General features: G+C 60.1%; 54 protein-coding genes (1 of these 54 cut by a window edge). 30 read left to right on the top strand and 24 right to left on the bottom strand.

The annotated features are described in order from the left end of the window. The first annotated feature begins 94 nt into the window (after window positions 1–94). Both HB393_RS11780 and HB393_RS11775 read left to right on the top strand, forming a co-directional pair. Window positions 95–880 carry a DUF1223 domain-containing protein gene (locus tag HB393_RS11780; RefSeq protein ID WP_213805364.1) on the top strand — a complete coding sequence of 262 codons (786 nt, stop codon included), beginning with the start codon at window positions 95–97 and terminating at the stop codon, window positions 878–880. A gap of 176 nt (window positions 881–1,056) precedes the next feature. Next, on the top strand, window positions 1,057–1,476 hold the full coding sequence (locus tag HB393_RS11775; protein WP_213805363.1) for an organic hydroperoxide resistance protein: 420 nt from the start codon (window positions 1,057–1,059) through the stop codon (window positions 1,474–1,476). An 80-nt stretch (window positions 1,477–1,556) separates the two neighbouring features. On the opposite strand, the gene HB393_RS11770 is transcribed toward HB393_RS11775, so the two are convergent. The 4 genes from HB393_RS11770 to HB393_RS11755 form a co-directional block, all read right to left on the bottom strand. Beyond that, on the bottom strand, window positions 1,557–2,810 hold the full coding sequence (locus tag HB393_RS11770) for an ABC transporter permease (RefSeq protein ID WP_213805362.1): 1,254 nt from the start codon (window positions 2,808–2,810) through the stop codon (window positions 1,557–1,559). 50 nt (window positions 2,811–2,860) lie between these two features. Then, window positions 2,861–4,084, bottom strand: coding sequence for an ABC transporter permease (locus HB393_RS11765; protein ID WP_213805361.1), 1,224 nt, complete (start codon window positions 4,082–4,084; stop codon window positions 2,861–2,863). Window positions 4,085–4,469: 385 nt separating this feature from the next. Further along, on the bottom strand, window positions 4,470–5,846 hold the full coding sequence (locus HB393_RS11760) for an FAD-containing oxidoreductase (protein WP_213805360.1): 1,377 nt from the start codon (window positions 5,844–5,846) through the stop codon (window positions 4,470–4,472). Window positions 5,847–5,989: 143 nt separating this feature from the next. Continuing rightward, complete coding sequence (locus HB393_RS11755) at window positions 5,990–6,454, bottom strand: DUF4126 domain-containing protein (protein WP_213805359.1); 465 nt, start codon at window positions 6,452–6,454, stop codon at window positions 5,990–5,992. Between the two features lie 198 nt (window positions 6,455–6,652). Here HB393_RS11755 and HB393_RS11750 point away from each other — a divergent pair, with 198 nt between their 5' ends. The 3 genes from HB393_RS11750 (at window position 6,653) to HB393_RS11740 (ending at window position 9,604) form a co-directional block, all read left to right on the top strand. Then, window positions 6,653–7,132: a nuclear transport factor 2 family protein gene (locus HB393_RS11750; RefSeq protein WP_255551002.1), complete on the top strand. Its 480-nt coding sequence runs from the start codon at window positions 6,653–6,655 to the stop codon at window positions 7,130–7,132. A gap of 216 nt (window positions 7,133–7,348) precedes the next feature. Then, a complete protein-coding gene (locus HB393_RS11745) occupies window positions 7,349–8,311 on the top strand; it encodes a FecR domain-containing protein (RefSeq protein ID WP_213805358.1) in 963 nt (320 codons plus the stop codon). A gap of 201 nt (window positions 8,312–8,512) precedes the next feature. After that, complete coding sequence (locus tag HB393_RS11740) at window positions 8,513–9,604, top strand: Rieske 2Fe-2S domain-containing protein (protein WP_213805437.1); 1,092 nt, start codon at window positions 8,513–8,515, stop codon at window positions 9,602–9,604. Between the two features lie 19 nt (window positions 9,605–9,623). Here HB393_RS11740 and HB393_RS11735 read toward each other — a convergent pair whose 3' ends face one another. Continuing rightward, the gene (locus tag HB393_RS11735) at window positions 9,624–10,226 is read right to left on the bottom strand and encodes a TetR/AcrR family transcriptional regulator (protein ID WP_213805357.1); all 603 of its coding nucleotides are present in this window, start codon (window positions 10,224–10,226) and stop codon (window positions 9,624–9,626) included. Between the two features lie 83 nt (window positions 10,227–10,309). Between HB393_RS11735 and HB393_RS11730 the strand changes: the two genes are divergently transcribed. Further along, window positions 10,310–10,684, top strand: coding sequence for a hypothetical protein (locus HB393_RS11730; protein WP_213805356.1), 375 nt, complete (start codon window positions 10,310–10,312; stop codon window positions 10,682–10,684). Window positions 10,685–10,723: 39 nt separating this feature from the next. Beyond that, the gene (locus tag HB393_RS11725; RefSeq protein ID WP_213805355.1) at window positions 10,724–11,509 is read left to right on the top strand and encodes a DUF4410 domain-containing protein; all 786 of its coding nucleotides are present in this window, start codon (window positions 10,724–10,726) and stop codon (window positions 11,507–11,509) included. Window positions 11,510–11,618: 109 nt separating this feature from the next. Here HB393_RS11725 and HB393_RS11720 read toward each other — a convergent pair whose 3' ends face one another. Then, entirely contained in the window at window positions 11,619–12,608 is a 990-nt protein-coding gene (locus HB393_RS11720) for an aldo/keto reductase (protein ID WP_213805354.1), read from the bottom strand. Between the two features lie 375 nt (window positions 12,609–12,983). On the opposite strand from HB393_RS11720, the gene HB393_RS11715 reads away from it, so the two are divergent. Further along, entirely contained in the window at window positions 12,984–13,991 is a 1,008-nt protein-coding gene (locus tag HB393_RS11715; RefSeq protein WP_213805353.1) for an AraC family transcriptional regulator, read from the top strand. 331 nt (window positions 13,992–14,322) lie between these two features. Here the strand turns inward: HB393_RS11715 and HB393_RS11710 are convergent, their stop codons facing one another. Then, the gene (locus HB393_RS11710) at window positions 14,323–14,541 is read right to left on the bottom strand and encodes a KTSC domain-containing protein (protein WP_213805352.1); all 219 of its coding nucleotides are present in this window, start codon (window positions 14,539–14,541) and stop codon (window positions 14,323–14,325) included. Between the two features lie 28 nt (window positions 14,542–14,569). On the opposite strand from HB393_RS11710, the gene HB393_RS11705 reads away from it, so the two are divergent. Next, window positions 14,570–15,514 carry an isoaspartyl peptidase/L-asparaginase gene (locus HB393_RS11705; RefSeq protein ID WP_213805351.1) on the top strand — a complete coding sequence of 315 codons (945 nt, stop codon included), beginning with the start codon at window positions 14,570–14,572 and terminating at the stop codon, window positions 15,512–15,514. Window positions 15,515–15,522: 8 nt separating this feature from the next. Here the strand turns inward: HB393_RS11705 and HB393_RS11700 are convergent, their stop codons facing one another. Continuing rightward, the gene (locus tag HB393_RS11700) at window positions 15,523–16,077 is read right to left on the bottom strand and encodes a cupin domain-containing protein (protein WP_213805350.1); all 555 of its coding nucleotides are present in this window, start codon (window positions 16,075–16,077) and stop codon (window positions 15,523–15,525) included. 182 nt (window positions 16,078–16,259) lie between these two features. Here HB393_RS11700 and HB393_RS11695 point away from each other — a divergent pair, with 182 nt between their 5' ends. Then, a complete protein-coding gene (locus tag HB393_RS11695; protein WP_345945158.1) occupies window positions 16,260–17,000 on the top strand; it encodes an iron-sulfur cluster loop in 741 nt (246 codons plus the stop codon). Here HB393_RS11695 and HB393_RS11690 read toward each other — a convergent pair. Further along, window positions 16,963–17,754, bottom strand: a complete 792-nt coding sequence (locus tag HB393_RS11690) for a DUF1080 domain-containing protein (RefSeq protein WP_213805349.1) — start codon at window positions 17,752–17,754, stop codon at window positions 16,963–16,965. The genes HB393_RS11695 and HB393_RS11690 overlap by 38 nt on opposite strands. A 98-nt stretch (window positions 17,755–17,852) precedes the next feature. Between HB393_RS11690 and HB393_RS11685 the strand changes: the two genes are divergently transcribed. The 6 genes from HB393_RS11685 (at window position 17,853) to HB393_RS11660 (ending at window position 25,506) form a co-directional block, all read left to right on the top strand. After that, entirely contained in the window at window positions 17,853–18,767 is a 915-nt protein-coding gene (locus HB393_RS11685; RefSeq protein ID WP_213805348.1) for an alpha/beta fold hydrolase, read from the top strand. Window positions 18,768–18,874: 107 nt separating this feature from the next. After that, window positions 18,875–19,975: a mechanosensitive ion channel domain-containing protein gene (locus tag HB393_RS11680; RefSeq protein WP_213805347.1), complete on the top strand. Its 1,101-nt coding sequence runs from the start codon at window positions 18,875–18,877 to the stop codon at window positions 19,973–19,975. A gap of 213 nt (window positions 19,976–20,188) precedes the next feature. After that, window positions 20,189–21,799 carry a radical SAM protein gene (locus HB393_RS11675; protein WP_213805346.1) on the top strand — a complete coding sequence of 537 codons (1,611 nt, stop codon included), beginning with the start codon at window positions 20,189–20,191 and terminating at the stop codon, window positions 21,797–21,799. Window positions 21,800–22,000: 201 nt separating this feature from the next. Then, window positions 22,001–22,711 (top strand): hypothetical protein, encoded by a 711-nt coding sequence (locus HB393_RS25185; protein ID WP_255550999.1) that lies wholly within the window; start codon window positions 22,001–22,003, stop codon window positions 22,709–22,711. A gap of 66 nt (window positions 22,712–22,777) precedes the next feature. Further along, complete coding sequence (locus tag HB393_RS11665) at window positions 22,778–24,895, top strand: diguanylate cyclase (protein ID WP_213805345.1); 2,118 nt, start codon at window positions 22,778–22,780, stop codon at window positions 24,893–24,895. 236 nt (window positions 24,896–25,131) lie between these two features. Then, window positions 25,132–25,506 (top strand): VOC family protein, encoded by a 375-nt coding sequence (locus HB393_RS11660; RefSeq protein WP_213805344.1) that lies wholly within the window; start codon window positions 25,132–25,134, stop codon window positions 25,504–25,506. A gap of 20 nt (window positions 25,507–25,526) precedes the next feature. Here the strand turns inward: HB393_RS11660 and HB393_RS11655 are convergent, their stop codons facing one another. Next, entirely contained in the window at window positions 25,527–26,948 is a 1,422-nt protein-coding gene (locus HB393_RS11655; RefSeq protein WP_213805343.1) for an RDD family protein, read from the bottom strand. A 59-nt stretch (window positions 26,949–27,007) separates the two neighbouring features. On the opposite strand from HB393_RS11655, the gene lptD reads away from it, so the two are divergent. The 4 genes from lptD (at window position 27,008) to HB393_RS11635 (ending at window position 32,957) form a co-directional block, all read left to right on the top strand. Beyond that, window positions 27,008–29,689, top strand: a complete 2,682-nt coding sequence (lptD, locus tag HB393_RS11650; RefSeq protein ID WP_255550998.1) for an LPS assembly protein LptD — start codon at window positions 27,008–27,010, stop codon at window positions 29,687–29,689. Window positions 29,690–29,784: 95 nt separating this feature from the next. After that, a complete protein-coding gene (locus HB393_RS11645; RefSeq protein WP_213805342.1) occupies window positions 29,785–30,768 on the top strand; it encodes a thioredoxin domain-containing protein in 984 nt (327 codons plus the stop codon). Window positions 30,769–30,792: 24 nt separating this feature from the next. Beyond that, window positions 30,793–31,911, top strand: coding sequence for a SurA N-terminal domain-containing protein (locus HB393_RS11640; protein ID WP_345945157.1), 1,119 nt, complete (start codon window positions 30,793–30,795; stop codon window positions 31,909–31,911). 44 nt (window positions 31,912–31,955) lie between these two features. Then, window positions 31,956–32,957 carry a Gfo/Idh/MocA family oxidoreductase gene (locus HB393_RS11635; RefSeq protein WP_213805341.1) on the top strand — a complete coding sequence of 334 codons (1,002 nt, stop codon included), beginning with the start codon at window positions 31,956–31,958 and terminating at the stop codon, window positions 32,955–32,957. Window positions 32,958–33,725: 768 nt separating this feature from the next. Here the strand turns inward: HB393_RS11635 and HB393_RS11630 are convergent. Next, complete coding sequence (locus tag HB393_RS11630) at window positions 33,726–34,877, bottom strand: DUF5715 family protein (RefSeq protein ID WP_213805340.1); 1,152 nt, start codon at window positions 34,875–34,877, stop codon at window positions 33,726–33,728. Window positions 34,878–35,045: 168 nt separating this feature from the next. Here HB393_RS11630 and HB393_RS11625 point away from each other — a divergent pair, with 168 nt between their 5' ends. Continuing rightward, window positions 35,046–35,402, top strand: a complete 357-nt coding sequence (locus HB393_RS11625) for a c-type cytochrome domain-containing protein (protein ID WP_255550997.1) — start codon at window positions 35,046–35,048, stop codon at window positions 35,400–35,402. A 73-nt stretch (window positions 35,403–35,475) separates the two neighbouring features. Here the strand turns inward: HB393_RS11625 and HB393_RS11620 are convergent, their stop codons facing one another. After that, complete coding sequence (locus HB393_RS11620; RefSeq protein ID WP_213805338.1) at window positions 35,476–36,294, bottom strand: CHAD domain-containing protein; 819 nt, start codon at window positions 36,292–36,294, stop codon at window positions 35,476–35,478. 69 nt (window positions 36,295–36,363) lie between these two features. Further along, window positions 36,364–39,348 (bottom strand): outer membrane protein assembly factor BamA, encoded by a 2,985-nt coding sequence (gene bamA, locus HB393_RS11615; RefSeq protein WP_213805337.1) that lies wholly within the window; start codon window positions 39,346–39,348, stop codon window positions 36,364–36,366. Window positions 39,349–39,979: 631 nt separating this feature from the next. Between bamA and HB393_RS11610 the strand changes: the two genes are divergently transcribed. Further along, entirely contained in the window at window positions 39,980–41,005 is a 1,026-nt protein-coding gene (locus HB393_RS11610; protein WP_213805336.1) for a manganese catalase family protein, read from the top strand. Window positions 41,006–41,056: 51 nt separating this feature from the next. Here the strand turns inward: HB393_RS11610 and HB393_RS11605 are convergent, their stop codons facing one another. From HB393_RS11605 to HB393_RS11585, 5 genes are all read right to left on the bottom strand, one after another. Next, window positions 41,057–41,557 carry a DUF892 family protein gene (locus tag HB393_RS11605; RefSeq protein WP_213805335.1) on the bottom strand — a complete coding sequence of 167 codons (501 nt, stop codon included), beginning with the start codon at window positions 41,555–41,557 and terminating at the stop codon, window positions 41,057–41,059. A 98-nt stretch (window positions 41,558–41,655) separates the two neighbouring features. Then, window positions 41,656–41,841, bottom strand: coding sequence for a CPXCG motif-containing cysteine-rich protein (locus tag HB393_RS11600; RefSeq protein WP_213805334.1), 186 nt, complete (start codon window positions 41,839–41,841; stop codon window positions 41,656–41,658). Window positions 41,842–41,864: 23 nt separating this feature from the next. Then, window positions 41,865–42,833 carry a threonine dehydratase gene (locus HB393_RS11595; RefSeq protein ID WP_213805333.1) on the bottom strand — a complete coding sequence of 323 codons (969 nt, stop codon included), beginning with the start codon at window positions 42,831–42,833 and terminating at the stop codon, window positions 41,865–41,867. A 10-nt stretch (window positions 42,834–42,843) separates the two neighbouring features. Next, window positions 42,844–44,778, bottom strand: coding sequence for a S9 family peptidase (locus HB393_RS11590; RefSeq protein WP_213805332.1), 1,935 nt, complete (start codon window positions 44,776–44,778; stop codon window positions 42,844–42,846). Window positions 44,779–44,896: 118 nt separating this feature from the next. After that, a complete protein-coding gene (locus HB393_RS11585) occupies window positions 44,897–47,068 on the bottom strand; it encodes a molybdopterin-dependent oxidoreductase (protein WP_213805331.1) in 2,172 nt (723 codons plus the stop codon). A 132-nt stretch (window positions 47,069–47,200) separates the two neighbouring features. On the opposite strand from HB393_RS11585, the gene HB393_RS11580 reads away from it, so the two are divergent. Both HB393_RS11580 and HB393_RS11575 read left to right on the top strand, forming a co-directional pair. After that, window positions 47,201–47,686, top strand: a complete 486-nt coding sequence (locus HB393_RS11580; RefSeq protein ID WP_213805330.1) for a nuclear transport factor 2 family protein — start codon at window positions 47,201–47,203, stop codon at window positions 47,684–47,686. Between the two features lie 178 nt (window positions 47,687–47,864). Further along, window positions 47,865–48,782, top strand: a complete 918-nt coding sequence (locus HB393_RS11575; RefSeq protein WP_213805329.1) for an MBL fold metallo-hydrolase — start codon at window positions 47,865–47,867, stop codon at window positions 48,780–48,782. Between the two features lie 29 nt (window positions 48,783–48,811). On the opposite strand, the gene frr is transcribed toward HB393_RS11575, so the two are convergent. The 3 genes from frr to HB393_RS11560 form a co-directional block, all read right to left on the bottom strand. Then, complete coding sequence (frr, locus tag HB393_RS11570) at window positions 48,812–49,396, bottom strand: ribosome recycling factor (RefSeq protein WP_213805328.1); 585 nt, start codon at window positions 49,394–49,396, stop codon at window positions 48,812–48,814. A 254-nt stretch (window positions 49,397–49,650) separates the two neighbouring features. Then, window positions 49,651–49,917, bottom strand: a complete 267-nt coding sequence (locus HB393_RS11565) for a hypothetical protein (RefSeq protein WP_213805327.1) — start codon at window positions 49,915–49,917, stop codon at window positions 49,651–49,653. A gap of 4 nt (window positions 49,918–49,921) precedes the next feature. Then, a complete protein-coding gene (locus HB393_RS11560) occupies window positions 49,922–51,115 on the bottom strand; it encodes a pyridoxal phosphate-dependent aminotransferase (RefSeq protein WP_213805326.1) in 1,194 nt (397 codons plus the stop codon). A gap of 23 nt (window positions 51,116–51,138) precedes the next feature. Between HB393_RS11560 and HB393_RS11555 the strand changes: the two genes are divergently transcribed. Then, window positions 51,139–51,465 carry a hypothetical protein gene (locus HB393_RS11555; RefSeq protein WP_213805325.1) on the top strand — a complete coding sequence of 109 codons (327 nt, stop codon included), beginning with the start codon at window positions 51,139–51,141 and terminating at the stop codon, window positions 51,463–51,465. 61 nt (window positions 51,466–51,526) lie between these two features. Here HB393_RS11555 and HB393_RS11550 read toward each other — a convergent pair whose 3' ends face one another. Next, entirely contained in the window at window positions 51,527–51,739 is a 213-nt protein-coding gene (locus HB393_RS11550; protein ID WP_213805324.1) for a hypothetical protein, read from the bottom strand. A 148-nt stretch (window positions 51,740–51,887) separates the two neighbouring features. On the opposite strand from HB393_RS11550, the gene HB393_RS11545 reads away from it, so the two are divergent. Beyond that, window positions 51,888–52,292, top strand: a complete 405-nt coding sequence (locus HB393_RS11545; RefSeq protein WP_213805323.1) for a hypothetical protein — start codon at window positions 51,888–51,890, stop codon at window positions 52,290–52,292. Window positions 52,293–52,468: 176 nt separating this feature from the next. On the opposite strand, the gene HB393_RS11540 is transcribed toward HB393_RS11545, so the two are convergent. Together HB393_RS11540 and HB393_RS11535 are read right to left on the bottom strand one after the other, a co-directional pair. Then, the gene (locus HB393_RS11540; RefSeq protein WP_255550993.1) at window positions 52,469–52,684 is read right to left on the bottom strand and encodes a DUF3606 domain-containing protein; all 216 of its coding nucleotides are present in this window, start codon (window positions 52,682–52,684) and stop codon (window positions 52,469–52,471) included. Window positions 52,685–52,777: 93 nt separating this feature from the next. After that, window positions 52,778–54,661: a GMC oxidoreductase gene (locus HB393_RS11535; RefSeq protein ID WP_213805322.1), complete on the bottom strand. Its 1,884-nt coding sequence runs from the start codon at window positions 54,659–54,661 to the stop codon at window positions 52,778–52,780. Window positions 54,662–54,943: 282 nt separating this feature from the next. On the opposite strand from HB393_RS11535, the gene HB393_RS11530 reads away from it, so the two are divergent. The 4 genes from HB393_RS11530 to HB393_RS11515 form a co-directional block, all read left to right on the top strand. Further along, entirely contained in the window at window positions 54,944–55,372 is a 429-nt protein-coding gene (locus tag HB393_RS11530; protein WP_213805321.1) for a MarR family transcriptional regulator, read from the top strand. Between the two features lie 25 nt (window positions 55,373–55,397). Further along, the gene (locus HB393_RS11525; protein WP_213805320.1) at window positions 55,398–56,708 is read left to right on the top strand and encodes an MFS transporter; all 1,311 of its coding nucleotides are present in this window, start codon (window positions 55,398–55,400) and stop codon (window positions 56,706–56,708) included. Between the two features lie 118 nt (window positions 56,709–56,826). Further along, window positions 56,827–57,132, top strand: coding sequence for a hypothetical protein (locus HB393_RS11520; protein ID WP_213805319.1), 306 nt, complete (start codon window positions 56,827–56,829; stop codon window positions 57,130–57,132). Between the two features lie 24 nt (window positions 57,133–57,156). After that, window positions 57,157–57,671: the 5' portion of an isochorismatase family protein gene (locus HB393_RS11515; protein WP_213805318.1), read on the top strand. Its footprint extends 55 nt past the window's final position; only the first 515 of its 570 coding nucleotides appear in the window; its start codon is at window positions 57,157–57,159; its stop codon lies beyond the right edge, outside the window.

Genomic DNA, 57,671 nt, shown 5'->3' with positions numbered 1-57,671 from the left:
TAGTTACAACGCAATCGCAATAGCTCAGCCTATAACTCCGTTGTAACTCTCCAACACTTCTTGGCGTCTCATGGGCGTATTTTGGAGGGGTTTCATGGATAGCTTGGATAGACAGAGAAGAAACACCGCATACACCTTCGTAACTGCTTTGCTGATAAGCCTGACAAACCTTCAAGCCCAGACCACCCAGCCAACATCGAGGCCGCAAGTCGTCCTGGTAGAGCTATTCACCTCGGAAGGTTGCTCCAGCTGTCCCCCGGCAGACGTGCTGTTACAGCAAATCAACGGAACCCAGGCCAATCCCGGACAACTAATCGTCGGCATCAGCGAGCACGTCACGTACTGGAACTCACTCGGCTGGTCCGATCCCTTTTCATCGTCCATCTACACCGAGCGCCAGAACGCCTACGGCGAGCGCTTCGGCCTCGAAAGCGTCTACACCCCGCAGATGGTCGTGAACGGCACGCACCAATTCGTCGGCAACAACAAAGCCAGCCTGCTGCAGGCACTTCAGAAGGAGAAGCAAGCCTCGTCAATCGACCTTCGTATCCTCTCGACAAAGCTGAGTGAAGCCTCCCTCTCCGTGAAGTTCTCCGCAACCGGCGACATTCCCGCTCACGGAGTCGATATCGTCGCCGTCTTCGCCGACGATTCCGACCGCTCCAGCGTCCTTCGCGGAGAGAACTCCGGCCGCACCCTCACCCACGTCGCCGTCGCCCGCTCCCTCACGCGCGTCGCCAAGCTGCAAGCCGCAACAGAGCAGACGGTGCAGATCCCCGTGCCTCCATCCTTCCACAGCTCTCCCGCCCACCACCTCATCCTCTTCGCGCAGACCGCAGGGAACGGACGCGTACTTGGGACTGACACAAAGCCACTGTAGCGCCAGCTCAAATAGGCAGACAAGCGAAGGCTCTCTTCATTAGAATGACGCCTCTCTAGGCCCATCTCTCTCCATCAACGTCCAACGCGAACCGCGCTCGGCAAAACCAATAGAAAGCCCGTTGCATCCGAGCGAATCGGATCACCAACGAACCGTTCTTCAGCAAGGAACCCAGCATGACTCATATCGAAAAAGTGTTATACACCGCAAAGACCCACACCACCGGCGGCCGCGACGGCGGCGCCTCCCGCAGCTCCGATGGCCACCTCGACATCAAGCTCGCAACCCCTGGCACCACGAACATCGGCACCAATCCCGAGCAACTGCTCGCCGCCGGTTGGTCCGCCTGCTTCATCGGCGCGATCAAGATCGCAGCCAACAAGATGAGGATCACCCTCCCTCCCGACCTCGCTCTCGACACCGAGATCGACTTGGGCACCGCCGAAGGCGGCTTCCTCATCCAGGCCCGCCTCAACGTCAGCCTGCCCGGCCTGGAGCGCGAGGTCGCGCAATCCCTCGCCGACGCCGCCCACCAGACCTGCCCTTACTCCAAAGCCACACGCGGTAACATCGACGTCGTGATCAACATCGTCTAGTTCCAGCCACCACATCTGGAAGAGGATCATACCTGCCCATCTCACCGGGCAGGTCACCGCTCCCACATTCCGCGCCAAAGCTACTCGTACCGCAGAGCCTCAATCGGATTCAGATTCGCCGCCTTCCACGCCGGATAGATCCCGAAGATCAGACCAATCGCGCAGGAGCTAGCAAAGGCCGCTCCAATCCACAACGTAGACAACAGCGACGGCAGTAGAAACTGCAGTCCCAGCGCGATGATGCTTCCAAACACCACCCCGATCACGCCGCCCACCGCGCACAGCGTCATCGCCTCCAGCGTGAACTGCGAGAGGATCGTCTGCTTCGTCGCTCCGATCGCCTTGCGCACTCCGATCTCGCGTGTCCGCTCCGTCACGCTCACCAGCATAATATTCATCACACCCACCCCACCCACCAGCAGCGCCACGCTCGACAGCGAAAACAGCAGCAGAAACAGCCCTCCCGTAATCTGGTTCCAAAGCCGCGTCAACGAATCCGTACCAAAGATCGCAAAGTTATCCGGCTTCTCGTTAGCCACCTTGCGCCGCCGCCGCAGCAGATCCGTCATCTCGTCTTCCACCAGAGCACGGTTCTTCGGATCGTCATACTTCAGCGTGATCCAGTAGTCGAGCTGCTCCGGATGCATATAGTGAAAGGTCGTCACTGGAAAATACGCCTGGTTATCCTGCGGATTCTTACCTCCGCCGAAGGCCTGCTTCTGCTTATCCAACACCCCCACCACGGTGAACAACATCCCGCTCACCGTCACCTCCTTGCCAACCGCGCTCTCCCCCGAGAACAGCTCCTGCGCCGTATCGTAGCCCAGCACCGCGACCTTCGCCGACCGCTCCTGATCCCCTTCGTTGAAGAACCGCCCTTCCAGCAGGTTCAGCTCTTGAACGTCCTTATGCTCAGGCGTATCTCCCGTAAGGATCGTGCCCTGCATCTTCTTCGAGCCTGCCTTGATGGAGGTCACCCCCGCACGTCCCGGAGCGCTGTTGTCGGTGTACTGCAGCGCCGGCGACACAGCAACCACATGCGGCAGACTTCGCATCGCCACCGCATCGTCGTACGTCATCTGCTTCCGCGTAAGCATCTCCGTCGTCGGACGCTGCCCGAACACCGGAAACCGAAAGACAAACAGCACATTCGAGCCCAGCGACTGCACCAGAGCCTCCACGCTGCTGTTCAATCCATTCACCACCGAGGAGATGATGATCACTGTCATCACCCCGATAACGATTCCCAGAATCGTCAGCCCGCTACGCAGCTTATTCGTCCGCAGCGTATCCAGCGCCATCGTCACCGTCTCTTTAAGATCGCCAATCCGCATAGCCCCATCCCATCCCCAAACAAGCCCGCTAAACCCTAACCCCTAATCCTCTAATCCGCACGCAAAGCCACAATCGGATCCAGCGCCGCCGCCTTCCGCGCCGGGTACACTCCAAAAAAGATCCCCGTCGAAGTAGCCATCACCAACCCCAGCATCACGCTCCACAGCGCCACCGTCGATGGGAACCCGATCACCAGCGTCACCACCTGCGCCACCCCAATCCCTCCCAGTACGCCGAACGCCCCACCCACCAGCGCCATGGTCGCCGACTCCACCAGAAACTGCAGTTGAATATCCTTGCCCCGCGCTCCCAGCGCCTTGCGGATTCCGATCTCCCGCGTCCGCTCCGTCACGCTCACCAGCATGATGTTCATAATCACAATGCCGCCCACGATCAGCGAGATAAAGGCAATCGCCCCCGCCACCGCGCCAAACGAGGCCGTCACCGTCGAGAAGAACCCCACCAGCGTATTGTTCGTATCCAGCTCGAAGCTCTGCGCCGCGCCCACAGCATCATGCCGCTTCGCCCGCATCAACACCCGAACCTCATCCGCCGCCCGCTCCAGCGGCTCCCCCGCGCTACCCGCCTTCACATAGACCGTCAGTGTCTTCGCCGTGCCATAGCTCTTCTGGAAGGAGGTCAAAGGCACCGCAACCCAGTTATCCTGGCTCGCTCCAAAGGTGCTTCCCTGCTTCTCGCTCACCCCGACGACGGTGTAAGGAGAGCCATCCACCCGCAGCTCCTGGCCCAGCGGATCAGTCCCGTTGAACAGGTTGTCCTGCACATCCGTCCCGATGATCGCGACATGCGACGCATGGTCCTCATCGACCTGCGTAAACCCCCGGCCCTGCATGATGTTCAGATTCTGCAGCGAAGGCATCTGCCACGTATACCCGCGTATCTGGCAGTCTGTAATCGACTGTGTCCCGCGCACCACCTTCGCCACCGTCGACTGCTGCGCCCCAATCCCCGTGCATCCTCTGCAGTTGTCCCGCACATAGGTGTAATCATCCAGCAGGATATTCTTCCGCTTCTGGTATCGCTGGTAGTCGTCGGAGTTGGTAATGATCGCCGGCATCTTCGACACCGTGAACACATCCGCCCCATAGCTCGTGAACTTGGTCGTCACATACGTATTCGCCCCGTTCACCAGCGTCACCACCGCAATCACGCTCGCCACGCCGATCACCACGCCCAGCAGCGTCAGCACGCTCCGCAGCTTATTCGCCCACAGCGATTGCAACGCGATCTTCACAGCCTCTTTGAATTCCATAAAAGTCCTACTTGGGGAGTGCAATGAGACTACTACTGCCCACGCCGCAACGCGAGACTTTCCCTCCCTCCCATACGCAAACCCCGCCCTCTCCGTTCAAACCAAAGCCACGGTCAGCGAAACCATCAGATCGACGAAGCGCCAGCACTCTAACGAAATTCAGAAGGCCACCACAAAACCGGGTGCCCCACCCTTTTTGCAGTCTCATCGCAAATAGGGTGGGGTATCGGGCGAAAGCCCGACCGCACTCCTATCCCGGCCCCAACCGCCTGGGTGCCCCATCCTTCGCGCCGTTGTCTCTAGCGAAGGGTGGGAAGTAAAACTCACCCCACCCTAGACCGAGCAAAAGGCTCCCGCCCCCCACCCACAGCTCCGTACGACACCCTCAAACCAAAGGCTTCAAATCCCCCAGAACAGTAGGAATCAACTCCGAAACCGTCGGATGAATATGAACAGCACGTTGCAAAGTCGTATAAGGAGCCCCGCAGTACATCACATCCAGAATGCAATGAATCGCCTCGTCACCACCCACGCCTAGAATAGAAGCTCCAAGGATCTTCTTCGTCTCCGCGTCCACCAGCACCTTCATAAAGCCCTGCGACTCGCCCTTCTCCACCGCACGGCCCACCTTGGTCATCGGACGTGTGCCCATCAGCGCCGCCTTGCCGGTCTCGCGAACCTGCGCCTCCGTAAGCCCGATCCGGCCCAGCGGCGGATCGCAGTAGAGCGCGTAACAGGGAATGCGGTCGCTCACCCGGCGCGGGTCGTTGTCCAGAAGGTTGGCCGCGGCAATCTCAAAGTCGTTATAAGAGGTGTGGGTAAACGCGCCCTTGCCGTTGCAGTCTCCCATCGCCCATATACCCGGCACATTTGTGCGAAGCTGGTCGTCGACACTGACATAGCCATGCTCATCGAGCTTCACGCCCGCCTTGTCTAGGCCCAGGTCATCAGTGTTCGGCCTACGGCCCATGGCCAGCAGAACATGCGACCCAATCACCGCAGGATCGCCATCCTTGCACTCAAGATGAACCGCCGTAAGATCCCCACGCCTCTCGAAGTGGATACACTCTGCATGCGTCCGAACCGAGATACCCTCTTTTTCCAGAATCTCTCGCACCCCATTAGAGACATCCTCATCCTCATGCGAGATCAGGTGCGAAGCCTTCTCAACGATCGTCACCTTACTCCCGAACCGCCGGTACATCTGCCCGAACTCGATCCCGATATAGCTGCCGCCGACAATCACAAGATGCTCCGGAAGCGTATCCAGCGCCAGCATCGAAGTATTGGTCAGGTAATCGATCTGGTCGGTCCCCGGCAGATTCGGAATCGAGGCCCGTCCCCCGACGTTCAGGAAGATCTTCGGCGCCTCCAGCAGATCCTCGCCCACCCGAACCGTCGTAGCAGATTCAAGCCGCGCATGGCCCGTATAAACGGTGCAGTTCTCCATCCCCCGCAGCCAGCCCTCCACCCCCTTCCGCGAAGCCCCCGAGACCTCGTCCTTCCGCGCCTTCACCGCCTTCATATCGACACTCACCTCGCCCTGCAAGGTAACGCCATAGAAAGCAGCCCGCCGCGCCACCTGCGCCGCATACGCACTGGCAATCAGGGTCTTGGTAGGGATGCAGCCGGTATTCACGCAGGTCCCGCCGAACAGCTTGCGCTCGATCATCGCGACCTTCATCCCAGCCTTCGTGAGTCGTCCTGCAAGCGGCGGGCCCGCCTGGCCTGCGCCGATAATAATTACGTCAAAGTGGGTCATGCCTGGATTCGCCTCGTCTTGCTAACTCATTCTAAAGTGCATGGGAGAAGAGAACGAAGAGGAGAAGCGGAAAGCCCGAAGCCAAAGCCCCGGGCGCCCGCAAATCCTCATGAAGGTAATCCTTATTAAAATAGACAGCCCAGCTACCGGGCCATGTAAACGATAACGAACCCGCCGCAAACCGCGATGATGTCCTCAAGCAGCGCAACAGGCAGGTCCTTGCCCACGATCCCCGCCAGACGTCCGCGAACCTCGGCTCCGGCCAGCGTCCCCGCCACCGCGCCAATCGCTCCGGCAATAAGCCCGCCGATAAGCGAGCCCTTGGCCAAACCCAGCGCCGCCCCCGAGAACCCTCCCGTCACTACGCGAGTAATGAACTGCGGCGGAATCTTCCGGCTGGGCGTCGAAGCCCGCTTATCGTTGAAGAGCTCGCCCAGCGCCAGCACCGTAAGGATGTACGGAGTATAGGCAAACCCCAGGAAGGCCAAATGCGTATCCGCCAGATTGATCCAACCCAGGCGGGCGGCCCAGCTAACAACGGTAGGGGCTGTAAGAGCGCGAAGACCTGCGATAACGCCGATAAGAAAGGCGAGGACGAGGATGGACATAGGGACAATGCTCCTTTGAAGGTCGTTGGTACCCTGCTGAGCCCAGGTGGTAGTCAGTATGTCATCTGACGGCCAATGTTGGAACACTCAAAAGAGGCGGCCAAGCAGCCCAGATCGAATTGGGAACAATTCCCTCAACCAAAACGTAACTCACGCCTACAATCCATCCCCCGGAAACAACGCAGGACGAGGCGAGACATGAAACGACATTTAGCAGTAATCGTAGTAGCGATGTCTGCTATAGGCGGAATCCAGGCAGAGGCGCAGACCTCCACCCCAACACCCGATCCTCTCTTTCAGGCCATCAAAGCCCAGGACGCGGCGCTCTTCCAGGCCTTCAACACCTGCGACCTCAAGACCCTCGGCCTCATGGTCACAGACGACCTCGAGTTCTACCACGACGTCACCGGCCTCGCCGTAGGACGCGCCATCTTCGTCGAGAGCATCAAGAACAACATCTGCGGCAAGGTCACACGCGAGCTGGTCGAGAGCTCCCTCGAAGTCCACCCCCTCAAAGGCTACGGAGCCGTAGAGATCGGCGTCCACCGCTTCCATCACCCAGGCATCCAGGGCCCCGACGTCCTCGGAGAAGCCCGCTTCGTGCAGCTCTGGCAGCTCAAGGACGGCACATGGCGGCTATCGAGGGTCATCTCCTTCGAGCATGGAACCGCCCGATAACAGGTGCATCGTCCTCCATACCGAACCACCCACACAGGAGAATTGCTAAGAATCTCCTTCCCCCCGGGACGAGCAACCGGAAAGGCTATTCGCGAACGCCAAAACAGGCAAAACAAATAGCTTGAATGCACCTCAACCCATTTGGTGAGCAAGTGGTCGATATACGCTCAGGTGAGACGTTTTGCATCGACTGACATCTAAACAACAGAGGTTCTGATGATGCCAAGGTCGAAGGTACTACTTACACTTTCCCTGGCGACTCTGTTCGTACCTGCCTTCGGGCAAGGTGCCCACCAAGCCGGTCCAGGGACACTCAATTACGTAGAAGGAAACGCGTCGATCGACGGGCGCGCTGTTACCTCCCAGTCGGTCGGATACGCAGGCCTCGACGCAGGTGGAACGCTTGCGACCGCGAACGGTAAGGTAGAAGTGTTACTAACCCCGGGAGTATTTCTCCGGGTAGGCGAAGACAGCACCATTCAAATGATCTCCACTAACCTCACCCACACTGAGGTTCAAATTCAACGTGGTCGCGCCGAGGTCGAGGTCGACCAGATCTTTCCCCAAAACCATCTTCAAATCGACCTGAAGAACGGCCAGGCCCTCCTGCTGAAGAACGGTCTCTATGAGTTCAACGCAGACAACGGCTCTATGCGCGTCTTCAACGGCAAGGCAGCCGCCTTCGAGGGAACCGGACCCGCAAACCAGGCCAACACCATCCTCGTAAAGGGCAGCCACGAACTGACTCTCAACGGAGACCCGGTCAAGCCCGCCAAGTTCGACAAGAACAACCGCGACGAGCTCTACCAGTGGAGCGGTCTGCGCTCGGAGTACCTCGGTGAAGCCAACGAAGACCTCGCCGAGAACTACGTCGGAGCCTACGGCGGCGGACCCTACGCGGCCGGCTGGCTCTGGGACTCCGACCTCTACGGATACACTTGGCTACCCGGAGACGGAGCCTTCCTGAGCCCCTTCGGCTACGGCTTCTACTCCCCCTACTACCTCTACGGCGGCGGCTTCTTCTATGGCCGCGGCTTCGGATACCGTGGTGGCGGCTACGGAGGATTCCGCGGCGGATACGGAGGAGGCGGATTCCGCGGCGGTGGCGCAGGCTTCCACGGCGGAGGAGGCGGTGGTGGAGGCGCACACGGTGGCGGAGGCGGAGGCGGCCACAGATAATCGCCCTCACCGTTGAAAGGTCGTTTCAAGGTTGCTCAAGGCGCCCATCGCACTCCAGGATGGGCGCCTCGCTGCGTCTCCAGACACCCGCTCCAAACAAGACCCCAAAATAGGACCCAGATATGATGTGAAGGGCAACCTGCTGTACCGGTAGAGCTTTCAACAACTGGATGGAGGAGAAGATTGAGTGAGCTCGTAACCTTGGCGCCCGGAAGCGCAAGCGCAACGGGACCCGCAACAGGCGGCCCTCCAGCCGAGCTGATCTTCGGAGACTGGTACCCCGCCCTGCGAACCAACGTCCTGAAGGCCGGAAAGACAGCCAAGACCACCCTGCTCGGAATCCCTGTCCTGCTAGGTCGAAAGAACGACGCAACCATCTTCGCCATGCGCGACCTCTGCCCGCATCGCGGCATCCCCCTCTCCGCGGGCTGGTTCGACGGAGAGACCGTCCAATGCAAGTACCACGGTTGGCGCTTCGAGCCATGCTCCGGACAGTGTAAAGAGATCCCCTCCCTCACCTCCCACGACTCCCTCGACCCCACCAAAATCTTCGCCACCGCCTACCCCTGCGTCGAGCGCGACGGCTTCGCCTGGGTCTACCTCCCGCTCCCCGGAGCCGGACGCGCCGCAGCCGACCTCCCGCCCGTTCCCGAAGTCCCCAAGTTCTCCGAGCGCTTCCGCAGCGCCCACCTCGTCGCCGACCTCCCCTGCAACGTCGACCACGGAATCATCGGCCTCATGGACCCCGCCCACGGCCCCTTCGTCCACCAGGCCTGGTGGTGGCGCAGCAGCGCTAGCATCCACGAGAAAACCAAGCACTTCGAGCCCATCCCGGAGGGCTTCCGGATGTCCGCCCACACCCCCAGCGGCAACTCCGCCCCCTACAAGCTCCTCGGCGTCTACGGCGAGCCCATCACCACCACCATCGACTTCATCCTCCCCAACCGCCGCTACGAGACCATACGCTGCGGGCCCAAGTGGTTCTCCAGCCTAACCACCGTAACCCCCATCACCCCCTCCACCTGTCGCATCGACGTCATGGCCGCCTGGAACATCTTCTACAACATTCCATTTGTAACCTCCATCGCAACATACTTCGGAGCCAAGTTCGTCGCCCAGGATCAGCAGACCATGATCGAGCAAGCCGAGGGCCTCCGCTCCAACCCCGGCCTCATGCTGATCGACGACGCCGACAAGCCCGCCAAGTGGTACTTCGCCTTAAAACAGGCACGCCTCAAGGGCACCGGCGAACACCCACTAACCGGCCCAGTAACCCTCCACTGGCGAAGCTGACCCACCCAGCCTCATAGCATCACCCTGCGAGTCGCGAAGTGAGATACGCGGCCAAGGCAAGCTTGTACTCTTCGACAAGAGTCGCTCGCTCCCCCGCCTTCGACAGCGCATAGAGCGAGTTCATGCTTTTGATCATCTGCAAGGTTAAGGTCGCCACTAGCAGCGATTGTTCCTTGCTCAGCCTGCGATTTCGCGAACGAAAAACTAGAGCGAGACGCTCCCGGAGCCGGTTTTGTACCTTGACATCACGCTTGTGAGTCCCCGGAGCGAACAGGACAACGATATACGCCGGATGTTGCTCTATAAATCGAATCATCACGTCGACAAAGCGCTGTGCCAACTCCTCCACCGACAAAGCGCGGGTGGCCTCTTCGAGATTGACCCACCGCCGGTCCATCTCAGCGTCGTACTGCGCCAGCAGCGCGTGGGCAACAGCCTCCTTATTGTCGAAGTACTGGTACACCGCTCCAATCGAAGCACCCGCCTGTTGAGCGACAGCCTTCATCGTCGTCGCCTCGAAGCCGGTCTCGCTCAGCACAACCTCCGCGGCTGCAAGCAACTCCGCAATACGCCGCTCTCCTCGTTCCTGCTGCGGAACACGTCTTTCTATCGCGTTTGACAATGTGAGCACCTGCTCATATTCTAATCCTTAGAACATGAGCAGGTCGTCATGTTTTACCAATGCCGAAAAGGAGCCATCGAACAATGAGTGAATTAGGTCGAGAGGTGCTGATCCTCTTCTCAGGTGCGCTCTTGTGCAACTGCATCCCGCATCTTGCGAGTGGACTGCGGGGGGAGCGCTTCCCAACGCCATTTACCATGCTGAGCGCAACCAGAACCTCATCCCCCTTGCAAAACTTTCTATGGGGAGCAACGAATCTCTCCGTCGGCCTGACCATCCTGATGAGGCGGCTGATCGGTCTTAACGTTCCACCGAAGTTCTATCTTCTCCTGACAGGCTTCGTCATTGCCGGCATCATTCTCTCCCGTCACTTCGGACGTCTGAACAAGACATCCAGCCTCGCGCAACAAAAAGCCGACCATCCCCGGAGAGAGAACCCGTCACTGCTGAAGATGTGAGCAAGAAGAGACCGAAGCAAAAAATAAAGGATGATATCGATGCGACTCCTTGGCAAAATAGGCTTCTCTGCCGCTCTGCTCTCATGCGGAATGATGGCAGGCGCGCAAGAACCCGCCGCCACTCCCCAGCCCCCCGCGCCACAGAAGCCGTCCTCACAGGGCAATCTGATAACAGGCGAGGCTAAAGTTAAGGTGATCAGAAGCTACACAGGCGCGGCACTACCAAGACCGCCTAACACGATCGTGTACGACTTTGCGATTCCGGAAAGCGCGATCTCTCAAGACAACTCCCTGGCCGAGAGACTTCACGAGCACCACCAAAGCCGACAGGGCAACGACAGCGACACATCCCCCGCAACAATCGCAGCGGAGTTGAACGACATCTTCTCAAAGACGCTGGTCGGCGAACTGCAAAAAGCAACGCAGCCCGTTGCAAGGGCCGCCACCGCCGACGCACCGCCGCCACAGCACAGCCTGGTCGTCCGTGGAGAGTTCACCGGAGTCAGCCAGGGCGACAGAGGAAAACGAATCCTGATCGGCCTTGGAAGAGGCGCAAGCAATGTGGAAGCGCACGTCACCGTAACGCTGCTGAACGAATCTCAGCAAATCGTCCTGTCCGAATTCACGCTGAAGTCCGGAAGCGGAAAAAAGCCCGGCGCTGCCGAAACCATGGGAGTGGGCGGTATCGCAGTGGGCGCTGCAACAGGAAGCGTATCGGACAAGAAAGAAACCATAGAAGCAGACACCAGGCGAATGGCTCAGGCAGTCGCGAAAGAGATCTCCCAGATCATGGCGTCTCAACAATGGGTTCATCAACAACGGTGAAGCGAGCCTAGTAGGACGGATCAAGGCTCCGGAGCTACACCGTTGGATGGAGTCCGCACACGCACCCGAAGATGAAACCGGAGCGCAGACAGTGCGCTCCGGTTCCCCTCTAAAGCCCGACCCGCTTTTGCAGGTAGTCGGGATAACGCTCCCCCTGGAACTCAATCTCAGAAAGCGCCTCCTCGATCTCCCGAAGATCCTCTGAAGTGAGTTCGACATCAGCACCACCAAGATTCTCTTCCAACCGGTGCAACTTGGTCGTTCCAGGGATAGGCACGATCCAGGGTCTCTGCGCGAGCAGCCAAGCCAACGCGATCTGAGCGCGTGTTACGTTCTTCCTTCCCGCGATGTCGCCGAGCACCTTAACCACGCTCTGGTTGGCCTTCAGGTTCTCCTCGGTAAAGCGCGGAACGAGCTTGCGAAAGTCGTTATCGGCAAAGGTTGTGTTCTGGTCGATCGCGCCCGTAAGGAACCCCTTACCCAAGGGGCTGAACGGAACAAAACCGATTCCCAGCTCTTCCAGTGTTGGCAGGATCTCCCTCTCTGGTTCTCGCCACCACAAAGAGTATTCGCTCTGCAGTGCCGTGACAGGCTGTACGGCATGTGCCCGGCGAATGGTCTTTGCACCCGCTTCCGAGAGCCCGAAATGCTTCACCTTGCCCTCCGATATGAGCTCCTTCACCGTACCCGCAACGTCCTCAATCGGAACCTCGGGATCAACCCGATGCTGATACACGAGGTCGATCACATCGGTCTTCAGACGTTTGAGCGCCTCCTCGATGTATCTCCGGATATGCTCCGGTTTGCTGTTTAATCCGATCTCCTTGCCACTTGTATCGAAGTTGAAACCGAACTTCGTTGCAATTGCGACCTTGTCTCGGAAGGGTGCGAGTGCTTCGCCCACAACCTCCTCATTCTTGTAAGGACCGTACGCTTCAGCGGTATCGAAGAAGGTGACCCCACGCTCATACGCGGTCCGGATCAAGACGATCGCCTGATCCTTCGCTGTAGCCGGTCCATACCCGGAGCTCAGACTCATGCAACCAAGACCGAGAGCCGACACCTCAAGATTGCTCTTACCCAGCTTTCGCTTCTTCATACTTCCTCCTGAACTCGTCTCTTCCTTTGCCGGCATCGGAGGCCCACCATCTTCCCGGCTTCTTTGTTCAACAGGCCAATCGATCTGCGGCATCTCAACCTTAGCGGTCAGCAGCCTCTTTCACCCTGCAACGCACGCCAATATCTCTGCGGATCGCGACAATCTTCCCACCAACCAGTCGGTCTTGTCGGGACCTTCCTGCATCTCTCCCAGCCAGAGAGTGCAGGCTGGGATTTGTCGCACTTTGCATGAAGATTGTCAGAGTATGCATGTCGCGAAGAGAGACAATTCTGTAGCATCAAGAGCAGATTGGCAATCGGAAAAGTGTGCGAACACGCAATGAGCCGGAAGAACGTCCGGCTCTGGGGGAAAGCCATGATCAAGTACTTTCGCGTTCCGGGCCGTCTTGCCATCAAATTGGAAGAGCTGGGAGTCTCTGTTCCCGCCGTCCTCCGCAGGGCCAATCTCCCTCAGGACCTCTTCCAGAAGACCCGTGTGCTGGTCTCGACGGTACAGCTCTTTGCCCTCTGGCGCGCCATCGAGAGCATCAGCTCCGATCCGCTGATTGGTCTGAAACTAGGCTTTGAGGCGAAGACCGAGCGGTTTCACCCAATGGGGATCGCAGCCCTCTCCACCGACAACTTTGTCGCCGCCGTCAAGCACATGGCTCGATACAAGAAGCTCACCGCGCCCGAGGAGATTCTTCACCAGATCGATCTGGAGGAATTCAGCATCTCATTCCGATGGTTGCTTGCCATCGACGATGAGCCCCAACTGCTCACCGATTACTGCTTTAGCTGGATGCTGACCATTGCACGTCATGGAGCCGGAAAGCGCGTGATGCCCATCCGTGTTGAGTACGTCATGCCTCGCACGAATTTGAGAGAGATCGAACGGCACTTCGGATGCCAGGTATTGATCGGCGGCTCTCGTAACGCGATTATCTTCCGGGCAGACGACTCCGTCACCCCGTTCGTCACGCGGAACGCCGAGCTGCTCGATCTGCTCGCACCTCAGTTCGAAGAACAGTTGAAGCAGCTCAAAGACGAAGACAGCTTTATCGAGCTCGTCCGCGGAGCGATTCAGGACAGACTAACGGGTCGTCGTCCCTCCGTCGAAGAGGTTGCGCAGGCTCTGCACATGGGAGGCCGCACCCTCCAACGGCGGTTGAAGGACACAGGCTCCAGCTTCCAGCGCTTGCTCGATGAAGCCCGCCACCAGATGGCTCGCTACTACCTGAGCAACTCGGTGCTGGAGCTAACCGAGGCAGCCTATCTGCTCGGCTTTGAGGACTCGAACTCCTTCGGCCGTGCCTTTCGCGCCTGGGAAGGTGTTCCTCCCGGAGACTGGCGTGATTCGCATCGAGCGACACTATCCGCCTAAGCAGCGATGGACACTCCAAACTTTTCTTTCGCAAAATCCCCAGCAAAATCGCATGTCAAGTCCCCAAACGACTCAACCCAAGACATACCAACACTTACAAGTGGCACTTAAGTTTCGGTCCATTCAGTAAAATAGAACCAGAAGACAAAAAGCCCCGCCAAAAGGCAGGGGCTTTTTCATTTAAACCGGAAAGGAAAAGGAGGTAAACCAAGCTGGCTCTCGTATTTGGACGCAACCCGCAAAGAATGAGGAACTTGCGCGCCCACCCCGCCCGTACTCCGCTGAATCGAAATGGGTTACGCCCAGGCAAGGGGGCACCCCCCGCCTAAGTTTAGAGGGAACGAGGGGAGCGAACCCGCTCAAACCGGTAGCCACGCGCCTTGAAGGTCTCATTCAGGTAAGTCCCCTTGGAAGGAGCCGCCCGAAAAGCCGCATACTCCTCCTCCGGCACCTCGAAGTAGCGATACGTCCCTCGGCCTCCCCGATAGACGATGGTCAACACCTTCGTCTGCGGCTCGTAGCTCATCGCGGCGATCACGGTCGAGGGCATGCAGTCGCTCCAGTAGACTTAGGATGCGATGACCACGAAACCTGTTCTCCTCATCCACGGCGGAGCCTGGGCCATGCCCGACCAGGAGATTGCAGCCCACGAGCGCGGCATTGCCAACGCCCTCGCCGCCGGATACAGCCTCCTGGAGCAGGGTGCGACCGCGGTCGACGCAGTAGAAGCAGCCGTCGCCGTCATGGAAGACGACGAGACCTTCGACGCAGGACGCGGATCCTTCCTCACCCAGGACGGCCGTGTCCAGATGGACGCCCTCCTCATGGACGGAAGCAACCTGCGCACCGGCGGTGTAGCCTGCGTCGAGCGCCTGCGCAACCCCATCCGCGCCGCGCGCCTCGTGCTGGATAAGTCCCCGCACGTCTACTTCGTCGGCACCGGAGCCGAGCGCTTCGCCCGCCAGCACGGCATGCTGCTCTGCGAGAACATGGACCTCGTAGTCCGCCGCGAACAGGAGCGCCTCTACAAGGCCCAGGCCGCCGAACTCGCCGGCCTCCCCGACGAGACCTTCTCCGGAAACCTCGAGGCCGCCATAAAGCTCCAGTCCCACGACACGGTAGGCGCCGTGGCCTTGGACCAGTACGGAAATATATCCGCCGGAACCAGCACCGGCGGCACCTTGAACAAGGCTCCCGGACGCGTCGGAGACAGCTCCCTCATCGGCTGCGGCTGCTACGCCGACAACCTCTCCGCCGCCGTCTCCCTGACCGGCTGGGGAGAACCCATCATGAAACTGGTCCTCGGAAAGTGGGCCGTGGACCGCGTAGCCGCAGGCGCAACTCCCGCCGAAGCCGCCCAGGCCGCCATCGACTACCTCTTCGGACGGCTAGGCGGCTACGGCGGAATCATCCTGCTCGGACCCGACGGTCAGGTAGGATTAGCGCACAACACGCCGCGGATGGCGTGGGGCCTGCAGACACCCAATGGGCCACAACTCGGGGTGACGCGGAACCCAGGGTAAGGTCCTTCTCACGCAGGCGGCAAGGGGTATTGGGGCATCTCTTTGCGTATCTCGTCCGGAGTTAGAAATCGTATTCCGTTCTCCTCGAATACTTTCATCGTCTCCGCGAGGTCCGGGCTCCCAAAGGCCGCGCTTTCAGCATCCGTAGGAACCTCCATCCGTTCTGCGGGAACATTCGTCTTGCTGATCGCCTCGAAGAAGCCACCTGGAGTGAGCGTGTCCATCATGTGGATCTCGTCGGACGCAACGAGGAATGCATGGGGTTTTTGGCGGGGCAGAAACACGCATTCTCCGGCCGTCGCCGTAAATACCTCGCCGTCGGCATACACCGTCAACTCGCCTGAAAGAATGTAGAAAAACTCGTCGTCCTTCGAGTGGATATGGGGTGGCGGTTCGGTTCCCGCTTTCATCTTGCCGATGATCGTGTCAAACGCGCCGTCACTATCGGTGGTACCCACCATCTGGCTGATCAGAAATCCCTTGAACCAGGTCGAATTAGATAATGCAGGCGCTCTCTTGTAAGCCCTAGCCTTGTTCGTAACCTTATTCGTAGTCGTGTTCATTGGCGTCTCTCCATCTGTCTGTCTGCAATAAGGACAGGTGTAGAACCCTAAGCGCCTTGCATTATTCCCGATTGTTAGAAATGGACGTCGCAGTGCAACAGAAAAAGTTACAGATTCAAGAGAGCAGACAAAGGAAACGAACTCCGCCACTCATCGAGGCTAAAATTGAGGGGATGCACTCCGTGCCGTTGTTTCCTTCCAATCCTGATCCTGACGAGCGCCTCGAGCAGATCCACCAACTGCTCTTGAAACACTTTGGCAAACCGGAGCCACGCGACCTCTGGGATCCGCTCTCGCAGTTCATCTACTCGCTGCTCTCGTCCCGGACCAAAACCGAGACCACTTACGCTGTAGTCGCCCAACTGCGCCAGCGCTTCGGCAGTTGGGAGAATCTTCGCGACGCAACATTAGCCGAGATCGAGAACGCCATTCAGGACATCACGTTCCCGGAGCAGAAAGCCGTCCAACTGAAGTCCGCGCTGCAACAGATCACCCAGCGCTACGGCTCTCTGACGTTGGACTTCCTGGCCCAGTATCGAACCGACAAGATTCGCGCTTGGCTGGAGCAGTTCCCCGGAGTTGGCTCCAAGACCAGCGGAGCAGTAGTCAACTTCAGCACCCTGCGGAGACGAGCGTTATGCCTCGACTCTCACCATCTCCGCGTAACCCAGAGACTCGGACTCACTCCCCGAGCCGACGCTCACACCACCGAAGAGCGCCTGATGCGCCTGGTCCCCGAGAGTTGGACCGCCGAGAAGATGGACGAAGACCACAGGCTGATCAAGAAGCTCGGCCAAACTATCTGCACCTTCGCTGAGCCGAAGTGCCGAATCTGCCCTCTGCTGGGCGTCTGCAAGTACGGACAGCGCCAGATCGCAGTGAACGCTAGTGAAGCTCCCGAACCCAGATATTCCGGAAGCTGATCGGCTCGCTGTGATCGCCATGCGCCTGTAGCTTGATCGGCGCAGTATCGTACTTCTTGTAGACAGGCTTGCCGACATACAACGTCTCGCCCTTCAACTCGAAGTGATTCTGCACCACGATGCCGTTGAAGAACACCGTCACATACGCCGGAGTCTTCACCGAGCCATCGTCATTGAACCTCGGCGCGGTCCACACCACGTCGTAGCTCTGCCACTCGCCCGGCTTGCGGTTCGGATTCGCCAACGGAATCGCCTGCTTATAGATGCTGCCCGCTTGTCCGTTCACGTAGGTCTTGTTGTTGTAAGAGTCGAGAACCTGCAGCTCATATCCAGCGTCCTTGGGTCCCGTGGAAGCAAGAAACACTCCGCTGTTGCCGCGCGCCTGATCGCTGCCGGTAATGTTCGTGGGAATCTTCCACTCCACATGAAGCTGGTAGTCCTTGAAGCTCCGCTTGGTCTCGATGTTGCCGACACCAGGAACTTTGCTCACCGTCATCACGCCATCGGCGACGGCCCATTTGGCCGGAGACTTGTCCTGCGCCGAGACCCACTCGTCGAGGTTCTTGCCATCGAAGAGCACGATCGCATCGGACGGCGGAGCAGCATTGCTCGCGCCCGGCGTCACCACCGGCGGAACCGGTTCGTACACCTCGGTGTCTTCATGCTTAGGCGCGGCCGGCTGTTGCGCGGAGAGGGAAGCAGCCACAGAAAACAGGGTCGCAAACGCAAGGAACTTCAAACAATGTGTGCGCATAATTTCTGATAAAGATACACCAATTGCATCCCCTCCAAATCAACGGCCATCGACGAAACTTCAGGTGCTCTCCCTCGAAACCTCATTACAATCGATCCATGCCCCTCCGACGTCTGGTCCTCTCCACCGCTCTGCTGACGGCATCGCTCGTCGTCCCCGCCTTCGCCCAGCAATCGGCCCTCACCAGCGACCCCGCTCCCGACAAAGCCAACCCAGCGGCGATGCACTCCTTCCAGCTCCCCAGCCACGGAGTCCTCCTCAACGCCCTCGTCTACATCGCCTCCGGACCTGGCCCGCATCCAGTCGTCCTGCTCCTCCACGGCTTCCCCGGCAACGAGCGCAATCTCGACCTCGCCCAAACCCTCCGCCGCGCCGGCTACGACGTCCTCTACTTCAACTACCGCGGCGCGTGGGGATCGCCCGGAGACTTCTCCTTCACCCACGCCATCGAGGACACCGAAGCCGCCATCGCCTACCTCCACGATCCCGCCAACACCAGGAAACTCCGCGCCGATCCCCAGAGCCTCACCCTCATCGGCCACAGTATGGGAGGCATGATCGCCGCCATCGTCGGTGCCGCGCACTCCACAGACACCTCCATCCACGCCATCGGCCTCATCTCCGCCGCCAACATGGCCGGCCGTGTCCTGCCCGCCGTCACAGCCCACCGGGAGACCGTCGCACTCCCCGCCATCGCCCACGGCCTGGCCGCGGAGGGCATCGCCCCACTGGCAGGCTGCACCCCCGAATCCCTCGCCCAAGAGCTCCTGGACCACGCCGCCGCCTGGAACATCCCCGGCCTTGCACCCAGGCTCGCCACTCACCCTCTCTTCGCCATCAGCTCCGACGACGGCAACGCCCCCTCCTCCGAGGCCCTGCTCGCTAACCTCAAGAAACTAGGAGACACCGCCACCTCCGCGACCCACATCGCCACCGACCACTCCTACTCCGACCACCGCATCGCCCTCCAGGCCGCCGTGCTCGAAGCCCTCGCCCAGATCCACCAGCATTAAGCATGAATCCGCGGCACCATCTATCCTGATCAGAGTCAATGTTTACGCGCTTTTATTCCTCGACTCCCCGTTCCGTCTTAGACCCGGCATCCAAGCTAATAAACCATATGACTCCAGCCTTCCACTTCCGCCATCCCTGGTTCTTCGCGATCTTCATCTTCTGCTGCGCGTTGGTCATGGCGAACGTCGTTCACTACATCATCTTCCGCCTCATTCGCCGCAAGGAAGGCCAGACCGCCGGCTTTGGCTGGGGCATGCAACGCTACCTCGGCCATCCCGCCCGAGCCATCTTCCTGCTCACCGTCGCCCTCGGCGCTCTGCCCATCGTCCCCGACCTCCCAGCGAAGTTCGAAGACCTCATCCGCCAGCTCCTCATCATGGCGATGATCGTCGCGCTCGGCTGGTTCGTCGTCGGCTGCATCTATCTCTTCCAGAGCGCCATCCTGCGCCGCTACGATCTCGGCTCCGACAACAACGTCCAGGCCCGCCGCGTCCACACCCAGTTCCAGCTCTTCCGCCGCATGCTCATCACCTTCGTTGTCATCATCGACATCGGAGCCCTCCTCTGGACCTTCAACGATCCCCGCATCTGGCACTACGGCTCCGGCCTGCTCGCCTCCGCCGGCGTCGCCTCCCTCATCCTCGCCACCGCCGCCAAGTCCACCGCCTCCAACTTCCTGGCCGGACTCCAGATCGCCCTCACCGAACCCATCCGCATCGACGATGTCGTCGTCATCCAGGGCGAGTGGGGCCGCATCGAAGAGATCAACTCCGCCTACGTCGTCGTCCGCATCTGGGACCTCAGACGCCTCATCGTTCCCCTCTCCTACTTCATCGAGAACTCCTTCCAGAACTGGACCCGCGAGTCCGCCGACATCATGGGCACCGCCTTCCTCTACGTCGACTACTCCATCCCCGTCGAAGCCCTCCGCGAACAGCTCAACAAGATCGTCCATCCCTCGCCCCTTTGGAACAAGCAGGTCTGCGGCCTCCAGGTCACCAACCTCTCCGAGCGCACCATGGAGCTCCGCTGCCTCGTCAGCTCCCGCAACTCCAGCGAGAACTTCGACCTGCGCTGCATCGTCCGCGAACAGATGACCGCCTTCATCCAGGAAAACTACCCCGACGCCTTCCCCACCACCCGCTTCGCCGCCCGCCCCGACGCCTCCATTCCCCCGACCCAACCCTCCGAACCGCAACACCCCTAACTACCAACAATTTCCCAGCCAAACTAGAAATTTAATGTGCGCCCGCCGACAAAAAACTGTCGTCTTTAGTACACAATCTGTATGATAGCCAACATAATGTCCGGCAGATTCATATTTTGCCGGCGATCTTGCCCAGGCGCAGCTAGGCATCCTCCTCCACAACTCTTTCTGTGAACCACCGCACTCGTACGAGGAAGGTTGGCTTCGTCCAGAATGAGCGTTCATCTTGTAAACCCCAGCGATAATTCGTTTGGCACCGCCGTTATTACGCCTCGCTGGCTCTTCGTCCTCGCTGCCGCAACCCCTGAATCCGCTGGGGATCCCATTCTGGTCGACGAGTCCCTCGAGCAGATCGTCCCCGAGAGCATCACCCTCGGCGATATCGTCGGCATCAGCGTCCACACCGGCAACGCCCTCCGCGGCTACGAAGTAGGCCGCATCGCCCGCGCCCGCGGAGCCTGGGTCGTCTACGGTGGAATCCACGCCACCCTCTTCCCCGAAGAAGCCTTCGAGCGCGGCGAAGCCCACGCCGTAGTCAAAGGCGACGGCGACATCGCCTGGGGCAACGTCGTGCGCGACTGCGTCGCCGGCAACCCCGGCAAGATCTACGAAGGAGGACGCATCGAAGGCAGCCAGTTCCTCGCCGCCCGCTGGGACCTCATGCCCCGCGACAAGTACATGTGGGCCTCCGTCCAGACCATCCGCGGATGCCCCAAGCACTGCTCCTTCTGCAGCGTCTGGCGCACCGACGGCCAGCAGCCCCGCCAGCGCAAGTTCCAGTCCGTCATCGACGAGATCGTCAACCTCCGCCGCATCGGCTTTCGCTTCATCGCCCTCGCCGACGACAACTTCTACCCCGTCACCCTCACCGACCTCCGCCTCGCCCGCGAACAGAACAACACCGCCAAGCTCGAAGAGCTCACCGCCATCCGCGCCGAGCGCTTCCAGCTCATGGCCGAACTCGCAAAGCTCCCCAAGGACATGGTCTTCTTCACCCAGATCACCATGGAGGCCGGCGAAGACGGCGAGTACCTCGACGCCATGCGCAAAGCCAACATCAAGGGCGCGCTCGTCGGCGTCGAAGCCGTCACCCCCGAAGGCCTCAAGGCCGTCTTCAAGGACTTCAACTACTCCGGCGAAGCCCTCGCCCGCCAGCTCCAGACCTTCAAGAAGCACGGCGTCCACGTCCTCGGCTCCTTCATCTTCGGACTCCCTACCGACAAGCCCGCCACCTTCGACGCCACCGTCGAGATGGCCCTCAAAGCCGGCGTCACCTTCGCCCAGTTCGTCATGATGACGCCCTTCCCCGGCACCATCGACTTCGCCCGCTGGGAAAAAGAACAAGCCAAGGCCCCCGAAGTCGTCGCCACCCCCACCGGCGACATCCCCATCACGCGCTACTGGCTCATCCCCACCGCCATCCGCCCCAAGATGTTCACGCCCCACCCCTCCATGAGCTCCAGCGAGATCAGCCAGCGCACTCAAAAAGTCTGGGACCGCTTCTACGACTGGCCCTCCATCTGGCAGCGCTCCGCCTGCACCCCGACCCTGCGCGCCCGCGTCGCCTTCATGTTCCTCTCCAAACTCTACCGCCAGATGTACGCCGGCACTGGCATCTCCACCGACAGCGCCCGCCGCAAGAAGTCCAAGAGCTGGGCCCGCTGGACCGCCAAACAATGCCGCAAGCTCTTCCAGGCCAGCCCCATGCCCGAACTCCAATCCCCCGCCTGGGAACGAGCCTTCGCCACCCCCAACCTCCGCCGCCCCGCCTTCCTCGGCAGCGACCCCCAGGAGAAGTCCGCCCCCTTCGTCGTCATCCCCTGACTCGTCTCAAGAGAAGATAGAAGACCCGCGAGCAACCAAAATTTGTCATCCTGACTGCACCCCTCGCAGCCTCCGCGAGTGGCGCAGTCGAAGGACCTGTGGTTCTTCCGAAGCGCCAAGGAATCTTCCGCACACCCAGACCCATCCAACAAACACGCACCTTGAGAAACACGCATCCTGGCATCCGAAGAGCCGGACACCATGCACCCCACCAAAGCCCACCTCACCACCCTAACCGCGCTCCTCCTCCTCCTCACGACGACCCTCACCGCCCAGCAACCGCCGCCACTCATCGTCATCGGCTTCGCCGGCGGATTCATCAAACGCACCAGCACCATCCACGGCGAGATCGAGCTCGCCCACCATCTCCGCCTGAAGTACGGCTCCGCCATCCACGCCGACATCTTCGAGAACCACCACGGCGACGACGCCCACCGCGAGATCCTCCATCTCCTCTCCTCCAACGGAACCACCCCCACCGAAGCCGAAAAGCAATCCGCCCGCATCGTCCTCTACGGCCACTCCTGGGGAGCCTCCGAAGCCGTCGCCGTAGCCCGCCAGCTCCAGCGCGACAGCATCCCCGTCCTGCTCCTCATCGAGGTCGACGGCGTCCCCAAGCGTCCCCACGACGACTCCATCGTCCCCGCCAACGTCGCCCGCGCCATCAACTTCTACCAGACCGAAGGCCTCCTCCACGGCCGTCCCCTCATCCACGCCGCCAATCCAGCCACCACCCAGATCATCGACAACATCCACCTCACCTACAAGAACAACCGCGTCCCCACCGCCGGCTACCCCTGGTTCGCCCGAACCTTCACCCTCCGCCACATCCAGATCGAAAACGACCCCCGCGTCTGGAACCAGGTAGAAGCGCTCATCCTCGACCACCTTCCACCCACCCTCCCCCATTAGTGCAATGCGGGCCGAGTGGACAAAGTGATACGCTGAAGCCCGTTCTTCCTCGGGTGAAGTGTAGCGATGAACGTAGTCCTCACAGGCTTCTACGATTACCGTCTCGTTGCTCTCTCCATCGTCATCGCCATTCTCTCGGCCTACACCGCGGTAGAGCTCGCGGAGCGCGTAACCCCCAGCACAGGCCTGGTTCGATTCGCATGGCTCAGCGGCGGAGCCTGGTCGATGGGAGTCGGCATCTGGGCCATGCACTACATCGGCATGGAGGCCTTCCGCCTTCCCGTCCCCGTCCTGTACGACCTGCCCACCGTCGGCCTCTCGATGCTCGCCGCAATCTTCGCCTCCGGAGTCGCCCTCTACCTCGTCAGCCGCCCCACCATGGGCATCCTTCTCACCTTGGCCGGAAGCATCTGCATGGGCGGCGGCATCTCCGCCATGCACTACATCGGCATGGAAGCCATGCGCCTGCCGGCCATGTGCCTCTACTCCCCCTGGAAGGTCGTCCTCTCCGTAGTCCTATCCATCCTGATCGCCTCCTTCGCTCTGCGGCTGATCTTCAAACTCCACGACGGAGCCTCCGCACTCGCCCCCCGCAAACTGATCAGCGCCCTCGCCATGGGAGCCGCTATCCCAGTCATGCACTACTCCGGCATGGCCGCCGTCACCTTTATGTCCGTGCCCTTGGACAAGGGCTTGGACAATAGCCAGATGAGCCATGCCATCAGCATCTCGCGCGTCGGCCTCATCGGCATCGCCCTCACCACCACGCTCATCCTGGGCTTCATCGTAATGACCGCGATCCTGGACCGGCGAGCCTCGCTGGCCAACATGCGCAACCGCGCGCAGATGGTGGACGCGATCCCCGTCGGCGTCTCCTGGGCCTCCCTCATCGATCAGAAGATCGTCTACACCAACCGCATGTTCACCGAGCTCTTCGGCTATCGCATCCAGGACCTCACCTCCACCGCAGAGTTCGTCGCCAAAGTCCTCGCCGAGCCGGAAGATCGCGACCGCGCAAAAGCACAGTGGGACAGATACCTGGGCGAAGAACAAAGAGGACGCCGCATCCAGGGCAAGGAGTCCACCATCGAGCCCATGGAGCTCAACCTGCGTTGCAAAGATGGCGCCATCAAGACCGTCCTGCACAGCGGAGTCATCCTCCCCGACCTCGGCTGGGCCATGGCCATCTTCGTCGACATCAGCGAGCGCAAACAAAACGAACAACTGCTGCACGAGGCCGAGAAGGCCATGATCAAAAACCAGGCCATCTACCAGACGCTGCTCAGTCACTCCCGCGAGATGGTCGTCCTGGCTCCCCTCGACACCAACGAACGCTCCGTCTCACCCGCCGTCTTCAGCATCACCGGTTGGACACCCGAGGAGTACCTCCGCAAGGAACGCGCAGACCTGATCCATCCCGATGACCTCTCCTCCGCCATGCAGACACTTCAGCGCATCCGCGATGGAGAACTCTCCCAGAGCTACCGCTACCGCGCAGCCCGCAAAGACGGCAGCTATCTCTGGGTCGAAGCATTCACCAGCAGCTACTTCGATCCCGACAGCCACAAGCCGCTGGGTTTCGTAGCCACCATCCGCGATATCCAGGAGCAGAAGCAGCAGGAAGACCAATCCGCAAAAGAGCGCCTGCAGCTATCGAAGTTCGCTCGCGAAGACGAACTCACCGGCCTGACCAATCGACGAGCCTTCCGCCAGACCCTGCAGGAAGAGGGCCGCAGACAAAGCCGCTCCGCCAACACCCTCTCCCTCCTCATCCTCGACATCGACTACTTCAAGCAATACAACGACCTCTACGGACATCTCCGCGGCGACATCTGCCTCAAACGGGTCGCCGACACGCTTCGCTTCTCACTCAAACGCGAAGCCGACCTCGTGGCCCGGTACGGCGGAGAAGAATTCGTCATACTGCTCCCCACCACCGACCAGCAAGGCGCAACCGCCGTGGCCAAGAACATCCTGGCAGCAGTATCCAGCCTGGCAATAGAACACAAGGGAAGCCCCTTCGGCCTGGTGACGGTAAGCATCGGCGTAACCACCTGGCCCGCCGCAACCCAGGTAAACGACGAAAGCTTCCTCGAAGAAGCCGACATCGCCCTCTACTCCGCAAAACACTCCGGCCGCAACACCTACAGCATCGCTACCGACGAAGTAGTAGGCACCTCCTAACCCCAACCTTTTGCAGGAGCAGCACAAAAGCGGGTGCCCCACCCTTTTTGCAGCTTCATCGCAAATAGGGTGGGGTATCGGGCGAAGCCCGACCGCCTTCTTTTCCTGGCCCCAACAGCCCGGGTGAACGCACTGAAGGACCCCCTGTATTTCCCCGTTGCCATTACCTCGAACCAAAACCACCCTCCCATCCGCTAAACTGGCAATCCGAAAACCAACACCCCACAGAGGACACCATGCTCTCCAACGCCCCACTCATCACCTTCATCCCCACCAAAGACGCCACGCTCGCCCGCAGCTTCTACCAGAACACCCTAGGCCTGCACTTCATCTCCGACGACGAGTTCGCCATCGTCATGGAAGCCGCCGGCACCATGCTCCGCATCGTTCGCGTAGGCGACTTCACCCCCGCGCCCTTCACGATCCTCGGATGGCAAGTCGACGACATCGAAGCCACCGCCATCGAAATGGCCGCCAAAGACATCCACCTCTGCCGCTACCCCCACCTCCAACAAAGCCCCATCGGAGTATGGACCGCCCCCGGAGGAGCCAAAGTAGCCTGGTTCAACGACCCCGACGGCAACACCCTCTCCATCTCCCAACACCCATAACCAAGAAGCAGGGGAAGCGCCTAATAGCTCCGCTGATACATCCGGGAAATCCGATCATGCCACCCCAAACGGTCCGTATCCGCCCAGCTCCACACCAGGCCCAACCCCAGGGGACAAGCCGAAACCAGAGTAGCCAGAATCCGCCGCCGCATCTGCCGCCGCGTAGGATTCTCATCCGAGAAGGTGCAAAGCCCGATCCGCGCATACCGCATACCCGGAGTGGCCTCTGAAAAAGTAAAGAACAACCCCTGATAGAGCGCCGACAGGAAGAGAAATGTAAATCCAGTCACGGCAACCAGCGGCCCAATCTCCGTCAACAGCGCATGTCCAGGAGCAGCCGACAAAGCAATCGCCCTCAACCCCAAACCTGGAATCTTGCCGATCGTCACGATCGCAGCCGCTGCAAACACCAGCATTCCAGCCAGCACAATCGCCGTATCGAACGCCGCAGACAGAATCCGCAGCTCCAGCGGAGCAGTCATCAGCACCGGAACCGCAACCGAAAGCGTCTCCAGCTCCACAGCCTGCACCATCGTCGGAGCAATCACCGGCTGCGCATCCAGCAGGATCGACGACCACTCAGGGGCAGCCGAAGCCATCGCCGGAGCAGCCGACATCTGCGTCGGTTCCACCTCGAAGATCCGCAACTGAGCCGACTGCAGCTCGTCCTCCGAATCCTCACGCAGCGGACCTTCCGCCAGTCGCGGTCGAGCGCGTCGCGCAGCTATCAATTGCCGAGGGAACTCGATCAGGTTCGCCGGAATCTCCGTCGGCGCAACCGCCTCCTCGAAGTTAGGCGACTGCCGAAAGGCGATCTCGTCATCCAGCGCCAAACCCTCGTCATCCAGCGGATCGACCCGCGGATGCGGATACGAGGTAGTAAAGGACTGCCGAAGCGTCGGCCCAACCTCCTCATACAGCCGAACCGTAATCGGACCCTGCGGAGCCGCCGGAGCAGCCGCTGCAACCGCCTCCACACTCGGCGCGAAGCCGAAGGCAGGCGTCGTAGCCGCCGAATCCGTCATCTCGCCCTGTTCGACACTCTGGGAGTAGCTGTCCAACTCCTCCAGCAGGTTGAGCTGCGCCTCAGCCACAGCTCGAGCCGTAACCGCAGCGACCTCCGCAGCCGCCTCAGCCTGGCGAATCGCCGTCTGAGCCTCCGCGGCCAGGAAGGAGCGGTAACTCTCCGAGTGAGCATAGCGCTCCGCCACCGTAGCCGCGATACGTGCAGCTCGAGCCCGCGTAGGCGACGCAATAGGAATCGGCGCCGGAGGAGCAGGCACAGGACGCTGCCGCCGCGCACGATGAGCCGCCAGCCGAGCGGCGACCTCTTCCTTCAACGCAACGCTCTCCTTCAGCCCGAATAAAGAGTCTGAATCAGAGTTCGGACCGGGGCCTTCGGGAAGTAGATCGTGGCGTGTATCCAGCTGTGCGGAGCTCATTGTGCTCAAAACCTTAATCCTGCTTCCGGGAAATCGTTTAGCCTCAAAGGGTGGGACGTTTGACACGATACAAAAAGGAACGGAACGACACGGTGCATCCAGGGAGTTGCGGCCTGACTCCGATACGGTGGATTGCCGAAGACAGGGTGAAGCTTTTGCAGGTAGAACGTACCGCGGGTGTGAAAAATCGAGTCTGGCGGATCTCTCACTTAACCAGAGCCCGGCGGTTACTTTACAGCGTTTACTTCTTCATAACTATCACGGCGGTAGCGGTTCGTCATCCGCAGGTATGGGCGCAGGAGGTAACGAATCAGGCAACCCCCCAGAGCAGCCTGCCGAATGAACCATCCACCGCGAGTTCCAGCTCCGATTCGGAGCAATATCCAATCGCCCAGGTCCTGCCTGGTCCGGACGATTCGACCAAGGTCGTAATCGAGTCCTCAGGTCCACAATCCAAGATCGGCACCAAGTTCATCCTCGACAACGACGTCGTGATCACCTACGGCGACCGCAAGGTCCAGGCCGACCACGTCGAGTACGACACCGAGACAGGCGACCTAGTCGCCACGGGACACCTCAAAGCCACCGGCGGAAAGAACAACGAGATCATCTCCGCCAGCCACGGCACCATGAACGTGAAGCAGCAGACCGGCCGGTTCTTTGACGTCACCGGCTCCGTAGGACTGAAGCAGACCGGCCCCAAGAGCAAGCTGGTCTATGCAAACAGCAATCCCTTTCTCTTCTCAGGAAAGATGGTCGTAAAGACAGGGCCGCAGGAGTACGAGATCTATGACGGCACCGTAACCTCCTGCCTGCTTCCTCACCCCGACTGGCTGCTGTCCTCCGGCAAGTTCGTGGTGAACTCCGAAAAGGCAACGGCAACCAACAGCATCTTCAAGCTCCTGAATATTCCTCTGCTCTATCTTCCCTACGTAACCCACCCGGTCGACGAGGAGGGCCGCCAGACCGGCATCCTGCTCCCCGTCATCGGAGAGTCTTCCACCAAAGGCCTGGTGATTGGCGAACAGGTCTACTGGGCGATCAACCGCAGCATGGATATGACGGTAGGCGTGGAGTACTTTTCGCGCAGAGGATGGGCTCAGTCGGCCGCCTTTCGCTACAAGGGTGTCGGAAATGACTTCGTCACGTCCCGCTACAGCGGCCTGCTCGATCGCGGATACGTAACCGGCGGAATGTATGTCAATCAGGGCGGTCAGGACTTCACCCTGACCGGACGGCACGACTTCGTCCCCGACACCGGTACGAATCAAACGCGCGTGGCAGCGGATGTAGAGTATCTGAGCTCCTATCCCTATCGCGAGGCGTTTACAGAGAACTTCAACCAGGCCGTATCGACAGACATCCTCTCCACCGCCTACGGCGTGCATCAGGTGGACGGCTACAGCATGGACATACGTGCCGACCGGTACCAGGGACTGAAGCGCGTACCGACAGCGACTGTCACCGAGCAGCAGGTAAGGATCTTTCATGCCCCCTCGATCGACCTCGACACGACCGACCACGCCCTGGGCATGACCGGCCTTCGTTGGAGCGTGGAAGCCTCCGCCGCCGGATTAAAGCGCGCTGAGCCCTTCTTCGTCTCCAGCGGAATCGTCGAGCGGCTGGACGTGCATCCAGTCCTCTCCTACCCCTTCGCAGCCGCAGGATGGCACGTAAGACCGTCCGTCGCCCTTCGAGACACCTTCTACAGCAGAAGCAGACTCCCGTTCGTACTTGGCGCGCCCCAAGTGGAGAGCGTCAGCCCTATCAACCGCAGCGACGTCGAAGTAGAGCTGGATATAAGGCCCCCCGTGATCGAGCGGACCTTCACCTCCGGCTTCGTACGCAACCTGCTGCACCGCGACTTCAGGCACACCATCGAGCCGGAGTTCACCTACCGCTACGTCTCGGGAATCGGAAACTTCCAAAGCCTCCTCCGCTTCGACGATATCGACGTCGCCAGCGACACCAACGAGCTGGAGTACGGAGTCACGCAACGTCTCTTTCTCAGGCCCGGAAAGAAAGGGCCATGCAACGCCTCCATCGTTCCGGACGACCCAAGCAATGCCCGCATCAAGGACGACGGAGACGTCGTCGCTCCCATCAAATGCGGAGCGCGCGAGTGGATAAGCTGGCGCGTCACCCAGAAGCGTTTCTTCGACGAGCTCTTTGGTGGCGCCGTAATCCGTGGCCGCCGCAACATCCTCGATTCGACCTTGAACTTCTCCGGAATCGCCTTCCTCACCGAGCCCCGCGCCATCTCCCCCCTGGTATCGCGCCTGCGTGTGCGAGCCTCGGAGAAGGTCGACGTCGAGTGGAATTTCGACCTTGATACCGGCGCGAAGAAGTTCACGTCCAACAATGTGCTCGTCGATGTGCACGAGGGCAACACCTTCGCCGGAATGAGCTATGCCCGGCTGAACGCCCCCGGACGGTCTTACACCCAGGGCATTCCCTCCGCGACCTCCGACTTCAGCCAGTTGCGTCTGCTCCTGGGCTACGGCTCGCCCAGCAAGCCAGGCATAGGAGTCGCCGCGAACGCTGGCCTCGATCTCAAGCAGGGCATGATCCAATACGCGGCGCTGCAGACCTCCTATAACTGGAACTGCTGTGGTTTGAGCATCGAATACCGCAAATACGAGTTGGGATCGGTCCGAAACGAGAACGCCTACCGCTTCAACTTCACCCTTGTGAACATTGGAGCGGCCGGCAACCTGCGGCGCGCCGAGAGATTGTTCTAGCCTGCAATGCAGTGCGCACGGTGGACCTATAAGCTTCGCCTCCCCGGGCTTTGCGGGCCGGTAGAATGGCCACTGCGTGAGATAATCGAGGTATTGTGCTGACTGCCGTAAGGACGTTCCGTGTCGCTCTTTTCGCCCTCTCCTTGGCTGCTGCCGGCTGTCACGCACAAGTGCCCGCGCAAAGCGCACAGTCGTTGTCGCCCGAGATGGCCCGGCGCGTCGAGGTGCTGATTCGGTCCAAGTCGAACGTCCCTCCCGACTACACCATCCAGATCGGTACGCGCAGCAAAAGTCAGGTCCCCGGCTTCGATGAAATTCCAGTGACCTTCCAGGCCAACGGCCGGTCGACCAAGCCAGTGAACTTTCTGCTCTCGACAGACGGCAACACCTTGGCGCAGTTTACGAAGTTCGACATCAGTGCGGACCCGAAGACCTTCGTCTCACCCGCGAACCGTCCGTCACGCGGCGGTCCTGCAAACGCCCCGGTCATGATCGTGGAGTTCGACGACCTCGAGTGCCCCTTCTGCTCGAAGATGCACGCCCAGCTCTTTCCAGCCCTGACAGATCGCTACAAAAATCAGGTCCGCATCGTCTACCGCGACTTCCCGTTAGACATCCATCCCTGGGCGATGCGCGCAGCCATCGACACCAGTTGCGTGGGCGCGCTCAGCAACGACGGATACTGGAATCTGGTGGACTACATCCACGCTCACGCTGCAGAGCTGGGTGGCGAAGAAAAAAGTATCGCCAAGGCCAACGCCACATTGGACTCGTTGACCGTCGACGAAGGCAAACGGCAGAAGGTAGACGCCGCGAAGTTGAACGCCTGTATCGCAAAGCAGGACGATACCGTGGTCAAGGCAACGATAAAAGAAGCGGAAGCTTTAGGAGTCGATGCGACACCGGCGCTGTTTATCAACGGTGAAAAGCTGTCGGGCGCTCAGCCGATGGAATTTCTGTACCGGATGATCGACGACGCCTTGCGGGCCGAGGGTCAGGTTCCACCACCGCCGGTTACTCCGGCCAGCACGGCTGCTCCGGTCCCCACAACAACTCCGGCAGCGAAGCCCAGCAACTAGGAAAGAATGCAGGAGACTCAAGGCGTGCACACAGTATCGAAAGAAATCATTCCGTCCTTCCCGGCTCGCAGCTTTAACTGGGCGATGTCCTCTGCCATGCCCTACTCGGCCGCTCTTATGCTTGCCGTTGCGCTGGTGCCGGTGACAGGTTGTAATCGCGGCCACAGCGCGGATGTCCTCGCGACTGTAAACGGACACGCGATCATGAAGCCCGATCTGGACAAGGCCTACGCGGCCCAGCTCGGCGAGGCTCAGCAGCAGCAACAGCAGCCCACCCACGAACAGGCCGACTCCCTGCGCCTGAACGTGCTCCGTGAGCTGATCGACGAAGAGATCGTCCAGCAGCGCGCCGCCAAGATGAACCTCACGGCCAGCAACGAAGAGGTAGACGCCAAGCTCGCCGAGATGAAGGCTCCCTACACCGAGGAGCAGTTCGACCAGCGGCTGAAGGCCAGCAACCACACCCTCGACGACGTGAAACACGACCTGCGCCGCTCCCTCACGATGGAGAAGCTCCTGAACAAGGAGATCAACTCCAAGATCACCGTCACCGACGCCGACGTAACCAACTACTTCACACAGCACAAGGCAGAGTTCAACCTGATCGAGACGCAGTACCACCTCGCCCAGATCCAAGTGACCAGCGTGCCCTCGCCTCAACCGGGAAACCTGCAGGGCAGCAAGGCCACCAGCGAGGATGAGGCCAAGAAGAAGATCCAGGCCTTGAAGAACCGGCTCGACAGCGGCGAGGACTTCGGCTCCATCGCGATGAACTTCTCCGAGCGTGCCGAGACCGCCCCGAACGGTGGCGACATGGGCTTCGTCGCCGAGTCACAGATGCACGCCGATCCAATGGTCTTTGCTGCGATCACCAAGCTGAAGGCCGGTGGCATCACCGACATCCTCCCCTTGCTCGACGCCCAAAGCAAGAAGACCATGGGCTACTCCATCTATAAACTCATCTCCCGCGAACCCGCCGGACAGCGCGACGTAAACGATCCTCGCGTGCAGCAGGCGATCCGTCAGCAACTCCGCGATGGCCGCTCACAGCTATTGAAGAACGCCTACTTCGAGATGCTGCGCGACCAGGCCAAGGTCGAAAACTTCCTCGCCGAACAGATCTTCAAGAACGACGCCCACTAGACCTTACGCCCCTTACGAACGACCTACTGAAAGCTGAGACCTTCATGAGTCAGCCTCCTGTACGCTTTGCCATTCTGGGCTTCGGCCATCATGCAGTCCGTCGTCTGCTCCCCGCATTTGCAAAGAGCGAGAACGCCGTCCTCACCGGCATGTGGCGCAGGGACGCTAGAGCCGCCGCGCAGAACTGCGCGGAGCACAACATCCCCCACTGCTTCGCCACCCGCGAAGAGCTCTGCGCCTCCCCCGACGTCGATGTAGTCTTCATCACCTCGCCCGACTCCATGCACAAAGAGGACATGCTGCTCGCAGTCCAGCACGGCAAGGCTGTGCTCTGCGAGAAGCCGCTCGCCATGAACGGCAACGACGCCGAAGACATGGCCTCGGCCGCCCGCGCAGCCGGACTCCTCTTCGGCGTCGGCCAGAACTTCCGCTACAACCGCAGCCTCGAGTGGATTCGCACCCAGATACGCGCCGGCGCAATCGGCGAGCCTCAACTGGCCTACGCCCTCTACGCCTATCCCGCCAACCTCGCGCCGCGAAAGTGGATCACCGACTCCAGCCTCGCCTGCGGAGGTCCGATCGCCGACGTAGGAGTGCACTGCATGGATGCGCTGCGCTTCGTCCTCGATCGCGAGATCGAAAGCATAGAGACCCTCGCCCGGACCGACGCCGCCTCAGGAACCTTCGACGCGATAGCCAACCTGCAACTTGAGATGACAGGCGGCGTATACGCCAACGTAAGCGTCAGCGCCCGCGCCCCCTACCGGACTCTCGTCGAGGTGACCGGATCGGACGGCGTTCTGATCGCCGAGAACGGCCTGACGGTCGACCGCCCCGTAGAACTCGTCCTCCGCCGCGCCGGCCAGCTCATAGAAAACACCACCCTCGACAACGCCGACGGCTACATCCGCATGTTGGACGGCTTCGCCTCAGCCTTCCGCGGCGAAGGAACCTTCGAAGCCTCCGGCGACGACGGCGTAAAAAACATGCGCGCCCTGGACGCCGCCTACAAAAGCTGGAGCAACCAAAAAAGAGAAAAAGTCTAACCCACCCACAAGTCACACCGAGAACCATCTCTAACCCAGCCACAAAAGCAAACGTCAACGAGAACCATCTCTCAACCAGGCACAAAAGCGGGTGCCCCATCCTATTTGCAGCTTCATCGCAAATAGGGTGGGGTATCGTGCGAAGCACGACCGCACTCCCTCCCCAAACCAAAATCCCCAGGACACCAATACCCTCCCCAAGCCACAGCGCCTAGCCACCAGACCCCACAAATTTGGACCACCGAACCCCCACAAATTTGTCATCCTGAGCGAAGTAACTCGCAGCATCATCGCGAGTTACGCAGTCGAAGGACCCGCGGTTGCACTTGCTGTTGCTCGTTCTAGCCGTCGCTCTCCTCAACCCAAGCACAAAAGCCCGGGTGCCCCATCCTTCGCGCCTTTGTCTCTAGCGAAGGGTGGGAAGTAAAACCTTCCCAAGCCTATTCCCCTCTCCGCAAACTTCCCAAACCCAAAAATCCTGTCAAGCCCCAAAACCCCGCAAAAACCCCACAACCCAATAAAAACAAACCAGATAATAAATAAAACAAACTGGCACATTAGTTATAGCCCACCCGATAAAATAGAAGAGTAATCAAAAGAAAAAGCCCCGGGATAAACCGGGGCTTCGCTCTTTAACAAAAGAATCCGTAACTCCAACGACTGCACGTATTTAGCCAAAAGCCGTTTGTTTGGACATATTTGGAGACCCAGGCAATCCCTATCCCCCTGCGAACAAACCACTTACACGCAGGCAAGGGGGAGGGGGTGCTAGTGCACAGCCGTAGCCAGAGAAGTAGTCCCACTCCGGTGCGCGGTCATAAGATCCCGTGGAGGCATGGGAGCAGGCGGCAGGTACTTCTTATAGACACTGATATGGAAGCAAGCCTGCTGAAACTCCTCCTCCACATCGACCTTGCCCTCCTGAACCAGAGGCAGAAGATAGCCCCGCATCCAGGCGATCTGCGTAAGCGTAAGTCCATGCTTCGCCAGATCCACCGCCTGACCGGTCAAGTGCGGCGAAGCAGTATCGCCCTCGGCAGGCGCGGCATTCCCATTGGTCCGAAGCAGCCGCTGCTGGAACTCAACCGTTCGCACGGCAGAGTTGACCTGCAGCGGAGTATGAAACTGCGTGTAATACGCCCGCGCCATCACCGTAAGAAACTGCGCGGTCCAAGGACGGCAGTAGCGGCGGTTCGCCGGGAGACGCTCATCCACCACCAGCGTATCGCTAACCGGAAGTGCTACCAGCAGCCTCTGGCCGCGAAGCTCGATAATATCTTCGTCATCGCGAATGCGGTCGAGCCCATCGCGATCGGCAACCTGATTCTGACGAAGCAGAATCTCGTGCGAACCCTTCATCGGCGGCGGAACGATCAAGCGGCCGCGCTTGTTATAAAGCGAAGGAAGCAGCACCGGCGTCGAAGCCGCCTCGGCGACCGTCGGAAGATCCGGTCTCTGCGCGGCAGGACGAATCACGCTGAGAACCGAGACAGACTTTTCCGCCGAAGGATGATTCGAATTCTCTCCGGACACAACAGCCTGAGGCGAAGCCTCCGGAGCCGCAGCCGCAGGAGTAGCCGCCTGGAGGAAATCCGAGGAACTAGCCTTCCTGCCAATCTCACTGGAAGCCTTGGAAACCTTCGGAACTGCATGCCGGCGATTCTTGCCATGGACACGCACGATCGTCACAGGAACAGCGTCGTCCATCACCTCGTGATGTTTGCGCCGATGCTTCCCCTTGGGTTTGGCCTCGGCCTTAGGACTAATCTTAGCCTTCGGATTTTTCTTGGAAGGAGCAGCAGGTGCAGCAGCCTGGACGCGCGTCTTATGTACGGTGTTCTTCGGGCGTGCGTAGAGCGAAGGAGATAGAGACAGGACTGCGAGCGCCAGGACGGCAGTAATGGGGGCGGTTGCGCGCATAGTGATTTAGGAGGCGCAGAGACGCCAGAGCAAGTCCTACTTTAGAGACCGGCTTCCCCCAGTGTAAGTGTTGAGCTGGGTTCCGTATACTCTTGAGTTAACGGAGGGGTTATGCGGTTCGGGATAGCCGGAGTCATGCTTGGAGCTATCCTATTGATAGGATGCGATTTGGGACCACCAAAACCTCACGTCGACTACGACCCCGCTAACCCAGGGTTCTACACCCAGGACGTACTCCCCATCTTCCGCTCCAACTGCTTCCGCTGCCACGGAGGCATGAATCGCAAGGGCCAGCTCAGCATGCAGACCCGAACGGGAATGATACGCGGCGGCAAACATGGCACAGCCTTGATCCCCGGCGATCCTACAGCGAGCCTCATGGTGCAGCTCATCCGCCACGAAGGTCCAAAGGACAACCCCATGCCCATGCCCGACAAGCGCAAAAAGCTCTCCGACGCCGAGATCGCAGTAATCGAGCGCTGGATCAAAGCTGGCGCCATCATGCCGACAGACCCTAAGAACTAACGGACTCTAAGAACTAATGGGTTCTAAGAAACTAATGGGTTCTAAAAGACTGATGGATCTGAGCTGACCGATCCTAAGAACTGATCGAATCGGCCCTGATCGAATCCACCCGAGCTCGATAGGAAGTCATCGCCGAACGCGACCTTCGGCAGAAGGCCTGTGTCAGAGCAGAAGACCTGCCGAGCTGTTCATGAGCGACCTCCGCCAGAACCATCCAGTCGTGCCACTCGCCCCCCGAGTGCTGCAGCGACTCGAAGTGCTTGGCCAGCTTCCGGAGAGTACGCGCGGCCGAAGGAGCCGTCTCGGCGATGTATCTGGCAGCCTTGGCTGTCTTCCGCAGATCGTGCATCCACTCCGGATCGTCCGGAGCAGTGCCCTCTGCCAAACGGCCAGCGAACCACTCTCGAACCAGCCCGCTAAGCTGCGTCGCGGAGAGCGAAAGATCCTCCGCTGGCTCGAGCGCCTTCACCAGCGACTCGAGTGAGCGAGTCAACTTGGCCTGCTGTCCTTCGAGAAGCTCCACCAACTCATCCGCAGCTTCTCTCCGACGATGCTTCAGCACCTTGCGAAGCTCGCGGGAGTCCTTCTTGGTCCCGGCATTCGTCTGCTCCGAGACAAGGTCGATCTGGACATCGAAGTCCCGCACCTGACCCGCAGCGCGGCGAATCTTCCTAAGTCGCCGCTGCACCTTCTCGGCGGCCTCTACGTAGGACGGCAAGTTCGGCAGCAGCGAAAGCAGAGTGAGTTGCGCCTCGATACGGCGCGAGGTCGTACGCAGGATATGAACCGCCTTCGGCTGCGGATCGGCCAGGCAAAGAGTCACCGCCGCTTCCAGCGAGGTCACATACCCTCGAAGCGCTTGAATGGGACGCGAGATGGTTGCGTTTGCCATCTTCTTTGGATGCAACGAAACTGGGGAACAGCCGAAGCCCGTTCCCCTAATCCCAACGAAACACGCTTCTTAGAAGGTCGTACTGACCGTCAACCGAAGGGTCTTACGCGGTTCGCGGAGCGTATAGTCTGCTCCATAGAACTGCACCGCTTGAGCGTAGCTGAAGTCTCCAGCGCCCGAGTTCGGGAAGAAGTTTCGGAAGCAATTCGTCACAGTAGCGGAGCAGGTCTGAGGCAGCGCCAACTGTTGCGGAACATCTCTGAACAACCGCAGCGGGTTGTACGCGTAGAAGATCCGGAACGGTGCATTGACGATCGGCAGAATCACCTGCAGCTCCGCACCGTTCGACATGCGAGGCACGTAGTTGGTGAAGGGTACCGTCTTCAACTGAGCAGGAAAGATGACCTGCTGGCCTCCGAAGCAGGCTCCATTGATCAACGTCGGGCAGCCATAGGAAGGGCTGTTGATCAAAGACTGCCCGGCCGGACTCTGCCGCAACTGTCCTGGCTGCGTATCAAAAGTCATCCCGAAGTCGGTAAAGAACGCGAACGTCACCTGATTGATGATCGGAATGCGGTACTCGAGATTCGCCGTTACGCTGGTGTCTCCACCGATCGAGACCAGACGATAGACAGGCAGCGGAATCTGCACAGCCCCCAGCGTCGGGTTGGTCGGATCGCGCGGCACCGTCGAGGTGCCGTCCGGATTGGTCAGGTTGAACATGACCTTCGTTGGAATGAAGGTGTACGGCGAAGCCGACCGCACATCGAAGCCGCGGATATCCGACTCGCCACCGTTATAGATACGGTTGGTGGGAGGAGCCACCTGGCCGCCGAAGCCGGCTACGTGGGAGACCTGCACGCGATAGCCCAGGACGTTGTGTCCTTCGCGATTTACCTTGAGGCCCTTCATCGGGAAGAACTGCCGATACGACATCACCGGCTGGTAGTACTTCACATTTCCGGCCGCGCCTGCAATCTGCACCGCGACGTTGAAGTCCTTACCCGTATGGGGGCCTACTGCGCGGTCCAGGCTCGAGAACGTGAAGCTCGGCGTAACCACCGAGGTGATGATGCCGTTCAACTGGTTCTGCCCGGCTACGCCGGAACGGAACGCCAGCGACTGGAACACGTTCCTCGTATTGTCGTTGAACGTCGTCACCGAAGACCGTGACAGCGAGTACGAGACGCCGACGCGCGCCACGCCGCTCCGTGCAAACAGATGGCGCAGCGGCTGGCTCAACGAAATGGTAAGGCCGGTCGTCGCCTGGTTATAGTTCGTCAGTTGCGACTGTTGCGCGTTGGTGAGGTTCGCGCTGCCGCCCTGGGTAATTCCGCTGGCCTTAGCAGGGTTGTAGTCGAATTTGCTGGTAAATACCTGCATGCCCAGCGAGATTGGTTTGTTCCGGAAATAAGGCTCGGTAAACCCAAAGCTCAGGTTTCGGGACAGGTCGCCGATATTGGCCTGCACGCTCAGCGTCTCGCCCAGTCCCAGGAAGTTATTCGTCTCGTAGTTCAATCCGATAAACGTTCCCGAGAGTCCGCTGATACCGCCGTTCAACCCGATGGAGTTCTTGCCCTTCTCCTTCAGCTTGAGCAACAGATCTACCGTTCCGTCGTCCGGATTCAGGCGGCTCTCCGAGTCCTGGTCTACCTTTAGCGGCTCGAAGTAGTTGAGTTGGTTCAACCGCAGGATCGAAAGCTCCCACTGCTGGCTGTTGTACTGCTGCCCCTCCTCGAGCATCAGTTCGCGGCGAATGACCTTGTCGCGCGTAATCGTATTACCAGTGAACTCGATCCGCGATACGAAGAACTTCTTGCCCTCGTCGATCTCGATATCCAGGTACACCAGCTTCTTCGCCTCGTCGGTGCGCGGTATCGGCGTGCCGACGAAGTTGATGAAGCCCAGCGAGCCATAGGCCTTGCGGAGCTGCTCCAGCCCCTTGCCGAAGAGTGTGGCGTTGAAGTACTCGCCATCCTTCTGCGCAAACTGCGCCCGCAATACCTTGACGTTCGTAACTTCTTTATTGCCTGAGAAGGTAATGCCGCCCAGCTTGTACCGGCTTCCCTCTTCCACCAGCATCAGGATATCGATTCGCTTGCCCTTGGACGGCCGCAACGTAAACGGATTCAAGCCGCCTGCATCGCGTGTGTGCGTCGTCGGTTCGCTGGTCAGCGCCTTGAAGTAGCCGCGATCCCTGTAAGCCTGCCGTACGCGCTCCGTATCCTCGTCCAGCTTGCTCGCGTCGAAGGTGCGCGCAAACAGATTCTCCAGGATGATCGAGTGCGGGATACCGATCGGCTTCAGATTCCGCATCGCCGCCCGCAGAGTGCGGTCGTTGACGCTGTCGTTGCCCTGGAAGGCGATCTTGCCGACCTTTACCGTCGGGCCCTCTTTGATATTGAACGTGATCGCCACTGCCGCCGGAGGAATCGTCTTCACCTCGGTCCGGATCGTGGCAAACTGGTGGCCGTGCTCGGCCAGCAGCTCTTTCAACGTATTCTCTGCGCGCTTGATCTTGGTCGGGTCGTACTGGCTCTCGACCGTCAGCGGCACCTTGGCCTTCTTGAACCGTTCCAGCACATCCGACTGCGAGACCGCATTCAAACCCTTGTAGTTGATCTCCCGGATGGTCGGCTTCTCGCGGACATAAATATGCAGTTGCACGCATTTTTCGTCGTCCGTCCGTTCAATCCTCACATCGTCGAAGTAGCCCGTGTTCCAAAGGGAGTTGAAGTCCCGCTCGACCACCAGCGGATCGTACAGGTCGTTCGCCCTCGAAAACAGCCGCGCCAGCACTGATTCCTTTGGGATTCTGCGATTCCCGACCACCTGGGGCTGGCAAAGCGTCTGCACCCCCTGCGGCGCCGGAGTGGTGAAGATGTTCTGCGGATTCCGCGCAGCCTGGGCCAGTCCGGCAACAGCGGACGCCCCCAGAACCAGCAATGGGGCAGCGGCAATAAGGATGCGGAAGCGTCTGGAGCGCGGGCGCACAGTCTTGGTCTTGCTCTTCAGGGAGCTTTCGCTCTCTCGATTCTCGGTAAAGATACGCACACCCTCACTGCTCTAAAATCGCGCCCGCCGGTACATCTAGGGGGGAGTCTCCGATTATATGGGAGCGGCCCTTTTCTTAGCGAGTTCAACCCCGGGTTCCCTTCTCCGAGCCCCTGCCTTCGGACCGCCTCGCCTCTACAAAACCCGCGCCCGCACACTTGTCGCTGCGTTTTTACTGGAGACAATCCCGCAGGATCGCGCGCTCAGTATCCGGAGCGCATTTCGGCCATCGCAACCTCCTTCCCAAATTAGGAACGAGGTCCAGGAAAGCTCACACGGCGGCTCTCTCCGATCAGTTCAAACGGCAGCGACTCTTCCGGCTCCTGTCGAACGCCTCAGGCTCTGTACTCGTTCAACAGCTCTCCGTACCCTCCAGATGCCCAAATTTCCCCAGAAAAGAGGGGATTTGATCGCAATCACAACAGCGCGGTACAACCTTCGGCGCGTCAACAATTGACCTCTCCTATAGCACATCTTCCCCCAGATCCCTGGCATCACACCCTCCATCCTGACGTTGAACGGTGTTCACGGATGTACGTCTTCACTCCTTAGCTACATCCCTTCACCCATGTCTGCCTGTTCTGAGCATGGGTAGTCCCATTTCATATCCACCGAAAGACGAGAGGTCCTTATGTTCCTTCGCTCAGAAAAACTCCTCATCCCGCTTGAAAAGCCAGCCAGTCCCGATCCCAACGGCGCAGCCGCCATCCAGGAGCTCCTCGGCGGCAAGTTCGGCGAGATGTCCACCCTCAACAACTACCTGCATCAGTCCTTCGGCTTCAAAGAGAAGAAGAAACTCAAGCCCTTCTACGACCTCGTCGCCAGCATCACCACCGAGGAGCTCGGCCACGTCGAACTGATCTCGACCGCCATCAACCTCATGCTGGAAGGCTCCGTACCCGAGGGTGAGCCTGTCGATGCTCCGCTCGAAGACGCGAAGAACCTTCGCAACACCCATCACACCATCGTGGGCGGCGGCGGGCATCAGGTCATGGATTCCATGGGCCACTTCTGGAGCGGAGAGCACGTATTCTCCAGCGGCAACCTCGTCTCCGACCTGCTCCACAACTTCTTCCTCGAGACCGGCGCACGCATGCACAAGCACCGCTGCTATCAGATGACGACCAACCAGGCCGCACGCGACGTCATCGGCTATCTGATGGTTCGCGGCGGAGTCCACCAGGCCGCCTACGCTCTCGCATTGCGCAAGGTCACGGGCGTCGAGATCACCAAGATGCTCCCTACTCCGAATATCGACGACTCCAAGATTCCAGAGGCTCGTAAGTGGCAGGCGATCGGCTCTCATCGCAAGCTCTACACCTTCTCGGAAGAGGACTACGGCGACGTCGCAGGCGTGTGGTCCGGTCCAGCCGATTGGGCCGACGGCGAAGAGTTGGAAGTCATTCAGGGCACCCCTGAGCACGCCACCGAAGGCCCAGTCGTCGGCGAGTGCCGGTCCCTCTTCTCTCCTGACTACGCTCCGGAAGAGATCTACGAGATCGCCGCTCAGCTCATGAAGAAGGGTGGCATCTCGCCGCTTCAGCCCAACGATGGTCTTCACTCCCGCTTCCAAGGAAGCACCTCCGACAGCATCGGAGCCTCCGCTCAACCTGGACGTAAGACCACCCCATCCACACCCAAGTCGAAGAAGAAATAACCCTGAAGAGTGGGCGAGTGGTCACAACCACTCGCCCGCCCTCAACAGTCTTCAAACATCATCCCGCCCCACGTAGGCCTCGGCGTTCACCTGGATCGCGATCTGCCCCAGCTTCTTCTCGGCCAGATCCTCCTCCGCCCACGTCTGCTCCAGCAAAGCCAAAGCCTCATCGTGCCCAAGTCCGCGGGCCAACTCAATCGCGGCGCCATAACTTGCCAGCTCATAGTGCTCGACCCGCAGAGCAGCGGCGATCAGCGCGGCGTCCCGCAGCATCCCGGCGTCATACCGCTGCAAAGCGCTTAGCCCCTCTTCCAAGAGCCCCTGCATCCCCACACAGATCGCGCCGTCCCCATCTTCCCCAAGAGTCCCGAAGCTCTCCTCCAGGCGGGCGAGATGCTCCCTGCTTTCTTCTCCATGAGATAACAGGCTGTCTCGAAGCTCTTCGGTACTCGCCGCCTCAACAAATCGCGGCAGCGCTTCAGCAATCTGCTTCTCGGCGGAGTAGAGCTTCTTCAACTCCGCCAGCAACACGCCATCCATCGTCGCGATCATTGCAATCCACCAATCTCGTTCGGTCAGTGGACTGAGATCGCCTCCTCCCGCAAAACGTTGTATTCAGCCGGGTCGATGGACACACTTCGGCTGAAGCCTTAGCTCTCCAACTCCGCCGAGATCGTATAGGTCTGCGCCGACGCATCCCACCGGATCGTCAACACATTCGGCTGGCAGCAGACCTGGCAGTCCTCCACATACTGCTGCCGAGAGCCACCCGACTCATCCACCGTGGTCTCCACCCACTCGAAACAGCCCCCACACTGAAACCCCGCCGAATACATCGCTGTTCACCCCTGCAAGTATCCTAAGCCGCGGCCCCACCCGCCAGCACCCGGGCGAAGACCTCGCTATCCACATTTCCTCCACAGAGCACCGTTCCCACCCGTCCCTGCATATTCGCCCGGTCTTTCAGTAGAGCCGCGAGCCCGATCGCTCCCGCTCCCTCTGCAACATTGTGCGTATCGGAGAAATAAGCCCTCATCGCCGCCTCGACCTCATCGTCCTCCACCTCGATGAGCCGCTCCATGCCGGCCTGCAACACCTCCAGCGTCTCCTGCATCGGCCGTCTGCAAGCCACGCCATCCGCGATCCGGGTCGTGGCGACATCTTCCACCACCGCGCCCGCCGCGAACGACAACGCGGTCGCCCGAGCGCTCTTCGACGTCACCCCGACCACCTTCGTCTTGAGCCCCAGCGCATTCCGCACCGCAATCATGCCGCAGATCCCCGACCCCATCCCAATCGGCACATACACGGTATCCAGCTCCGGACACGCCGTCAGCATCTCCAGCGCATACGTTGCCACGCCCTTCACCAGCAACGCGTGGCAACTCGGAACCCAGTGCCATCCATTCTCCTGCTCCAGAAGCACTGCATGCTCCAGAGCCTCCTGAAAGTCCGCTCCATGCTCTACCAGCTCCGCGCCCTGCGACCGCATCGCCCGGTTCTTCTCTACGCTGTTCCCGTGCGGAACAATGATCACCGCCCGAATCCCGTTCCGTGCGGCAGCCAGAGCAATCGATTGCCCATGGTTTCCCCGCGTCGCCGAGACCACCGTCGTCACCTCGGACTGCTCCCTCCGCAGCCAGTCCATATAGATCAGCCCGCCGCGTAGCTTGAACGCCCCCGCCGGCGTATGGTTCTCATGCTTCACCCACACCTCACCCCCAGCGCGCTCGTTCAGCAGAGGCCAACTGTACTGCGGCGTAGCTGGCATCGTCCGATACACCAGCTCCGCCGCCCGCTTGATCTCATCCAGGCCCGGCAGATCCATCGTCACCCTCTCAGTTTCCCTTCAGATACCTATCAAACCACGCAACCGACCGAGTCAGCTCATCCACCTGGTTCTCCCGCTTGATGAAGCCGTGACCCTCCTCCGGGTAATAAACCGCCTCCACCGTCTTGCCTTCCTTCTTCAGGATCGCCACGACCTGCTCGGCCTCCTCCTTGGGTACCCGAATATCCCGCTCGCCCTGCAGCACCAGCAGCGGAGCGCGCTCACTCCGAATGTACTTCAGCGGCGACGCACCCTCATACACTGCCTTGTCCTTCACCGGATCGCCCAGCAGCGTCTTCTCGTACTCCTGCAGAGAGGCCTCCTCGTGCTCCAGCATCGTGTACCAGTCGAGAATTCCGTACTCATCCACCGCCGCCGCCCACACCTCCGGCGTCTTGCCGATCGCCATCAGCGTCATAAACCCGCCGTACGATCCACCCCAGATCCCAACCTTCTTCGCATCGATCAATCCCGTGGCCTTCAAGAAGTCCACACCAGCAATCTCATCCTTCAGATCCGCGCCTCCCAGGTCCTGATAGTTCGCCTTCTGGAACTCCATGCCGTAGCCCGTCGATCCCCGCACATTCGGCGCAATCACCACGTACCCTCGGGAGACCAGCAGAATCGCCCGGGGACTGAAGCTGTCCACCGTCTGCGCCGTCGGCCCGCCATGCGGCATCACCACCACCGGAGCCGTGCCGTCACGCTTCAGATTGAACGGTACCCACACCAGCGCCGAGATCATCCGCCCATCGAAGCTCTTGTACGTCACCAACTGCGACCCCGGCAGAGGCGAACTCGTCAGCACCGGACTCTCCGTATGCGTGATCTGCTTCACCGCTCCGCTCGCACTCAACAGGTAAAGATTCGGAGCATGCGTCGAGTCCTGGTGCGAGAACAGAAAGCTGCCATCCCCTCGAAAGGGACTCGGAGCGCCAGCCTCCGAATTCAACCCCGCCGGCAGGCCGCGGTCGCTCGACTTCAATGTCTTCACATCCACGAACTGGATCGTCGTCCGTCCATCCGCATTCAACGTATAGGTAAACGTATCTCCCTTCGGCGAAAACGCACCTGGAATCGCCTCCCACTGCGTATCCGTCACCCAACGCATCTTCTTCTTCGCCAGATCGAACAACGCGACGTTCTGATATCCACCCTTCTCATTCGAGGTCAACAGCAGCGTCTTCCCGTCCGGAGACACCTCGCTCACCCCAACCAACGCATGCCCTGCATGCGACGTCAGCTTCTCCGCCACTCCACTCTTCACCTCGATGCGATAGACGTCGGCGTCCTCCAGCCCGACAGACCGTGTCGCAAAGACGTACCGCCCATCCGGGCTCCAGTCCGCCACATCCCAACTCGCCTTGGGATCGGTCTCATGCGTCAGCACCTTGATCGTCCCCGCACCCCACTCCATCACCGCGACATTGGTAGAAGGCTCCTTCTTCACCTTGCTGCCGAACGCCAGCCACCGGCCATCCTTCGAAAATATCGGACTAATCTCGCTGACCTCATCGGTCTTGGTCACATTGCGCGGCTCGCCTCCAGCCGTCGCCACGGCATACAAGTCGTAGAGCTCATCGCCGCCCTTGTCCTGCACATAGACGATCTCCTTCCCATCCTTCGTAAACCGTGGGCTGGCCTGCCGGTCGTTCGACTTCAGCAACTGCCTCGCCCCGCCGCCGTCGGCATCCATCACCCACAGATTCAGACGCCCCGAAGCGTTCCCCACGTAGGCGATCCTCTGCCCATCCGGCGACCACGACGTACTCCCCACGCGAACCGTCTGCAGCAACTCCGCCACCGGCAAAGCCTTACTCGCGGCGTTCGTCTCCGAAGCCACACTCTTCGGAGCTGTAACCACACGATCCGCGGGTCCCGATGCAAACGCACCCACACACACCAGGAGAAAAGCACCTGCACCGATACCAGAGCGAACCATACATACCCCTCTAACTTCAATTTGGAATGAATGCTATACGTGTTGAAACAAAATGCAGTTCCATCGACGACGAAACCGCCAGAGTGATTACGGCTATACCCGGCCGAGAGCGATTGCTCTAAGCCTTCCGCACCTCGACCAGCGTCGAATAAAACGTAGCCCCACCACCGATATCCGTGAGCCTCTCGCTCGTCAGAGCATTTACATTCCCGCCGCCCGCCGACAACTTATTCCAGTCCAGCCGAGCCGCCACCACACCCTCACCCACATGCCCGTTCACCAGCGCCCGCAGAGCGATCTTTCCTCGCCCATTGAACACCTCCACCTCATCTCCCGCCGTAATGCCCCGCGCCGCCGCATCCTTCGTATGCATCTCCAACACGCCCGCCGTGCGCGACTCCATCCGCTGATGCACCGCCAGGTTCCCGAAGGTCGTATTCATGTAGTTGTCCGCCTTTCTCGGCAGAAACTCCAGCGGATACGTCCCCGCATCCACGCCACCCCGCGACTCCACCGGAGCCACGAACACCGGAACCGGAACCAGCTCGCCCCGCCCGCTCGGCGTCTTGAACCACTCCGACGTCGAGAACGGCAGCGACACCCCGTCCTCATTCACCGGCAACTGCAGCGGAACATGCCCCTCGCGCTCCAGCCTCTCCCGCGTCATCCCCGCAAACCAGGGATGTTCTGTCTTCAATGCCTGATCGATCAACTCGTCCTCACGGTCATCGAAGCAAGCCTCCTCGAACCCCATCCGCCGACCCAGTTCACCGAAGAGCGTCACATTATTCCGCGCCTCGCCCAGCGGCTCAATCGCCCTCTCCGAGACCTGCGCGAACAGATGCCCATACGCTCCCTGCACATCCTTCGTCTCCAGAAACGTCGGCGCAGGCAGCAGCACATCCGCGTAGTCCGCCGTATCCGTAAAGAACTGCTCGTGCACCACGGTGTACAGATCCTCGCGCAGCATCCCACGCAGGACATCGTTCTGGTTCGGAGCCACCGCCGCCGGATTCGAGTTGTACACAAACAGCGCCTTTACCGGAGGCCCACCCACTCCTGCATCCTCCCGCGTCAACGCCTGCCCCAACTGACTCATATTCACAACCCTCGCCGTGCGACCTAAAGGACTTGCCATCATTAACTCCGGCATCTGCAGCGAATTCCCGTTAAATGGAAACGATCCCGAAGTTGAAAGCTGCAGCCCCCCGCCGCGATGCTGCCAGGCCCCGGTCAACAACGGCAGCATGCACACTGCCCGAGCCGCCGTCCCGCCATTCTCACTCCGCTGAATCCCATAGTTCAGACGGATCGCCGCCGGACGCCCCGTAACCTTGAAGCTCCCCGCATACTCCCGCGCCAGCCGCACAATCCGCTCCGCCGCGATGCTCGTAACCTGGGCCACGTTTTCCGGCGTGTGCTCCGGCTTCAACGCATGAGCCCGCAGCTCCTCAAATCCAGTCGTACACCGCGCGATGTACTCCCGATCCTCCAGACCCTCCCGCAGAATCACATGCATCAGCCCCAGCGCCAGCGCCGTATCCGTACCCGGCTGGATCGCCAAATGCTCGTCCGCCAGCGCGGCCGTCCGCGTCTTATAAGGATCGATCACCACCAACCGCGCACCCGCCCGTCGCGCCTCTTCCACAAACGGCCATAGATGCACATTGTTCCCATGAATATTAGCGCCCCATGCCACGACCAGCCCGGCGTGAGCAAAGTCCTGCGGCGTAGTCCCCAGCTTCACCCCATACACGCTGGTCAGCGCAGTCCCACCCGCAGTCGAGCAGATCGTTCGGTCCAACTGCGAAGCGCCCAGCCGATAAAAGAATCGCCGGTCCATCGATCCATACCCCAACTGCCCAATCGTCCCGGCATAGCTGTACGGCAGCACACTCTCCGGCCCAAACTCCGCCGCAATCCCCTTCAGCCGAGCCGCAATCTGATCCAGAGCCTCATCCCACCCGATCCGTTCAAAGGCCTCTGCCTCGCGTCCCTGCGCCAGCGGCCCCTTTGCCACCCCGGCCTTTCTCCGCATCGGATACAGCAGCCGATCCGGCGAGTACACCCGATCTAGATACTTCGCCACCTTGCCGCACAGAAATCCCCGTGTCACCGGATGCGCCGGATCGCCCTGCACCTTCACCGCCCGGTCCGGAGCGCCTCCGCTCCCAACCTGCACCGTCACCAGAACCCCACAGGAGTCCGGGCAGTCATGCGAGCAGACCGCATGAACCGTCTTAAATCCCGAAGGTCCTAAAGCAGCATTCAGAGCAAGATTGGTCGCCATCTTCAAGATTTTAGTCTCCCCCGTAACCTCGGGTCTCCACGCGCCGTTATATGCTGCTACCCAACAGCTCTTCGGCCCACTATGTCCAACATCTTCAACTCCCCGGCAAAAAGCTCCCCTTCGAGGTCAGACATGACGCTTCGCCTCCCCTTGCCTCACTCTCTGCTCCGGCTCCTCCTCATCGCGGTCCTCTTTACCTCCGCATCCACCCTGCTCCACGCCCAGCCTGACCCCCTTCACACCGCCTCCCCGGAGGAGCTCGCCATCGTCAAAGTCCTCCTAGCCCAGGAGACGGCCTGGAATCGCGGCGACATCGACGGCTTCGCCCAGGGCTACAAGGACTCCCCCGACACCCTCTTCCTCACACACCAGATCTCCCGCAGCTACGCCGGCCTCGTCGACCAGTACCACCGCGACTACCCCACCAAGGCCGCCATGGGTACCCTCTCCTTCTCCGAGCTCGAGGTCCACCCCCTCGACGACCGCTTCGCCGTCTGCATCGGCAAATACGAGCTCGAACGCGGCAAAAAAGAGGGCGGCCACGCCGAAGGCCTCTTCTCCCTCGTCTTCGAAAAGACCGACAAGGGCTGGAAGATCATCATCGATCACACCACTTAGGCTGCTGCGTGACAGACGGCAAGACCGATGAACCGCCAGGAATAAGCGACAGGGAGGACCTGTTAAGAACACATGCGCACACTCCCACCAAGGGAGCGTGCGGGGGTAGCTGGCTGTCCCAAAAGATTCATGACTGAGCAGCTGTGTCTCTTCGAGCCGGGAGAGGAACGAGGGAGGAATGGATAACGTCGAAGAGGCTGTCGCCCCGACCCACACTTCTGTCGTTGGCCAGGCCAAGCCTCTCAGCGAACATGGAAACCAGATGCGCAGAGATGCAGCCGAGGCCACGATCACCATCCATCCCCTCCGCGATAACATCAGCGCCCTGATCGGCGGCCCTGGCGGTAATATCGCCGTTCTAACGGGAGCAGACGGCAAACTCCTGGTCGACTCCAGCTTCGTCGACTGCCGCGCTCAGATCACCGAGGCTCTCGACGCCATCAGCCCCGATCCCCTCCGCTATGTCGTCAACACCCACTGGCACCTCGACCACACCGATGGCAATGAGTGGATGCACTCCGCTGGAGCCACCATCATCGCCCACGAACGCACCCGCCTGCGCCTCAGCACCCCGCAAGACATCGCCGCCTTCGGAGTGCACTTCGATCCCGTACCCGCCAGCGCATTGCCCACCGTCGTCTTCTCCACCAGCCACACCATCTATTGCAACAGCACCACCCTGCTTCTCACCCGCTACGAGCCTGCCCACTCCGATACCGATATCTCCATCTACTTCACCGACGCCGATATCCTTCACACGGGCGATACCTTCTGTAACGGCGCCTATCCCTTCATCGACTACTCCTCGGGTGGCCACATCGACGGAATGATTCGCGCCGCCGAACGCAACCTTGCCATCGGAACAGACTCCACGATTCTTGTTCCCGGCCACGGCCCCATCAGCAACAAAACCCAGCTCGCTGAATCTCACCAGATGTTCGTCGCCATCCGCTACAAAATAGCAGCGCTCAAGAGACAAGGCCGCTCCCTCGAAGAGACCGTCGCCGCGAAACCCACCGCGAAGTTCGACGCAACCTTCGATACCGGGACCATCACCGGAGATTTCTTCACCCGCCTCGTCTACCAGGGCGTCTGATCCGCTCTACGACAACAGCCGAGAGCGCTCTAGAAGGTCAGGATCTCTTTCTCCTTCGCCTTGAACAGCTCCTCCACCCGCTTGATCTCCGCATCTGTCAGCTGTTGAACCTCTTCGTTCGCCCGCTTCTCGTCGTCCGCCGAGATCAGCTTGTCCTTCGCTGCCTTCTTAATCTGGTCGTTCCCATCCCGCCGGATATTCCGGATCGCGGTCTTGTGATCCTCCAGCGTCTTCTGAAGCTGCTTCACCACTTCCTTGCGTCGCTCCTCCGTCATCGGAGGCACCGGAACCCGGATCACCTTGCCGTCCGTCATCGGGTTCAGACCCGCGCTCGACGTCCGGATCGCCTTCTCGATCGCCGAAACCATCCCCATGTCATACGGCTGCACCAGGATCATGGTCGGCTCGGGCGTGCTCACCTGCCCCATCTGCGCCACGGGAGTGTCCGTTCCGTAGTAGTCCACCTTGATCTGGTCGAGCATGTGCACGTTCGCCCGTCCCGTCCGCGCCGACAGCAGATGCCCCCGGAAGTCCTCCACCGTGCTGTCCATCTTGCTCTTCAGTTGCTGGTGCGTGCCCTTCAACGCCTCGATACTCGCCATTGCAGATGCCATTACGTTCTCCTCTAGTCAATCGATATTTTACAGAGACGTTCGGTTCCCCGCGAAATAACCCCCAAAATCCTCCCAACGAAGCCACAAAAACGGGTGCCCCACCCTTTTGTAGTCTCATCGCAAATAGGGTGGGGTATCGGGCAAAGCCCGACCACCTAGCCCCTACCTTCCGGGTGCCCCATCCTTCGCGCCGTTGTCTCTCGCGAAGGGTGGGATGCAAAACTTACCCGCCTTTTTTTCCGGGCCCGTAAGCCTCAACCCCCATCCTCCTCCCCTACCGGCCCCATCCCCAACCCGCGCCCCTCCCGCTTCTTCTTCACCGGATACACCTTCACCGCGACCGGGGGAGCCAACACCGCACTCACCTTCTCCTCCACCCCACTCCAATACCGCACATCCGCAGGCCTGGCCGAGGGCACTGCCTGCCGCATCCGGCAGTACCACAGCGACCACTCCAGCTCCTTCACATTCTTATTCTTGATCGCCGCCTCGATCCGCACGACCTCGGAAAACTGCGCCATCCGTTTAGCTCCCCAACCCACCCAGGCGACGGCAGGCCTCCTGCAAATCTTCATCCTTCTTCGCAAAGCAGAACCGCAGCAGATCCTCGCCCCTGCCCGACCCCGGCGCAAAGAACGCCGACCCCGCCACCGACGCCACTCCCGTCTTCGCCAGCAGCGCCCGAGCCTTCTCCGCCGCGGTCCTTCCCGGCAGCCCATTTGCCGAAGCCAGAATGTAATAAGCCCCATCCGGAACATGCGGCTTCATTCCCGCCGCTGCCAGCGCACTCACCAGCATCCCACGCTTCTCCTCATGCTCCAGCGCCATCCGCACATAGAACGTCTTGCCCAACTGCTCCAGCCCATCCGCACAGCCATGCTGGAACGGAGCCGGTGCGCAGACATAGAGCAGATCGTGAAAGTAAGCGATCGCGCCCATCCACCTCGCGTCCGCCACCAGATACCCTACCCGCCACCCCGTCACCGAAAACGTCTTCGAAAACCCCGACATCAAGATCGTCCGCTCCCGCATCCCCGCGAGCATCGCCGGACTCACATGCTCCGCATCCCCATAGATGAAGTGCTCATAGATCTCGTCCGTAAACACGAACAGATCGAACTCCGTCGCGATCTCCGCTAACCCCTCCAGCTCCGCCCGCGTAAACACCTTCCCCGCTGGATTCGAAGGCGTATTCACCACCATCGCCCGCGTCCGCGGAGTAATCGCCGCCCGCACCGCATCCAGATCCAGCGCCCAGCTCTCCTCCTTCAATGGAACCGCGACTGCCACCACCTTCATCGAACGCAGCGTACTGACGTGGTACCCATAGAACGGCTCGAACAGCAGCACCTCGTCCCCGGGATTCAGCAGCGCCATCGCCGCCGCGTGGAACGCCCCCGTCGCCCCACTCGCCACCATCACCTCCCGCTCTGGATCCGCCTCCAGCCCATGCGTCTGCGCCACCTTTCCGGCAATCGCCCGCCGCAGCCTCTGAATCCCATCCATCCGCGTATAGATGTTGTGGCCATCCCGCATCGCCCGCATGGCCCCTTCCATCACCACCGCCGGAACCTCCGTATCGCAGACCCCTTGCGCCAGATTCACTCCGCCAATCCGGTCGCACTCCGCCGTCATCGCCCGAATCTCCGACTGCACCACCCGCGGCGCCAAATCACTCAATCCCAACCCATTTCGTACCGGCGAGTTCACATACGTCATACATCACCTCTTAAAAGCACGCCATGACATCACATTTGGCTCTATCTAGCTTAAACTTCGTGGAACTCCATCTTACCGCCGAACAGGAAGCCCAGCTCTCCCGCATCGCTCATCAGGCAGGCAAGCCCGCCGAACAGCTGATCACCGAGACGGCCTCTTTCTTCTGGAAGATGACACCAACTTCCGGCAGCCCATACAGCAGGATTTGGCAGAAGCAGATGGGGGGTCTTCATCCAAGAGTACGAAATGGACGCACGCTTCGAAAAGATGATTTGCAGCTAGATGCGACTACTTTAGATTTGATCGCCTCTCCAATCCACTCAAAGCCTCGGCACAAACGACCGTCTTAATCATCGTAGTGGGAAGCATAATCCCCGGAGTGGACCAATTTGATCCATTCTCAGAACAGGCTTATGGATTGTCCTTTTGACCCGAAAGCAGATCGAAGGGGATGGAAAACATCTGCGCGATCTCTTCGGGGCTAACACCTGCGGCAAGCAGCTTCTTAACCCTCGCCATCTGTTCCGCTTTGTACTCTTCACCAGGGATGAACTGTTCGGCGATGAAGTCGCTTTGCGCACCCATCCCGCGACGGTCAGGATAGCCTCTCTGTTTATTGGCCATACCCCACCTCTGCCCCAATGCTCTCAGCATCGATACAAAACGGCAATAGCAAACCCGGGAGATCTCAAGCGAATCCTCGCGAGATCTTCCCTTCATTGACAGTCCACCAGCCACCCATCTAACGTCTGCCTACGGTCCCCACCACCCAATGAACCTAAAAATTCTCACCATCGCCATCTTCCTGCTCTTCGCTGCTCTCCTCTGGAAGGCCAACAGCTATCGCAAGGCCGTGCGCCTTCGGCAGCATGAAGCCCACTATCAAGCGACCCTCGTCACTTACGCCAACGACTTTAAACCCGGCCTGACCCGCGCCCAGGTCGACGACCTGCTCCACACCCGCAACGTCTCCGCCGAAGAGGCCCACCTCGACAGCCCCACCTGGGATAAGTTCATCAAGCTCGGCCAGGAGCACAGCGCGCGCTTCTGCTCCCACGACGACATCGACGTGCGCCTACACTTCACCCCCTCCGGCCCCACCCCCGAAGCCCCCGCCTCCCCCACCGACCAACTCCTTACCGTCACCCTCTTCCGCTGGTCCCGGGACTGCCTCTAAGCCCCGCACGCGAAAGAACCTACAAAAAACAAAAGAGGCCGCGGAATCAACGCGACCTCTAGCCCTATACTTCATTATTTTCAACACGACGAATAACTGTCCGCGGTGCCTACAGGCTGGCTGCGGCACATCTCGCCTGATATAACCCCCGCAATGGGCGAATTATTCCCCAATCTCTAATGTTTGTGATGCTTCAGCGCCTCGCGCACCTTGGCAACATGCGTGCCGTGCACGCGAATCGCCTCATGCAACTGCTGCCCCGTCACATGGAACTCCGTGGCCCAGTAGTGGATATCGGAAGCGAGCTTGGGATTGATCTCATTCGGATCGTGAGGCCCCTTCTTCTCCTTCGGAACCTCATTTTCTTCTGGAACTGCAATCATATCGGACATCAGGAACTCCTATCTCAGCCCAAAGGCTACTAAGGTGGATGAGCCTGCCTCCCCATAGGATGTCCCGCGCCGCCAATGCATCGCGATTCGGAGCTAATTGTCCCACCCTTCCTTCGCCCCCTCCGCAGCCTGAACATCCTCCAGAATCACATCGCTGGCCTTCTCCGCGATCATATAAACCGCGCTCACAATAAAGAAACCCGGTATCCGCGGAAAGACCGACGCATCCACCACCCGCAGCCCCTTCGTTCCATGCACTCGAAAGCGGCTATCCAGCACCGCCATCGGATCCTCCTTCGGTCCCATGCGATTCGTGCACGAAGCGTGATGTCCCCAGGCCTCACGTCGAATAAAGTCCGCAATCTCCTCATCCGAAGAGATCGCAGGCCCCGGCACCTGCTCCTCCATGCCGACCTTCTTCTCAATATGCCGATTCATCTCCCGCGCAAACTTAACTCCCTCGACGACCGCGCGCAGGTCGTCTCCCGAAGCATCGTTTCCTTCGCCGAAGTAATGAAAGTGAATCGAAGGCGTGTCCCGCGGATCGTTACTGCGCAGCTTTACCTCTCCAGCAGTATTGTTGGTACGAGCCTTCAGAATGGCCCACGTAAGCTTATCGTGATACCGCTCCGTAGCCTTGGAATATCCCGGATAGTACCCCTTGAAGTACGCAGGAAGCGCGAAGATCAGTAGATCCGGATCGGCTCTCTCGGGACTCGACCGCTTCGTCACGGCAATCGTCGCGCCGCTGGTCGTATAGACCCCCTTGCCTTGCTCCCAGTCGGCAAAGGTAGCATCCACGGGAGCTCCATCGACCGGCGGGGTGAAGGTCGCGCCCTTCAACAGGCCGAAGGGCTTCATCATCTTCGAGACCACCCCTACTTCATACCGATCCTGCAGATTCTTCCCCACGCCCGGCAAAGACACCACCGGCGTAATCCCGAACTTCCTCAGCTCAGCCTCATCGCCCACGCCCGAGAGCATCAACAACTGCGGGCTGTTGAACGCGCCACCCGACAAAATAATCTCGTGCCGCGCACGCACCGTAACCTTGGACGGCTCGGCATCGGCAGAGAAGCTCCGCGAAGCCTTATAGAGACCCGGCCCCACAAGATACTCCACCGCCACCGCCCGCCGATCCTCATCGAAGACGATCTTCGAAGCCAGCGCGCCCGTCCGAATGCTAAGCTTCCCACCCGTATCCTTCACCGCCTCCAACAACAACTCCCGCGTCCCATTGCGAATCCCCCGGTGCGTGGCCAGCGGAGTAGGAAAGACCGCCTCCCGATTCTTGCTGGTCACAAACCTCCAATCGTTCGGATCCAGGAACGTCTCGAGATCGAGAAGTAAATCGCCCAGATGATGCGCGAGCCCCGTCGCCGCGGCCTCCACGATCACCTTCAGCAACTCGAGATCCTTCAGCACCAGCTCCGTGCTCACCCGCTCCGTATGGAGCCAGCCCGAGAAGCCATGCCGCGCAGGATGCGTTCCCTGCCCATGCAACAGCCCGGAGACCGCCTCGATCGATCGGTGAATCTCCGACAGATAGTCGCAGTGTTCCAGCCGCTCAAAGTAACTCCGCATACTCTCCGCCGACCACGAATCGTCCCCCACCAGCTCGCGAATGTTCTCCCAGTCGCTGTTGAACGGATACACCATAATCATCGCGTTATGCGCGGTACATCCTCCCAACGTCCCGGCCCGCGGATAAAAAACACCATCGCGCTCCGCGACATACTTCGAGTCACGCCTCTGCATCGCCTGATCGTCATAGTGCCGAACGAAGAAGTCCCAACTCATCGCCGGATCTTCGCTCGCCAGGCTATTAAAAGCAGGAACGCGATAGTTATAGTTGTCGTTGTCCTCGCCCGCCTCCAGCACCAGCACCGTATACCCCGCACGCGCAAGATTCGTCGCCACCGGCCCACCGCCAGCTCCCGACCCGATTACCACGAAGTCATAAATCTCATCTGCCATTGGACCTCACCTCACCGAAAAAAATCGCCGGAATAAGGCCCGCACCCACAACGAAATACAACCGATGAGGCTCACCCCTTCGACAAAGAGATGCGCTTGGCGTTACTCCCGCACGTCATAGAGAACCATTGACTTATCTCTTTATTCCCACCGCCGCATCCAGCCCGGGGGATGCCGTAGCACCTCCATCACGCACCCACAACCTCGTTCGTCATAACGACAGGCAAACTTGCAAGCTGAACTTGCAAGTTCAGCTGTTGTTTAGATAAGATAAAAACTGTCATGCCATCCAGAACACTCGAAACCGCCGTCACCGACCTGACTCAAGCCATCGGCCTCCTGGTGCGCCGCATACGGGCAGCCACCGCCTCGCATGAGCTCACCTTGACCGAGTCCGCCGTCATGGGCCGTCTCGCCAAGGAAGGCCCTGCCACCACCGCCGACCTCGCCCGCGCCGAAGGCATGAAGCCGCAGTCCATGGGAACCACCATCGCCGCGCTCGAAGAGATGGGCATGGTCGAGCGCAAGCCTCATCCCACCGACGGCCGCCAGGTCCATATCGAGTTGACCCCCAAAGGAGCGGCTCTGCGCAAGAGCACCGGCGAGGCCAAACGAACCTGGCTCGCGCAAGCCATATCCCAACTCGACAAACAAGAACAAGCAACCCTCTTCGCCGCCGGCGAGATCATCAAGCGCCTGGCAGAAAAGTAACTCGCCCAAGAGAAGGCCACAACCAATGAACAAGCCCACCGTCCCACCCAATACACAGGAGACACCTATCCCTCGACGCTCCTTCGCACACGCCTGGCGGGCGTTGCGGCATCGCAACTTCCAACTCTTCTTCCTGGGCCAAAGCATCTCCTTAATCGGCAACTGGATGACACGGCTGGCCACCACCTGGCTCGTCTACCAACTCACCCACTCCGCCCTTCTGCTCGGCATCGTAAGCTTCGCCGGACAGATCGTCTCCTTTGCCATGGGGCCAATCGCCGGCGTCTGCGTCGAACGCCTCGACCGCCGCAAGCTGCTCATAGCGACACAAGCCGCGGCAGCCATCCAGTCTCTCGCCCTGGCCGCGCTCACCCTGGCCCACATCATCACCCTCTGGGAGATCATCGCCCTCACCGTACTCCAGGGCATCATCAACGCCTTCGACATGCCCGGGCGTCAATCCTTCCTCGTGCAGATGGTCGACGACCGCAACGACCTTAGCAACGCCATCGCCATCAACTCCTCCATGGCAAATAGCGCACGCCTCATCGGCCCCGCCGTCGCCGGCCTCGTCATCGCAGCCGTTGGCGAAGGCGCATGCTTTCTCATTGACGGTATCAGCTACCTCGCCGTCATCGCATCCTTGCTGCTGATGCGCATTCGCCCTTTGGACCTCCCCCGCCACCAGGCCAACATGCTCCAGCAGATGCGCGAGGGCTGGGACTACGTCCGCACCTTCCGTCCCATCCGGACCATCCTTCTGCTCTTCGCCTTCATCAGCCTCATGGGATACTCCTGGGCCGTGGTGCTTCCCATCTTCGCCGCCCAGGTCCTGCACGGCGGCGCGGCGACCGTAGGCTGGCTCATGGGAGCCGCAGGATTCGGGGCATTGATATCGGCGCTCTCTCTCGCCGTTCGCAAGTCCGTCGTAGGTCTCACCCGCATGCTTCAGATCGCCTCCGCAACGCTGGGCAGCGCGCTGATCCTCTTCGGCCTATCGCACACATTGTGGCTCTCTCTCATCCTGATGACCTTCGTCGGCTTTGGGATGATCCAGACCGCATCCGCCAGCAACACCATCATCCAGTCGCTGGTGCCCGAAGAGAAACGCGCCCGTGCGATGAGCTACTACACCATGGCCTTCTTCGGAGCCTCACCGTTCGGCAGCCTGCTGGCAGGCGCGCTGGCAGGTCACATCGGAGCGCCCCACACCGTCATCATCACCGGCACCTGCTGCATCGCCGGCTCGCTCTGGTTCACCTTCGAACTCCCCAAGATCAGAGCCATCATGCGGCCCATCTACCAGGACATGGGCCTGCTCCCCGCACCTGTATAACGTCGAGCCACTGCTGTTGCTCTTGTCGTTCGGATTAGCGTTCGGCTTTAGCCCTACTAAAAGGGGCTTCAGCTCCAGACCCCTTCGCCCACACCACCCTCAACAAAAGAGAGAACAAATGAACCCATACCACTCCATCGCAAGCTTCTTCTCCGGATGCTTCCTGGCCAACGTAGTCCCTCACTTCGTGCACGGCATCTCCGGAGATCCCTTCCCCACACCATTCGCCAAACCTCCCGGAAAAGGTCTGTCCTCGCCCACCGTAAACATCCTCTGGGCACTAGCCAACATCGTCGTCGGTTACATCCTCTTTCGAGTAGGAGAAGTCGCAACCGAAGGCGACCCAACCCTCGCAATCTTCTCAGGCATAGCCACCATCGGAATCCTGTCGAGCATCAATTTCTCCAAAAAGCACACCAGATAACGCCACATCAACCGGAAGAGAGAGATGCCCCTCGCCACCCTCGACACCACCTCTGCCCTGATCGTGATCGACCTCCAGAAAGGCATCGTCGCCGCCGATACCGCGCACCCCACCAACGAGATCGTCAGCCGCTCCGTTCAACTCGCGCGAGCCTTCCGCGAACGCGGCCTGCCAGTCGTCCTCGTCAACGTCACCGGCGGAGCCCCAGGCCGCACCGACGCTACCCGTCCCAAGCTCTCTCTTCCAGACGACTGGGCCGACCTCATCCCCGCACTGGAGCAGCAACCCACCGACCTCCTCATTACCAAGCAGCGGCAGGGCGCATTCATCGGCACCTCCCTCGATCACGACCTCCGCCAGCGCGGCGTGACCCAGGTCTTCCTAACCGGCATCGCAACCAGCAGCGGCGTGGAATCCACCGCACGCAGCGCCTATGAGTTGGGCTACAACGTCGTCCTCATCGCAGATGCCATGACCGACCGAAGCGCCGAGGCCCACGCGCACAGCGTCGAAAAGATCTTCCCTCGCCTAAGCGAAGT

The sequence above is a fragment of the Granulicella sp. dw_53 genome (assembly GCF_018449545.1).
Classification (GTDB): Bacteria; Acidobacteriota; Terriglobia; order Terriglobales; family Acidobacteriaceae; genus Edaphobacter.
This window is presented reverse-complemented; position numbering and strand designations above follow the sequence as displayed.

Coding starts and splice junctions, on each gene's coding strand:
- HB393_RS11780 (WP_213805364.1), top strand. CDS start 95: ATGGATAGCTTGGATAGACAGAGAAGAAACACCGCATACACCTTCGTA.
- HB393_RS11775 (WP_213805363.1), top strand. CDS start 1,057: ATGACTCATATCGAAAAAGTGTTATACACCGCAAAGACCCACACCACC.
- HB393_RS11770 (WP_213805362.1), bottom strand. CDS start 2,810: ATGCGGATTGGCGATCTTAAAGAGACGGTGACGATGGCGCTGGATACG.
- HB393_RS11765 (WP_213805361.1), bottom strand. CDS start 4,084: ATGGAATTCAAAGAGGCTGTGAAGATCGCGTTGCAATCGCTGTGGGCG.
- HB393_RS11760 (WP_213805360.1), bottom strand. CDS start 5,846: ATGACCCACTTTGACGTAATTATTATCGGCGCAGGCCAGGCGGGCCCG.
- HB393_RS11755 (WP_213805359.1), bottom strand. CDS start 6,454: ATGTCCATCCTCGTCCTCGCCTTTCTTATCGGCGTTATCGCAGGTCTT.
- HB393_RS11750 (WP_255551002.1), top strand. CDS start 6,653: ATGAAACGACATTTAGCAGTAATCGTAGTAGCGATGTCTGCTATAGGC.
- HB393_RS11745 (WP_213805358.1), top strand. CDS start 7,349: ATGATGCCAAGGTCGAAGGTACTACTTACACTTTCCCTGGCGACTCTG.
- HB393_RS11730 (WP_213805356.1), top strand. CDS start 10,310: ATGAGTGAATTAGGTCGAGAGGTGCTGATCCTCTTCTCAGGTGCGCTC.
- HB393_RS11725 (WP_213805355.1), top strand. CDS start 10,724: ATGCGACTCCTTGGCAAAATAGGCTTCTCTGCCGCTCTGCTCTCATGC.
- HB393_RS11720 (WP_213805354.1), bottom strand. CDS start 12,608: ATGAAGAAGCGAAAGCTGGGTAAGAGCAATCTTGAGGTGTCGGCTCTC.
- HB393_RS11715 (WP_213805353.1), top strand. CDS start 12,984: ATGATCAAGTACTTTCGCGTTCCGGGCCGTCTTGCCATCAAATTGGAA.
- HB393_RS11710 (WP_213805352.1), bottom strand. CDS start 14,541: ATGCCCTCGACCGTGATCGCCGCGATGAGCTACGAGCCGCAGACGAAG.
- HB393_RS11705 (WP_213805351.1), top strand. CDS start 14,570: ATGACCACGAAACCTGTTCTCCTCATCCACGGCGGAGCCTGGGCCATG.
- HB393_RS11700 (WP_213805350.1), bottom strand. CDS start 16,077: ATGAACACGACTACGAATAAGGTTACGAACAAGGCTAGGGCTTACAAG.
- HB393_RS11690 (WP_213805349.1), bottom strand. CDS start 17,754: ATGCGCACACATTGTTTGAAGTTCCTTGCGTTTGCGACCCTGTTTTCT.
- HB393_RS11685 (WP_213805348.1), top strand. CDS start 17,853: ATGCCCCTCCGACGTCTGGTCCTCTCCACCGCTCTGCTGACGGCATCG.
- HB393_RS11680 (WP_213805347.1), top strand. CDS start 18,875: ATGACTCCAGCCTTCCACTTCCGCCATCCCTGGTTCTTCGCGATCTTC.
- HB393_RS11675 (WP_213805346.1), top strand. CDS start 20,189: ATGAGCGTTCATCTTGTAAACCCCAGCGATAATTCGTTTGGCACCGCC.
- HB393_RS25185 (WP_255550999.1), top strand. CDS start 22,001: ATGCACCCCACCAAAGCCCACCTCACCACCCTAACCGCGCTCCTCCTC.
- HB393_RS11665 (WP_213805345.1), top strand. CDS start 22,778: ATGAACGTAGTCCTCACAGGCTTCTACGATTACCGTCTCGTTGCTCTC.
- HB393_RS11660 (WP_213805344.1), top strand. CDS start 25,132: ATGCTCTCCAACGCCCCACTCATCACCTTCATCCCCACCAAAGACGCC.
- HB393_RS11655 (WP_213805343.1), bottom strand. CDS start 26,948: ATGAGCTCCGCACAGCTGGATACACGCCACGATCTACTTCCCGAAGGC.
- HB393_RS11635 (WP_213805341.1), top strand. CDS start 31,956: ATGAGTCAGCCTCCTGTACGCTTTGCCATTCTGGGCTTCGGCCATCAT.
- HB393_RS11630 (WP_213805340.1), bottom strand. CDS start 34,877: ATGCGCGCAACCGCCCCCATTACTGCCGTCCTGGCGCTCGCAGTCCTG.
- HB393_RS11620 (WP_213805338.1), bottom strand. CDS start 36,294: ATGGCAAACGCAACCATCTCGCGTCCCATTCAAGCGCTTCGAGGGTAT.
- HB393_RS11610 (WP_213805336.1), top strand. CDS start 39,980: ATGTTCCTTCGCTCAGAAAAACTCCTCATCCCGCTTGAAAAGCCAGCC.
- HB393_RS11605 (WP_213805335.1), bottom strand. CDS start 41,557: ATGATCGCGACGATGGATGGCGTGTTGCTGGCGGAGTTGAAGAAGCTC.
- HB393_RS11600 (WP_213805334.1), bottom strand. CDS start 41,841: ATGTATTCGGCGGGGTTTCAGTGTGGGGGCTGTTTCGAGTGGGTGGAG.
- HB393_RS11595 (WP_213805333.1), bottom strand. CDS start 42,833: ATGGATCTGCCGGGCCTGGATGAGATCAAGCGGGCGGCGGAGCTGGTG.
- HB393_RS11590 (WP_213805332.1), bottom strand. CDS start 44,778: ATGGTTCGCTCTGGTATCGGTGCAGGTGCTTTTCTCCTGGTGTGTGTG.
- HB393_RS11585 (WP_213805331.1), bottom strand. CDS start 47,068: ATGGCGACCAATCTTGCTCTGAATGCTGCTTTAGGACCTTCGGGATTT.
- HB393_RS11580 (WP_213805330.1), top strand. CDS start 47,201: ATGACGCTTCGCCTCCCCTTGCCTCACTCTCTGCTCCGGCTCCTCCTC.
- HB393_RS11575 (WP_213805329.1), top strand. CDS start 47,865: ATGGATAACGTCGAAGAGGCTGTCGCCCCGACCCACACTTCTGTCGTT.
- frr (WP_213805328.1), bottom strand. CDS start 49,396: ATGGCATCTGCAATGGCGAGTATCGAGGCGTTGAAGGGCACGCACCAG.
- HB393_RS11565 (WP_213805327.1), bottom strand. CDS start 49,917: ATGGCGCAGTTTTCCGAGGTCGTGCGGATCGAGGCGGCGATCAAGAAT.
- HB393_RS11560 (WP_213805326.1), bottom strand. CDS start 51,115: ATGACGTATGTGAACTCGCCGGTACGAAATGGGTTGGGATTGAGTGAT.
- HB393_RS11555 (WP_213805325.1), top strand. CDS start 51,139: ATGACATCACATTTGGCTCTATCTAGCTTAAACTTCGTGGAACTCCAT.
- HB393_RS11550 (WP_213805324.1), bottom strand. CDS start 51,739: ATGGCCAATAAACAGAGAGGCTATCCTGACCGTCGCGGGATGGGTGCG.
- HB393_RS11545 (WP_213805323.1), top strand. CDS start 51,888: ATGAACCTAAAAATTCTCACCATCGCCATCTTCCTGCTCTTCGCTGCT.
- HB393_RS11540 (WP_255550993.1), bottom strand. CDS start 52,684: ATGTCCGATATGATTGCAGTTCCAGAAGAAAATGAGGTTCCGAAGGAG.
- HB393_RS11535 (WP_213805322.1), bottom strand. CDS start 54,661: ATGGCAGATGAGATTTATGACTTCGTGGTAATCGGGTCGGGAGCTGGC.
- HB393_RS11530 (WP_213805321.1), top strand. CDS start 54,944: ATGCCATCCAGAACACTCGAAACCGCCGTCACCGACCTGACTCAAGCC.
- HB393_RS11525 (WP_213805320.1), top strand. CDS start 55,398: ATGAACAAGCCCACCGTCCCACCCAATACACAGGAGACACCTATCCCT.
- HB393_RS11520 (WP_213805319.1), top strand. CDS start 56,827: ATGAACCCATACCACTCCATCGCAAGCTTCTTCTCCGGATGCTTCCTG.